Origin of the sequence: Glycomyces sp. NRRL B-16210 (genome assembly GCF_000719515.1) — a bacterium.
Classification (GTDB): Bacteria; Actinomycetota; Actinomycetes; order Mycobacteriales; family Micromonosporaceae; genus Glycomyces.
Map to the genome: position 1 here is coordinate 172,002 of NZ_JOGR01000001.1, position 56,562 is coordinate 228,563.

The 56,562-nt window shown below is 69.9% G+C and carries 49 protein-coding genes, 2 pseudogenes, 1 CRISPR repeat array and 1 riboswitch (2 of these 53 running past the window's edge); of the genes and pseudogenes, 31 read left to right on the top strand and 20 right to left on the bottom strand.

Annotated elements, in window-relative coordinates; translation table 11 throughout:
* From cas6e to IF12_RS0100795, 7 genes are all read left to right on the top strand, one after another.
* A protein-coding gene (gene cas6e, locus IF12_RS0100765) for a type I-E CRISPR-associated protein Cas6/Cse3/CasE (RefSeq protein ID WP_030144361.1) crosses the window boundary here: on the top strand, nt 1–60 show its final stretch. The gene continues 597 nt to the left of window position 1, outside the view; 60 of the gene's 657 nt are visible here — the last part of the coding sequence; its start codon lies off the left edge, out of view; it ends in the stop codon at nt 58–60.
* A gap of 14 nt (nt 61–74) precedes the next feature.
* Complete coding sequence (cas1e, locus tag IF12_RS0100770; protein WP_030144362.1) at nt 75–1,019, top strand: type I-E CRISPR-associated endonuclease Cas1e; 945 nt, start codon at nt 75–77, stop codon at nt 1,017–1,019.
* Nucleotides 1,020–1,022: 3 nt separating this feature from the next.
* Entirely contained in the window at nt 1,023–1,331 is a 309-nt protein-coding gene (cas2e, locus tag IF12_RS0100775; RefSeq protein ID WP_030144363.1) for a type I-E CRISPR-associated endoribonuclease Cas2e, read from the top strand.
* Nucleotides 1,332–1,349: 18 nt separating this feature from the next.
* Nucleotides 1,350–1,927: direct repeats of the CRISPR family, unit length 29 nt; unit sequence CTGGTCTCCACGCACGTGGAGGTGCTCCG.
* Nucleotides 1,928–2,438: 511 nt separating this feature from the next.
* Nucleotides 2,439–3,272, top strand: coding sequence for an ABC transporter ATP-binding protein (locus tag IF12_RS0100780; RefSeq protein WP_030144364.1), 834 nt, complete (start codon nt 2,439–2,441; stop codon nt 3,270–3,272).
* A gap of 2 nt (nt 3,273–3,274) precedes the next feature.
* Nucleotides 3,275–4,072 (top strand): ABC transporter permease, encoded by a 798-nt coding sequence (locus IF12_RS0100785; protein ID WP_030144365.1) that lies wholly within the window; start codon nt 3,275–3,277, stop codon nt 4,070–4,072.
* Nucleotides 4,069–5,211 (top strand): sensor histidine kinase, encoded by a 1,143-nt coding sequence (locus IF12_RS23595; RefSeq protein ID WP_166659555.1) that lies wholly within the window; start codon nt 4,069–4,071, stop codon nt 5,209–5,211. Before IF12_RS0100785 ends, IF12_RS23595 begins: the two co-directional genes overlap by 4 nt.
* Nucleotides 5,208–5,822, top strand: coding sequence for a response regulator transcription factor (locus tag IF12_RS0100795; RefSeq protein WP_030144367.1), 615 nt, complete (start codon nt 5,208–5,210; stop codon nt 5,820–5,822). Before IF12_RS23595 ends, IF12_RS0100795 begins: the two co-directional genes overlap by 4 nt.
* Before the next feature lie 48 nt (nt 5,823–5,870).
* On the opposite strand, the gene IF12_RS23600 is transcribed toward IF12_RS0100795, so the two are convergent.
* The gene (locus tag IF12_RS23600; RefSeq protein WP_081912844.1) at nt 5,871–8,072 is read right to left on the bottom strand and encodes a BTAD domain-containing putative transcriptional regulator; all 2,202 of its coding nucleotides are present in this window, start codon (nt 8,070–8,072) and stop codon (nt 5,871–5,873) included.
* 263 nt (nt 8,073–8,335) lie between these two features.
* Here IF12_RS23600 and IF12_RS0100805 point away from each other — a divergent pair, with 263 nt between their 5' ends.
* Nucleotides 8,336–8,866, top strand: coding sequence for a hypothetical protein (locus IF12_RS0100805; RefSeq protein WP_030144369.1), 531 nt, complete (start codon nt 8,336–8,338; stop codon nt 8,864–8,866).
* 175 nt (nt 8,867–9,041) lie between these two features.
* Here the strand turns inward: IF12_RS0100805 and IF12_RS27105 are convergent.
* The 3 genes and pseudogenes from IF12_RS27105 to IF12_RS0100825 form a co-directional block, all read right to left on the bottom strand.
* A pseudogene (locus tag IF12_RS27105) lies at nt 9,042–10,980 on the bottom strand (cellulose binding domain-containing protein).
* Nucleotides 10,981–11,265: 285 nt separating this feature from the next.
* Nucleotides 11,266–12,123 carry a cellulose binding domain-containing protein gene (locus tag IF12_RS23605; protein WP_081912847.1) on the bottom strand — a complete coding sequence of 286 codons (858 nt, stop codon included), beginning with the start codon at nt 12,121–12,123 and terminating at the stop codon, nt 11,266–11,268.
* 225 nt (nt 12,124–12,348) lie between these two features.
* Entirely contained in the window at nt 12,349–12,717 is a 369-nt protein-coding gene (locus tag IF12_RS0100825) for a hypothetical protein (protein ID WP_030144373.1), read from the bottom strand.
* A gap of 115 nt (nt 12,718–12,832) precedes the next feature.
* Between IF12_RS0100825 and IF12_RS23610 the strand changes: the two genes are divergently transcribed.
* Both IF12_RS23610 and IF12_RS0100840 read left to right on the top strand, forming a co-directional pair.
* Entirely contained in the window at nt 12,833–13,636 is an 804-nt protein-coding gene (locus IF12_RS23610; protein WP_051703805.1) for a class I SAM-dependent methyltransferase, read from the top strand.
* 4,117 nt (nt 13,637–17,753) lie between these two features.
* Nucleotides 17,754–18,134, top strand: coding sequence for a hypothetical protein (locus tag IF12_RS0100840; RefSeq protein ID WP_030144375.1), 381 nt, complete (start codon nt 17,754–17,756; stop codon nt 18,132–18,134).
* Between the two features lie 635 nt (nt 18,135–18,769).
* Here the strand turns inward: IF12_RS0100840 and IF12_RS25350 are convergent.
* Nucleotides 18,770–20,314, bottom strand: a complete 1,545-nt coding sequence (locus IF12_RS25350; RefSeq protein ID WP_156036788.1) for a hypothetical protein — start codon at nt 20,312–20,314, stop codon at nt 18,770–18,772.
* A 36-nt stretch (nt 20,315–20,350) separates the two neighbouring features.
* Here IF12_RS25350 and IF12_RS0100855 point away from each other — a divergent pair, with 36 nt between their 5' ends.
* Nucleotides 20,351–20,824: a hypothetical protein gene (locus IF12_RS0100855; protein WP_030144377.1), complete on the top strand. Its 474-nt coding sequence runs from the start codon at nt 20,351–20,353 to the stop codon at nt 20,822–20,824.
* A 109-nt stretch (nt 20,825–20,933) separates the two neighbouring features.
* On the opposite strand, the gene IF12_RS0100860 is transcribed toward IF12_RS0100855, so the two are convergent.
* Nucleotides 20,934–21,770, bottom strand: coding sequence for a hypothetical protein (locus IF12_RS0100860; RefSeq protein WP_030144378.1), 837 nt, complete (start codon nt 21,768–21,770; stop codon nt 20,934–20,936).
* Nucleotides 21,771–22,111: 341 nt separating this feature from the next.
* Here IF12_RS0100860 and IF12_RS0100865 point away from each other — a divergent pair, with 341 nt between their 5' ends.
* The 4 genes from IF12_RS0100865 to IF12_RS0100880 all read left to right on the top strand — a co-directional run bounded on the left by IF12_RS0100865 (nt 22,112) and on the right by IF12_RS0100880 (nt 25,443).
* Complete coding sequence (locus IF12_RS0100865) at nt 22,112–22,546, top strand: hypothetical protein (RefSeq protein ID WP_030144379.1); 435 nt, start codon at nt 22,112–22,114, stop codon at nt 22,544–22,546.
* Nucleotides 22,547–22,606: 60 nt separating this feature from the next.
* A complete protein-coding gene (locus IF12_RS0100870; protein WP_051703806.1) occupies nt 22,607–24,283 on the top strand; it encodes an AAA family ATPase in 1,677 nt (558 codons plus the stop codon).
* A 42-nt stretch (nt 24,284–24,325) separates the two neighbouring features.
* Nucleotides 24,326–24,892: an Imm21 family immunity protein gene (locus IF12_RS23615; protein WP_051703807.1), complete on the top strand. Its 567-nt coding sequence runs from the start codon at nt 24,326–24,328 to the stop codon at nt 24,890–24,892.
* A gap of 95 nt (nt 24,893–24,987) precedes the next feature.
* On the top strand, nt 24,988–25,443 hold the full coding sequence (locus IF12_RS0100880) for a GNAT family N-acetyltransferase (RefSeq protein WP_030144382.1): 456 nt from the start codon (nt 24,988–24,990) through the stop codon (nt 25,441–25,443).
* A gap of 463 nt (nt 25,444–25,906) precedes the next feature.
* Here the strand turns inward: IF12_RS0100880 and IF12_RS0100885 are convergent, their stop codons facing one another.
* Together IF12_RS0100885 and IF12_RS0100890 are read right to left on the bottom strand one after the other, a co-directional pair.
* Entirely contained in the window at nt 25,907–26,485 is a 579-nt protein-coding gene (locus IF12_RS0100885; protein WP_030144383.1) for a dihydrofolate reductase family protein, read from the bottom strand.
* A gap of 148 nt (nt 26,486–26,633) precedes the next feature.
* Nucleotides 26,634–27,587, bottom strand: coding sequence for an erythromycin esterase family protein (locus tag IF12_RS0100890; protein WP_051703808.1), 954 nt, complete (start codon nt 27,585–27,587; stop codon nt 26,634–26,636).
* A gap of 80 nt (nt 27,588–27,667) precedes the next feature.
* Here IF12_RS0100890 and IF12_RS0100895 point away from each other — a divergent pair, with 80 nt between their 5' ends.
* Complete coding sequence (locus IF12_RS0100895; RefSeq protein WP_030144385.1) at nt 27,668–28,378, top strand: TioE family transcriptional regulator; 711 nt, start codon at nt 27,668–27,670, stop codon at nt 28,376–28,378.
* 2 nt (nt 28,379–28,380) lie between these two features.
* On the opposite strand, the gene IF12_RS0100900 is transcribed toward IF12_RS0100895, so the two are convergent.
* Nucleotides 28,381–28,965 carry a TetR/AcrR family transcriptional regulator gene (locus IF12_RS0100900; protein WP_030144386.1) on the bottom strand — a complete coding sequence of 195 codons (585 nt, stop codon included), beginning with the start codon at nt 28,963–28,965 and terminating at the stop codon, nt 28,381–28,383.
* Between the two features lie 104 nt (nt 28,966–29,069).
* On the opposite strand from IF12_RS0100900, the gene IF12_RS0100905 reads away from it, so the two are divergent.
* Entirely contained in the window at nt 29,070–30,248 is a 1,179-nt protein-coding gene (locus IF12_RS0100905; protein ID WP_030144387.1) for an FAD-dependent oxidoreductase, read from the top strand.
* Between the two features lie 49 nt (nt 30,249–30,297).
* On the opposite strand, the gene IF12_RS0100910 is transcribed toward IF12_RS0100905, so the two are convergent.
* Both IF12_RS0100910 and IF12_RS0100915 read right to left on the bottom strand, forming a co-directional pair.
* Entirely contained in the window at nt 30,298–31,125 is an 828-nt protein-coding gene (locus tag IF12_RS0100910; protein WP_030144388.1) for an SDR family NAD(P)-dependent oxidoreductase, read from the bottom strand.
* 100 nt (nt 31,126–31,225) lie between these two features.
* Complete coding sequence (locus IF12_RS0100915; RefSeq protein ID WP_197034560.1) at nt 31,226–31,870, bottom strand: TetR/AcrR family transcriptional regulator C-terminal domain-containing protein; 645 nt, start codon at nt 31,868–31,870, stop codon at nt 31,226–31,228.
* 69 nt (nt 31,871–31,939) lie between these two features.
* Here IF12_RS0100915 and IF12_RS0100920 point away from each other — a divergent pair, with 69 nt between their 5' ends.
* A complete protein-coding gene (locus tag IF12_RS0100920; RefSeq protein ID WP_051703809.1) occupies nt 31,940–32,629 on the top strand; it encodes a DUF998 domain-containing protein in 690 nt (229 codons plus the stop codon).
* Here IF12_RS0100920 and IF12_RS0100925 read toward each other — a convergent pair.
* Nucleotides 32,617–33,405, bottom strand: coding sequence for an AraC family transcriptional regulator (locus tag IF12_RS0100925; RefSeq protein ID WP_030144391.1), 789 nt, complete (start codon nt 33,403–33,405; stop codon nt 32,617–32,619). The two genes, IF12_RS0100920 and IF12_RS0100925, sit on opposite strands and share 13 nt — an antisense overlap.
* Nucleotides 33,406–33,455: 50 nt before the next feature.
* Between IF12_RS0100925 and IF12_RS0100930 the strand changes: the two genes are divergently transcribed.
* Together IF12_RS0100930 and IF12_RS0100935 are read left to right on the top strand one after the other, a co-directional pair.
* Nucleotides 33,456–33,887, top strand: coding sequence for a DUF2000 domain-containing protein (locus IF12_RS0100930; RefSeq protein ID WP_030144392.1), 432 nt, complete (start codon nt 33,456–33,458; stop codon nt 33,885–33,887).
* A gap of 55 nt (nt 33,888–33,942) precedes the next feature.
* Complete coding sequence (locus IF12_RS0100935; RefSeq protein WP_035748003.1) at nt 33,943–34,701, top strand: YqjF family protein; 759 nt, start codon at nt 33,943–33,945, stop codon at nt 34,699–34,701.
* On the opposite strand, the gene IF12_RS0100940 is transcribed toward IF12_RS0100935, so the two are convergent.
* Complete coding sequence (locus tag IF12_RS0100940; protein ID WP_051703810.1) at nt 34,656–35,189, bottom strand: N-acetyltransferase; 534 nt, start codon at nt 35,187–35,189, stop codon at nt 34,656–34,658. The genes IF12_RS0100935 and IF12_RS0100940 overlap by 46 nt on opposite strands.
* A gap of 193 nt (nt 35,190–35,382) precedes the next feature.
* Between IF12_RS0100940 and IF12_RS0100945 the strand changes: the two genes are divergently transcribed.
* From IF12_RS0100945 to IF12_RS27110, 5 genes and pseudogenes are all read left to right on the top strand, one after another.
* Nucleotides 35,383–35,793 carry a YciI family protein gene (locus IF12_RS0100945; RefSeq protein WP_030144395.1) on the top strand — a complete coding sequence of 137 codons (411 nt, stop codon included), beginning with the start codon at nt 35,383–35,385 and terminating at the stop codon, nt 35,791–35,793.
* Nucleotides 35,794–35,818: 25 nt separating this feature from the next.
* Nucleotides 35,819–36,994, top strand: a complete 1,176-nt coding sequence (locus IF12_RS0100950; RefSeq protein WP_030144396.1) for a DUF6596 domain-containing protein — start codon at nt 35,819–35,821, stop codon at nt 36,992–36,994.
* Between the two features lie 125 nt (nt 36,995–37,119).
* Nucleotides 37,120–37,659, top strand: coding sequence for an AAA family ATPase (locus IF12_RS0100955; RefSeq protein ID WP_051703811.1), 540 nt, complete (start codon nt 37,120–37,122; stop codon nt 37,657–37,659).
* A complete protein-coding gene (locus tag IF12_RS0100960) occupies nt 37,656–38,675 on the top strand; it encodes a hypothetical protein (protein WP_030144398.1) in 1,020 nt (339 codons plus the stop codon). Before IF12_RS0100955 ends, IF12_RS0100960 begins: the two co-directional genes overlap by 4 nt.
* 43 nt (nt 38,676–38,718) lie before the next feature.
* Nucleotides 38,719–39,114: pseudogene (locus tag IF12_RS27110) on the top strand (VOC family protein).
* Between the two features lie 7 nt (nt 39,115–39,121).
* On the opposite strand, the gene IF12_RS0100970 reads toward IF12_RS27110, so the two are convergent.
* Together IF12_RS0100970 and IF12_RS0100975 are read right to left on the bottom strand one after the other, a co-directional pair.
* On the bottom strand, nt 39,122–39,721 hold the full coding sequence (locus tag IF12_RS0100970) for a HEAT repeat domain-containing protein (RefSeq protein WP_030144399.1): 600 nt from the start codon (nt 39,719–39,721) through the stop codon (nt 39,122–39,124).
* Nucleotides 39,722–39,757: 36 nt separating this feature from the next.
* A complete protein-coding gene (locus tag IF12_RS0100975) occupies nt 39,758–40,249 on the bottom strand; it encodes a GNAT family N-acetyltransferase (RefSeq protein ID WP_030144400.1) in 492 nt (163 codons plus the stop codon).
* Nucleotides 40,250–40,353: 104 nt separating this feature from the next.
* Here IF12_RS0100975 and IF12_RS0100980 point away from each other — a divergent pair, with 104 nt between their 5' ends.
* Nucleotides 40,354–42,048, top strand: a complete 1,695-nt coding sequence (locus IF12_RS0100980; protein ID WP_051703812.1) for a metallophosphoesterase — start codon at nt 40,354–40,356, stop codon at nt 42,046–42,048.
* On the opposite strand, the gene IF12_RS0100985 is transcribed toward IF12_RS0100980, so the two are convergent.
* Nucleotides 42,049–43,596 carry a peptide MFS transporter gene (locus IF12_RS0100985; RefSeq protein ID WP_051703813.1) on the bottom strand — a complete coding sequence of 516 codons (1,548 nt, stop codon included), beginning with the start codon at nt 43,594–43,596 and terminating at the stop codon, nt 42,049–42,051.
* A 168-nt stretch (nt 43,597–43,764) separates the two neighbouring features.
* On the opposite strand from IF12_RS0100985, the gene IF12_RS0100990 reads away from it, so the two are divergent.
* The 5 genes from IF12_RS0100990 to IF12_RS0101010 all read left to right on the top strand — a co-directional run bounded on the left by IF12_RS0100990 (nt 43,765) and on the right by IF12_RS0101010 (nt 51,576).
* Complete coding sequence (locus tag IF12_RS0100990) at nt 43,765–44,808, top strand: hypothetical protein (protein ID WP_030144403.1); 1,044 nt, start codon at nt 43,765–43,767, stop codon at nt 44,806–44,808.
* A gap of 283 nt (nt 44,809–45,091) precedes the next feature.
* Entirely contained in the window at nt 45,092–46,723 is a 1,632-nt protein-coding gene (gene groL / locus IF12_RS0100995; protein ID WP_030144404.1) for a chaperonin GroEL, read from the top strand.
* A 384-nt stretch (nt 46,724–47,107) separates the two neighbouring features.
* Entirely contained in the window at nt 47,108–48,991 is a 1,884-nt protein-coding gene (locus tag IF12_RS0101000; RefSeq protein ID WP_030144405.1) for a NosD domain-containing protein, read from the top strand.
* Between the two features lie 24 nt (nt 48,992–49,015).
* Nucleotides 49,016–49,216 (top strand): hypothetical protein, encoded by a 201-nt coding sequence (locus IF12_RS0101005; protein WP_030144406.1) that lies wholly within the window; start codon nt 49,016–49,018, stop codon nt 49,214–49,216.
* Nucleotides 49,217–49,284: 68 nt separating this feature from the next.
* The gene (locus IF12_RS0101010) at nt 49,285–51,576 is read left to right on the top strand and encodes an AAA family ATPase (RefSeq protein ID WP_030144407.1); all 2,292 of its coding nucleotides are present in this window, start codon (nt 49,285–49,287) and stop codon (nt 51,574–51,576) included.
* A gap of 425 nt (nt 51,577–52,001) precedes the next feature.
* Here IF12_RS0101010 and thrC read toward each other — a convergent pair whose 3' ends face one another.
* The 4 genes from thrC to IF12_RS0101030 form a co-directional block, all read right to left on the bottom strand.
* Nucleotides 52,002–53,315: a threonine synthase gene (gene thrC, locus IF12_RS0101015; RefSeq protein WP_081912858.1), complete on the bottom strand. Its 1,314-nt coding sequence runs from the start codon at nt 53,313–53,315 to the stop codon at nt 52,002–52,004.
* A 14-nt stretch (nt 53,316–53,329) separates the two neighbouring features.
* A riboswitch (SAM riboswitch) is annotated at nt 53,330–53,443 on the bottom strand.
* 186 nt (nt 53,444–53,629) lie between these two features.
* Nucleotides 53,630–54,427, bottom strand: coding sequence for a dihydropteroate synthase (folP, locus tag IF12_RS0101020; protein WP_035748006.1), 798 nt, complete (start codon nt 54,425–54,427; stop codon nt 53,630–53,632).
* Nucleotides 54,428–54,534: 107 nt separating this feature from the next.
* A complete protein-coding gene (locus IF12_RS23620; protein WP_051703814.1) occupies nt 54,535–55,605 on the bottom strand; it encodes a hypothetical protein in 1,071 nt (356 codons plus the stop codon).
* A 118-nt stretch (nt 55,606–55,723) separates the two neighbouring features.
* A protein-coding gene (locus IF12_RS0101030; RefSeq protein ID WP_197034564.1) for an HAD family phosphatase crosses the window boundary here: on the bottom strand, nt 55,724–56,562 show its 3' portion. Its footprint extends 55 nt past the window's final position; the window shows 839 of its 894 coding nt (coding positions 56–894); the start codon falls outside the window, past its right edge — the gene reads right to left on this strand; it ends in the stop codon at nt 55,724–55,726.

A 56,562-nucleotide genomic window follows, 5' to 3' on the forward strand; every position in this document is an offset into this window, starting at 1 on the left:
GGTTGCGGATTGCTCAGTGTCGCCCTTGTCGGCGACGCGGGTCGAGGGGGCCGGGAGTGACCGATCCGAGGAAGATGCTCGGCGCCCCCGCCTTGGCGATGCTTCCGCGCGTCGCAGACAGCCTCTCGTTCCTCTACCTGGAGACGGTCCGCATCGTCCAAGACGACACCGGTGTCTGCGCACAGGTCGAGCGCTCCGGCCGGATCGACCGGGTCTACCTGCCCGTTGCAGCTATTGCTTGTGTCCTTATGGGACCGGGAACCTCGATCACCCAGCCGGCCATGGCGACGCTTGCACGCCACAACACCACGGTGCTGTTCACCGGCGCCGGCGGCATTCGGATGTACGCGGCGAGCCAGTCGAGTGCGTTGTCCACGGGATGGCTGGAGAAGCAGGCCCGCGCTTGGGCGGATGACGTGACTCGCCTGGAGGTCGCCCAGCGCATGTTCAGCCTCCGCTTCGGTGTGGCCGTGGAGGCGGAGACCGGTCTGGCGCAACTGCGTGGCCTCGAAGGCGCACGCATGAAGTCCTTGTACCGCAGCCTGGCCGACCGCCATGGCATCCGAGGGTTCAGGCGCAACTACGACCCGCATGATTGGGATGCGCAAAGCCCGGTGAACCAGGCGCTGTCCTCCGCGAACACCGCGCTGTACGGCGTGTGCCATGCGGCGATTTTCGGCCTTGGATGCTCGCCCGCACTCGAATTCGTGCACAGCGGTAAGCAGCACGCGTTCGTCTACGATGTCGCCGATCTTTACAAGGCGAAGCACACGGTTCCACTTGCCTTCTCGCTCCAGCGGTCTCCGAATCCGCAACGGGAGGCCCGCAGGCGGCTGCGCGAGGAGTTCCGTGCTTTCAAGTTGCTTCCGCAGATTGTGAAGGACTTGCAGTGGCTGCTGGACCCTGAGAACGCTGACGGGCCTGAGCTGGTGAATCCGCAGTTGGTGCACTTGTGGGATCCGGAGGTCGGAGAGGTCGCTGCGGGGGTCAACCATGCCGATGATGAACCGGACTGGTGATTCATGGCCAATCTTGTCGTCATCTCGACTACGGCGGTGCCGGAGCATGTTCGGGGCGCTCTTACCCGATGGATGGTTGAGCCGACGCCGGGTTTTTATGTTGGGACGTTGTCCGCGAGGGTCAGGGACGAACTGTGGGAGGCGGTGAGCGGCTCGGTGGGGGAGGGGGCGGCGAGTTGCGTCTACCCGCATGTGGAGCGGGAGCAACGGTTCGTGATCCGGACGGCGGGCACGCGCCGCCGCAGAGTTGTGGACTTCGATGGTCTTCAGCTCATCCAGTTCGAAGCAGAAAACGAACAAGAGCCGAAGTAAACTCCCAGTTCAGGGAGTCTGCTCTCCACGCACGTGGAGGTGCTCCGTAATGCAACGTCCGCATCGCCCCCGTCTCCACCTGCTCTCCACGCACGTGGAGGTGCTCCGCCGGAACTTGCAGCGGACGCGACTACGATTTCCTGCTCTCCACGCACGTGGAGGTGCTCCGTAGGTCAGGCACCACCCGATCTGTGGATCGACCTGGTCTCCACGCACGTGGAGGTGCTCCGTGATGGTCGGCCGACTCGGGGCCCTCGACGAGCTGGTCTCCACGCACGTGGAGGTGCTCCGCGACCGGGCGCGACTACCGGCTCCCCGGCGGGCTGGTCTCCACGCACGTGGAGGTGCTCCGTTAGTGGGCGGTGGCCAGTCGCAGGCGGCGCTCTGGTCTCCACGCACGTGGAGGTGCTCCGCGGTCCATGACCGCAACTGCCTGCCGCGCCAGCTGGTCTCCACGCACGTGGAGGTGCTCCGCCCTGCGCCCCGGGATCCCGTACTCCCGTAATCTGCTCTCCACGCACGTGGAGGTGCTCCGAGCCTCCAGCTGGCCCGCCCAGCGGGCCTGGTCTGCTCTCCACGCATGTGGAGGCGCTTCTGGCAGGAACTCTGGGCCCAGCAGGGGCCGGTGGCTGCGCTCAACCTACGTGGTTGACCCAACGTGGCTGGGTTGGACATGGTTGCGGGCTTGGGGGAATATCGGGGTGCGTGGATGACCGGGGTGGTCTTCGCAGGTTGGGCGCCGAAGAATAGGGAGAGTGCTGATGTCCTTTGGGAACTCCTTGGTTGATCTGATCTTGCTTCTTCTTCAGGGGCGCCGGTGGTGGGCCGGATCGGGTTGATCCGATCTATTGCGTTGCGGGGCATGTTGTTGGTGCGCAGCGAGGTTTATCGGCCCTGAGTTTTCGTGTATTCGTTGGAGTTGGGTTGTTTTTGCGGTGTTTTGAGCGCTGGCATTGTTGTTTTTAAGGGCGGGCTCAGGGCTGGGTTTCTGCCCGCTTTATTCGGTGCCGCCTGGGTTCTTTCGGTGTTCTGTCAACCGGTTGGGGGACAACCTGGTTCCCTCCTTTGGTCGTCGCGGTCGGGGCTCTTGCGGTTCAGGCTTGGGGTATGGATGAATCAGTTATCCGCGTGCGTGGTTTGCGCAAAATGTATGGGTCCACTGCCGCAGTCGCCGGGCTTGATCTTGAGGTTTTTCGGGGTGAGACCCTTGCGGTCTTGGGGCCCAATGGGGCCGGCAAGTCCACTACCGTGCAGATTCTCTCGGCTCAGCTTCCTCGCGATGGCGGCTCCGTATCCGTGCTCGGGACCGATCCCGCTCGGGCCGACCGGCGGTTTCGGGCCCGGTTGGGGATCGTCTCGCAGGCCGCGAATGATCTGCTCGAACTTACGGTTGGGGAGGTTGTCCGGCATTTCGCCGGGTACTACCCGCGTCCTCGTGATCCTGAGCAGGTGATCGCCGAGGTCGGCCTGGTCGGGCAGGCTCGGCGGAAGCTTCGGCAGCTTTCCGGGGGACAGCGCCGCCGTGTCGATGTCGCCCTTGGGGTCGTCGGCAATCCCGAGGTGCTGTTCCTCGACGAACCGACGACCGGGTTCGATCCCGAAGCGCGGCATCAGTTCTGGGGCCTCATTCGGAAGCTGGCGTCCGATGGGACCTCGGTCCTGCTCACCACCCATTACCTCGACGAGGCCGAAGCACTCGCCGATCGCATTGCGGTCATTGCGGATGGGAGGATTCGGGCCTCTGGGACCGTCTCCGAGCTTGTCGATGACCGGGAGGTCGTCGTCTCCTGGGACGGTGGTTCCGCAACCACCGCTTCGCCTGTCGGTTTCATCAATGAGTTGAGTGCCGGCTTCGGTGGAGAGGTGCCCGGTCTCACGGTCGGGCGTCCGTCGCTTGAGGATATTTATCTCCGGCTCATCGGGCAGGAGATCTCGTCGTGACCATGCCCCATGCGTTGGTCCTCGGTGTTTCCAGGGGTTCCATCGAACTCAAGCAGTTCTTCCGCGAGCGCAGCTCGGTGGTTTTCACGTTCGCCTTCCCTGCGGTGCTTCTGTTCTTGCTGGGTTCGGTCTTCGATCAGAGTGCCGGTCTAGGGAGCGTCGGCGGCGGGCAGGTGCTCACCGCCAGCTTCGCCGCCGCCGGGATCGTGTCCACCTCGTTCGTCAACCTCGGCACCGCCATCGCCGTCGAGCGTGATGACGGCACCCTCAAGCGGCTCCGCTCGCTCCCCATGCCTCCGGTCTCTTTCTTCTTGGGCAAGATCGTCCTCGTGGTGGTCGCCAGCATCGCCGAACTTGTTCTGCTGCTGGCCATCGGCGTGCTGATGTTCGATGTGACGCTGCCGAGCGGCCTGGGCTCCTGGATCACCATGGCGTGGCTCTTCGTCCTCGGGGTCACCTCCTGTTCGCTCCTCGGCATCGCCGCCTCCAGCCTGGCGCGCAGCGCCCGCAGCGCCGGGGCGATGACCACGCTTCCCTACACCGTCCTGCTCTTCATCTCCGGTGTCTATGTCCCCCTTGGTAACGTGCCCGACTGGATGGCCTCCATCGGCGCCGTCTTCCCCGTCAAATGGCTCGCCCAGGGCTTCCGCGCCGCCCTCCTGCCCGACCACATGGCCGCCCAAGAGCCCGTCGGCCAATGGGAGCTGGGCAGGACCGCCCTCATCCTGGCACTGTGGTGTCTTGGAGGATTGCTGCTGTGCCTGACCACTTTTCGCTGGCGGAGCAGCCTCACCCGATGAGGCAGCACGCTTGGAGCCGGAACTTCCGCTACTGGGAGTGCTTTTTTGCGGTGTCTATTGTGGTCGTCAGCGTGTTGGTCTGGCGCGCCGCCGACTTGGCCGGTGCCCTTTCGGCATCGGGCTGGATCGCCGCCCTGGTGCTCTGGTACCTGGTCCTCGGCCGCCGCATCATCACCGCCGGCTTCACCGGCCGCCAGACCGATTCCCGGATCGTCCACCTCTACCGGCTCGGCGTGCTCGCCCTGTTCATCCCGTTGGGGCTCAGCGAGAGCGAAAGTCTCGCCCTGCTCATCCCGATCATTGCGCACCTGTACTGGCTCGTGCCCTGGCGGCCGACCGTCCCCGTGATGGTGGCGCTCAACTTCGTTCCGGTCCTCGTGCGCGCCATCGAAGGCGAGCCGGTGTTGCAGGCCGTCCCCGCCTGCACCGTCGCTGCGATCCTGTCGGTCGCCTTCGGCACGTTCATCCACCGCATCATCGACCAGAGCGTCGACCGCTACGAACTCATCGAAGAGCTCAAGGCGAGCCGCGCCGAGGTCGAACGCCTCTCCCATGAGGCCGGGGTCGCCTCCGAGCGCCGTCGCCTGTCCGCCGAGCTCCACGACACCGTCACCCAGGGTCTGAGCAGCATTGTCATGCTCTCCCAGGCCGTGCGGGCCTCCAAGGACGCAGGTCAACGCGGGGAGCACCTCGACCTCATCGAGCAGACCGCCCGCGCGAACCTGGCCGAGACCAGGGCGATGGTCGAGACGTTGGCCACCGACGACGCCCCAGAGGTCCGCGCCGATACCGCCCTCGCCGAGCTGGCCGAGGCGGCCGGCGCGGGATTCGAGGTGGACGGCGAGCCTCGGCATCTCGCGCCCGCCACGGCGGTCGCCCTGGTACGCGCCGTGCAGGAGCTGTTGCGCAATGTGGACAAACACGCCTCGGGGGCTCTGGTGCGGATGCGGGTGCAGTACCGGGAATCTGAGGTGGTCGTTCTGGTTTCGGATGACGGGCCCGGCTTCGATCCCTCGGTGCCGTCCTCGGGGTTCGGCCTCGTCGGGACCCGGAACCGGATCGTCGGTCTCGGCGGCGGGTTCGCGGTGGAGTCGGCCCCCGGCCAAGGCGCCATGGTGCGGCTGGAGGTGCCCGCATGATCCGCGTGATGCTCGTGGACGACCACCCCGTGGTGCGATCCGGCCTGCGCGGGATGCTCGCCGGTGAACCCGATATCGAGGTCGTCGGCGAGGCCGGCTCCGGCGACGAGGCCCAGGTGACCGCCCCGGATCTCGCTCCCGACGTGATCCTCATGGACCTGCGCATGCCCGGCGGCGACGGCGTCACCGCCACGAAGCACTTGGCGCGCACGGCGAACGTAGTCGTGCTGACCACCTACGAGACCGACGCCGACATCATCCGCGCCGTCGCCGCCGGCGCAGTCGGCTACCTGCTCAAGGACGCGCCCATCGCCGAACTCGTGAAGGCCATCCGCTCGGCCTCGCGCGGAGAGACGGTCCTCGCCCCGACGGTCGCCGCCAGGCTGGTCGGCGCCGTGCGATCGCCTCGCGGACAAGGCCTCTCCGAGCGCGAACTCGAAGTGCTGCGCCTCGTCGCGGACGGCGCCTCGAACGCCGACATCGGCAAACGACTCCACATCAGCGAGGCCACGGTGAAGACGCACCTTCTGCGCACCTATCAGAAGCTCGGCGTCAACGACCGCACGGCCGCAGTGACCTCCGCCATCCGACGCGGGCTTCTCGAGCTTTAGGTCGCAATCCCAGGGGGATTGATCGCCTTTCGCGCCAATGCCGGACGCCTAGCCGGCTTGCGCCCACGGATCCGCCCTCCATGCCTTCCACACTCCGTCGTCCGCGGTCACCACCACGTCATCGGTGATGAACACCAGCGAACCCGGCAGGCACACGCAGTCTCCCGTCTTCAGCGAATAGCCCACGACGCCACCGCAATCCGAGTCCACCGCCGTCCGGTCCAGCACCCACAGCGTCGCCCCGCGCGCCCACATCAGCTCGCCCGCCTTCGCCGTCCAGCGCTTCTCGTGCGACCACACGCCCCACACCGCGAGGTCTGCCGAATCCGGGTCGCTCGTCACGATGGAATCGTCCACAAGCAGTTGCGCCGCAGACGGTTCCGGCACCGTCCATTGCAGCTCCCCGCTCCGCGCCCAGACCACCGACGCCGCCTGGCCCAACGTCGCCGGGAAGAGGTCGTCCGCGCCTTCCAACGTCGGCAGCGGCAGGCACCTGTCGGCGCTGTCCGCCGGGGTGTCGATGAACCGTTCCCAGCGCAATTCGGCGGACGAGATGTCGTAGGTCGCGACCCGAGCCTCGCAACGGCCCTCCGTCACGAAGGTGCTCCGCTTGTGCAGGATCAAGAGTCCGCCGTTGACCTGCGCGCTCTCCACCCCGCTGTAGTCGAACTCGCTCACCGACTCCCCGGTGTCGGCCGCGTAGACCCGCAGGCGATCGGTCGAGCCCGTCTCGGTGTCCTCATAGGAATGGATCAGCACGTAATCCGATGGGAGCGGCCCTCCCCAGGGGCTGCCGTACGGGATCTCCGACCGCACAGGGACGGAACGGTCCTCCAGCCAGGTCATCCATCGCGAGCGCCCGGTTCGCGGGTGCACCGCCTCCATCAGGCAAGAGCCGGTCGCCCCGTTCGCCGTTCGCTCGCAGCCGACGCTGATGATCATCCCGTCGATCGTGCCCACCGGCCACCGATCCCAGCTCCGCCAGATCTCCCGCCCCGTAGCGATGTCGATCCCGGTCAGCAAACCGGTGTTCCACGGCTGGTCACTGGGATAGCTGGAGGAGAGCACGATCGTGTCGCCGATGACGGACGCCTTCGGGATCGTCTGCGAGTCGAGGTAGTTCGACCAGCGCACCTCGCCGTCGACCTCCAAGCGGAGGTTGAACCGGTCGAGCACGAGCAGGCCCGCGTCGACCATCATCACCCCGCTCCCCGACTCCAGCGCCGGGTAAGTCCACAGAGGATCGTCCAAGGGCCCGAATCCCACGGTCGCCTGGCCGAGGTGCTCCCGCGCCGGGTGCAGGCCGAGTTCGTCCCGCGAGGCCCCCAACCCGATCACGCACACCACCAAGGCGATCGCGATCGTTCGTGCCATCGCCCTCGACGGCGGCCAGACCGAGTTCGCGACGACGGGCTCGGCGACGGATACCGGGACGGCCGGCACTTCCGGGGTCGTCGCGGGAATCTCGGCTCGCGCCTCAGCGACCTTCGCCGGCTCCGCTTCCGGCCGGGCCGCTTCCGGCGGCAGGTCGAGTCCCGGGTCCTCGCGCAGGATGTCGACGTACAGCTCCCGGAGCGATCGGTCCGGTTCGATGCCGAGTTCGTCCGCGAGCCTCTCGCCCAGCTCGGTGTACACCCGCAGCGCCGCGGCGCAGTCGCCCGAACGGTACAGCGCGAGCATCAGATGGCCGCTGAGACGCTGGCGGTACGGGTGCTCGGCCGCGAGCGACCGCACCTCGCCCACCATCTCCCTGTGCAGCCCCAGCGCGAGCTCCGCCTCGTAGAGGTCCTCGAACGCGGCGAGCCGCTCCTCCTCCATGCCGAGCGCCGCCGTGCTGATCAGCTCGCTGTCGAGCCCGGCCAGCACCGGCCCCCGCCAGCGTTCGAGCGCCCGCCGCAGCAGGCGACGGGTCGCGACGTGATCGGCGGCCGCCTTCGCCTCGGCGACCTCACCGCGGAAGCCGTTCCAGTCGGTCGCGTCCGTCCGGAGCCGGTACCCGTCCCCCGACCGCTCGATCGGATCGGCCTCGGCCAGGTTCCTCCGCACGGCCGCAACGATGTTCCGCACCTGGCGCCGCGCGGTCGCGGGCGGCTCGCCGCCCCAGAGCGCCTCGATGAGCCGCTGCATCGACACCGTGCGGCCCTCCTCCAACAGCAGCACCGCCAGTGCCTTCCGCTGCTGCACACCGCTGATGGGCACCACGCGGTCCTCGTGCCGTACTTCGAGTGCGCCCAGGATTCGAAACTCCACTGCGGCGATGCCTCCCGATGGCTTTTGACCCAGGAAATCCTGCGCTCAGGGTATCGAAAACCACGCTCATGCAGGTCCCGTGCACGCTCCGTGCACGAGTTCCGGCGGCCCTCGGATCCCCTGGTCGCACACGCTGCGTGCGCGAACCGTGCCGAACGCGTGCCGGTCGGGGACATGCTTCCGAGAGTTCACCCCTGCATCGGCGTCGCAGCGACTCCGGATCGGAATCCCCAGGGGCCGAACCGAATCAGAGGAGAAACCACATGCGCAAACGCATCCTGTACATGTTCGCCGCTATGGTCGCGGCGCTCTCGCTGGCCGGGGCCGCGGCGGCCCCGGCGGTCGCCGTCGGCAGCGACGACGCGGCCGATTTCACCGCGGAGGCGATCGCCTCCGGTCTCACCGCGGACCAGGCCGCCGACCTGCAAGATCGCGTCGACGAAGTGCTGGAGGGCATCCCCGGCGGCACGCAGATCTCCGCCACCGAGATCAGCTACGACGGCCTCGACGTCACCGTCGACCCGCTGTACACCGGGTCGGACTTCTCGACCGCGGCCATCAGCTGCACCTACGAGTACTTCTGCATCGAAGTGCGGGGCACGAGGTTCAACTTCTGGGAGTGCAAGACCTGGGCTCTGACGGACTGGTGGGGCCTTTCGCCCTTCAACAACAACCAGACGAAGGACACGGTCGCCAGGGCCTGGGACCAGTACGGGAACGAGGTGTTCCGGAGCGTGGCACCGGACAGTGGTGTTGTCAACACCGTCACATGGTGGAGCTTCCGCCCCTGCTGAGCGAGGTCGCCGACACGCACTGCGGTGCTTGGGGAAGGGCCTCCGTCTGAGGCCTGCGCGGATGCGGCCGTGAACCGAACGTTCGCTCGCACGCTGCGGGGGCACTGCCCGATCGGGCAGTGCCCCCGCAGTCCTCATGTCTCCGGGCGCGTGTTCACCCGGATTCCGCTGCCGGTCAGGGAGTGTGGATGTCCGGCCGCGGGTAGGTGGTCACGTCGCTGCCGATGTAGAAGCTCGGGTGCGGCGGCTGGTTGTAGGCGGTGTTCTGCCAGGCGATGGCGACCCGGTATTGCACGTCGTGCATGAGGGTGGCGATGCGCAGGTTCGTCTGGTGCGGGGTGGCGTAGATCCGCAGTGCGGAGTCGTTGCTGGTGCGCCAGATGACCTCTTCGCGCCAGTCGCCGAACAGGTCGGCCGACAGGCCCGGTGTGGCCTTGGTGCCATTGTTGGAGGCCACGCCCGAGCCCGACAGGAGTGTCCCCGAGGGGTACTTGGTGATCTGGGTGCCGTCGAGCAGCTCCCGCTCACCGTCACCGTCCCACCAGGACAGGAAGTTCGCCGAAGCGGGCTTCGAGCCGATGTTTTGCCCCGAGGAGTTCAGCAGGCCCGAGACGGCCGAGGACCAGTATTCGGCGCCCGGGTTGGACGCGGACACGTTCGCGGCCACGCCGCGCCCGTTGTCACCGCTGGGGCTGGTCTGGAACAGGATCGAGCCGTTCCCACTGTTGAGGTGTGAAGAGGGCTTGCTGCCGTCCTCGTGCACCATGAAGACCTCTTGGCCGGGACGGCTCGGGTCGAAGTCGCTGACGTGGAGGGCGTCGCCGTGGCCGAAGCCGGTGTTCCACAGGGCCTGTCCGTTGGAGCCGACGGCCATGGCGCCGTAGACGATGTCCTGGCGGCCGTCGTGCCGTAGTTGTCGCCCCAACTGGAGACGTTGCCGCGCGGCGGGTTGTAGTCCACAGTGTCCATAGCTGCGCCGGTCTGCCCGTTGAAGATGGTCAGGTATTCGGGCCCGGCGAGGACGTAGCCGCTGCTGTTGCGGTGGTCGACGCCGGAGTTGCCGATGACCTGTCCGGTGCCGGAGACGGTGGCGTCGGCGGTCTTCATCGCGATCTCGGCGCGGCCGTCGCCGTCGTAGTCGAACACCTGGAACTGGGTGTAGTGCGCCCCGGCCCTGATGTTGCGGCCCAAGTCGATCCGCCACAACTGGGTGCCGTCGAGTTCGTAGGCGTCGATGTAGACGTTGCCGGTGTGGCCGGACTGCGAATTGTCCTTCGCGTTGGACGGGTCCCACTTGACGAGGTACTCGTACTGCCCGTCGCCGTCGAGGTCCCCGACGCTCATGTCGTTGGCCGAGTACGTGTACGACACACCATCCGGAGTCCGCCGGTGTCGAGGTAGTTCGTCGCGCCGGTCAGCGGCGAGCTGTTGAGCAGGGTCCCGTTGCGGTACACGTTGAACGCGGTGTCAGAGGAATCAGTGCCGAGCAGCCGCCACGAGACGAGGTTCCCCCCACCGGACGGCACCACCGTGACACCGCGCGTCAGCGCTTCGACCTGGTAGCGGCCGTCGCCGCCCTGGCCGGGCTCTCCTGTCGGCTCCTCGGTGGGGTCCTCGGTCGGATCATCAGTCGGCTCGTCGGTCGGTTCGTCCGTGGGCTCGTCCGAGGTCGGGTCCTCGGTCGGCCCGGCCGAGCCGTCGCAGGCTTCTCCGTTGAGGGTGAACGAGGTCGGGGCCGGGTTCGAGGAGTTCCACGTCCCGTTGAATCCGAACTCGACGCTCGCGCCGGTGTTCAGGCTCGCGTTGTAGCCCACGTCCGTGGCGGTCACGGTCGAGCCGGACTGCGTGAGGTCGGCGTTCCAGTAGTTCGTCACCTGCTGCCCCGCGCTGAAGCTCCAGCCGACCGTCCAGGCGGAGACCGGGTTGCCGAGGTTGGTCGCCTTGACGCTGGCCGTATAGCCGCCGGGCCATTCGTTCTGCACGGTGTAGGTGACTTCGCAGCCGGTGGCGGCTTGGGCGGCGACGTTCGCGACCGCCGGTACGGCGACGGCCACCAGACTGGCCGCCGCGAGCACCGACAGGCTTCGCAGCCGCCGATTTCGGGATTTACGCATGATCGCTCCGCGTGTTCGTGAGGGTGGATTCCGTCGAGGCCGACGGAGGAGCGCCGCCGTGGGCATGCCGGGGCTTCACGGTGCGCTTGCATCGAGACATCAAGCTGAATCGATTCAATTGTAGTTCAAAGTATAGACACAGTTCGATTTAAGCGCAATAGGATGGGAGCGTTCGGCAATTGCTGGGCGGCTTGCCGTATCCGGGTGCGAGACGACTGCATACGTCGCTGGGACACTGCCCGACAGGCAGTGCCCCAGCGGTCGTCAACATGCGTTCGCGGGCGACTACGTGACCACTCCGACTTCCCAGCACTGCTCGCCGTCGACGAAGACGCTTGCGGTGCTAGGAAGCTCGCCGTTGCCGGTGAAGCCGATCCGTACGGAGTCGCCGGTGTGGACGCTGCCGTTCCAGGCCGCGTTGGTGACCGTGACCGTCGAGCCGGTCTGCGTCCACTCGCCGTTCCACAGAGCGGTGATGACGGTGCCCTCGGGCAGGGTGAACTCGATCCGCCATTCGCTCGCGTCGGCGGCGAGCGGGAGAATCTCGATCTCGGCGAGGAACCCGCCGCCCCACCACTGGTCGGCGGTGAGGGCGTAGCGGCAGTGCGGCTCCGGGCCGGGCCCGTTGTCCTCGGCCGGGGTGACGGTCTCGACCGGACCGCAGCGATCGGGCCAGGTCGAGCCGTCTGCGCGCCGTTCGAGGCAGACCGCGACGGTGACCGACTCGATCTCGGACTCGGCCGAGAGATCGAACTCGTACAGCGGGAACTCGGGGCCGTCGGACACGGCGAACGGCTCGATGTGCTCGGCGAGCGGCCCGCCGTCGCCGTACGCAATGAACTCGACCTGCCGGTCGGAGTTGATGATCGGCGCGCAGGGATCGCCGGGATTGCTGTTGTTGAAGATCGACTTCCAGACGGTGACGCTCACGGTCGTCGGCTCGGGGACGTCCAGCGGCCAGCGAACCGTGCCGCCTGAGTAGAAGATCGTGCAGTTGTCCTCGCCGTCGTCACTGGCGACGAAACCCCCTGTGCCGGGTGCGGGGAGTTCGTCGGCGGCGGCAGGGGTGGCGGGAAGCGTGAGCAGCAGGCCCGCGCCCACGGCGAGCGCGGTACGCAAGATCGATGAAGGGCGAAGTGGCATAGAGGCTCCGATTCGGTTGGGGTGCTCGACCGGTCGCTTCAGGGGCGGGATCGCCAATGCGCGTTCGATTTGGGATGTCTGCGCGGTTTCGCCCTCAAGCGGAAAGGCCGGATGCCGTTCAGTCCCTCCACTATAGCCAATATATAGATAGATGTCAGTGTCTACGGGCTCGGTTCAGGAGGCCTCGGACCGGCTTCGACCGCAAGGTGCGGAACGTGAACGCGGTCAGGCGCCGTAGTGGGCCTGCTGCATTATCTCGGGGGTTTTGCCGTGCAGGGCTTTGTAAGCCGACACGATCTCCTCCTTGACCTCTTCTCCCGCATGGAGGCGCACGAGGAGGGGCACCAGCCAGTGCAGCTCCGCCGCGTCGAATTCCTGCGCGAAGACCGGGCTCAGCCCGGTCTCCGATTCGTCGAGCACTCGGGCGAGCGCGACCTGGCCGCCCGCGTTCACGGCATGGGGGCCGACCGAGAACGAGACACGGGAGTCCGCGCCGGCCGGATGCACCGCCACTTCGACCGGGTGCGGATAGGGACCGGGCCCCGTGCGCGCGACGACGAGAAAGGGCAGGGTGGCGGGCTTCTTCTTGGCCATTCGCCGATTCAATCACGCACTCCGCAGGCATTGCGGTCGAGTTTCACGCCGTGGCCGGTGATGCTCGTCCCGAATTGCCCTTCCGCCTTGCGCGCATCGTCGATACGCTGCTGCCGTGAACGATGACGTCTATCGGTACAACGAGGCCCGCTGGGAGGCCCTGGTGGCGAGGGACGCCTTGTTCACCCGCCCGATGCTCGACCTGGACGTGGCGAAGGCGCGGGCGTATCTGGGCCTGAACCGGCTGGGCATCCCCGGTGATCTGTTGGGGCGCAAGGTGCTCTGCCTCGCGGGCGGCGGCGGGCAGCAGTCGGCCGCCTTCGCGCTGCTCGGGGCCGAGGTGACAGTCCTCGACATCTCCTCGAGCCAGCTCTCGCGAGACCGCGTAGCGGCGGAGCACTACGGGGTCGAGATCCGCACGGTCCAGGGGGACATGCGGGACCTGTCGGTCCTGCACGGCTCCGCGTTCGACCTCGTCTGGCATCCGTATTCGCTGACGTTCGTCCCGGATTCCCGCGTGGTCTTCCGCGAGGTCGCGAAGGTCATCGGTGCCGGTGGCCACTACTACCTGATGTGCGCCAACCCCAGTTTCTCCGGGCTCACGCACCATGCGTGGAACGGGGAGGGTTACGTGCTGCGACAGCCCTATGTGGACGAGGCCGTGGTCAGCTACCCGGATCAGGACTGGGTTTACGAGCAGTCGGCGCACGGCCAGCCCATCCGCGAGCCCGTGGAGTACCGGCAGACCCTGGGCCGGATCGTCAACAGCCTCATCGGGGAAGGCTTCACCCTGACCTTCCTGTCGGAGAAGCAGAGCAAAGTGGACGCCAGTCCCGGTGCCGAGGCCCCCGCGCCGGGCGGCTGGGAGCACTTCACTTCGGTGGCGCCGCCTTGGCTGGAGTTCGTCTGGCGATACTGACTCGGTGCCCCGCAGGGGAGCCTTGCGGGGCGCGCGAGATGCCGGATCACTTGATGTCGGATCGTTCGCGCCGGGGTGACTTGAAGGGCCATTGAGTAAGGGGTCTGCGGCCATGCCGCAGACCCCTTACCCTTATCGAATGCATTTCGATCGGTATTCAGATTGCTTGGGGTGCAACGGTGTTCGAGAAAGTTCTGGACACAACTGCCTCATTGGTTGACAGTGCGGGGATTCTTGAGTCATCATCGGACATACGCCAGATTTTCACTACTGGTGGTCCACATGCTTACGTCTCGAACGGAGAAACTTACGAGGCATCCAGCTCGTATCGACCTTTATATATAGGTCAGAATGTAAAACGCCGCCCGGTGGTGCTCCATCGCCAAACAGATCCCACCGGGCGGCCCAACACAAGAAGGAGACCTTCCGTGTCGTCTACGACGATACGCTATTCGGGCGTACCTGAAAACAACCATTCCCGCGACTCCGCCGGGAACCTCAACACCGACTCGACCGCCTACACCGGTCCCGTCCCGACCAGGGGGACCGGTCGCGATCCTGCCTTCCAGGCCCGGCGCGAGCAGCGTCCCGAGCCCGCTTCCCGCGACGGCGACCTGACCGCGCGCTTCCGCCGAGCGGCCGAGACGCGGTTCGTGCCCGGGTTCAGCCCGGGCAAGGCCGGTCCGACCTCGGACGATCCGCGCCACAACCGGGTCTACCCGCACCCGAGGAATCCGGGGCTTTCCGATGAGCCGGACGGGTTCTACGACTGGGCCGGCCGCCGCCTGTTCCTCAACGACGGGTCACCGGACCCGCTGACCCCGGGCGCGTACCGGTACCAGACGCGGCCCGACCTGTGCGACCTCGACGCGCCCGAGACCGACCCGGCCTCGCCGCGCTACGAGCCCGATCACCTGCGGCACAAGGAGGGCGACGACTGGGTGATCGACTGGCGTCGGCCGTACGATCCGCTCGACCCGGGCCCGTTCGGCTCGCCGGGATGGTTCCCGGACCTGCGGACCGGCCGCCACCGCCGCGACGAGCTTCCCGACCCGATCCCTTGGTGGGAGGTGGAGGAGGAGCCCACGAAGGCGGGGTGGGCCGAGCACGTCGAAGCGCTGGTGGAGCGCCGCGAACGGCTGTCGGCCGAACGCGCCGAACGGGACCGGGGCCGGGGCCGCGATGGCGACGGTTACGGGGAACGGGAACGCGGTCGTGACGGCGAAGGAGGTCGCGAGCGTGGCCGTGGCGGCCATGGGGGTCACGAGAGTGGTCATGGCGGGAGTCGCGAACACGGTCGTGGCGACGACGGGAGTCGGGAAAGCGTTAGCGACGGCGACGGCAGTCGCGAGCGCAGTCGTGACGGCGATGAGAACGGCGGCCGTGGCGGGGGCCGTGGTGGGAGCCGTGGCGAGGGCGCCGGCTCCTCTGATGGCGAACGCGTCTGGCAGGGCGGCCCCGGTCGGAGCGGCCCGAGGCCGAGCGCCGGTGAGGGCCGGGATGGCCGCCGTTCCTACGGCGGGCCTTCGGGTCTGCCGATCACGCCCGACCGCCCGTCGCCGGACACGCCCCGCCGTTCTCGGACCGGGCCCGAGAGCTGGGAAGCGGAGTGCGAGGCGGCGTCCGGAACCGCAAGAGAGGAGACCACAGTGGAGTTGTACGAAGAGCCGCACCGGTTCTCGAAGCTGCGCGAGGACGCCTGGGATCAGTTCCTGATCAAGTCGGCCGACCTCGCCGCCGCGCACCAGATGAGAAGGACGGCGTTCGACCGCGAGTGCGGACCGATCGTGGCGCTGTGGATTCGGGTGGTGCGCTGGGTGATAGCACTGGTCCGAGGAACAGTCACGGCCCAGGCATCGGGAGGAGTGGGCCCGAGAAGCGTCGGGCAAGCGGGGCTCGGGGCAGGAGCAAGTGCCGAGACCATGGCGCTCGGAGACGAGGCGGGAGCCGGGGCTGGGGCTCGGGCCGGAGTTAGGGCCGGAGCCGGAGCCGAGTCGGGAGTCAGGGCTGGGGCCATGGCGATCGGGGCCAAGGCGGGAGCTGAGACCGGTGCCGGAGTTGGGTCCGGGGCTGTGGCTCGCGTCGGAGCCGACACGGGAGCCGGGACCGCAGCTGAGGCCGGGACTGGTTCGGAGGCAGCAGCAAAGGCCGGAGCCAAGCTCTGGGCCGTGGCCAAGGTTGGTGCCGGGGCTAGGGCTTTCGAGGCTGAGGCGGAAGCCAAGACCGGAGTCGGAGACCGGTCTGGGACAGCGAAAACGGCCGGAGCCGGAGCTGCGGCAGGAGCTAGGGCCGGGGTTATGGCGAGTGCCGGGGCCGGGGCCGGGTTGAAACCAGAGACAAAGGCCGGAGCCAAGCCCGGGACCAGGGCCGAGGGCAGCGCCGGGACCGAGGCGGGAGCTAGGACCGGAGCCGGGACAGAGAAAGAGGCCGGAGTCAAGGTCGGAGCTGGAGCTGGAGCTGGAGCTGGGCGCGTGGCTGCGGTCGGGGCCGACATGGGAGTCAAGAGCAGGACCGAAGTTGGGACCGGAGCCAGCGCCGGCGCAGAGGCAAGAGCAAGGGCCGAAGCCAATGTCGCAGCCGGAGTCAGGTCCGGAGCCGTGGCTCGCGCCGGTACCGAAAGGGGAGCCGGGACCGAGGTCGGAGCTAGGGCTGGGGCCGGGATCGTGGCAGGCGTCGGAGGCGAAGCGGGAGCCAGGACTGGGGCCATGGCCATCACGGCCGAGGTGGGTGCCAGGCTCGGGGCCGGAGATAGTGCCGGCACGGAACCAGAAGCAAAGGCAGGAGCCACGCTCGGAGCTGCGGCCATGGCTCGCGGGGCCGAAGCGGAAGCCAGGGCCGGAGTCCGAGCCCGGGCCAGGGCCAGGACCGGGGCAGCGGACGAGGCCGGAGACAAGGCCGGTGCCGGAGCCGGAGCTGAAGCCAGTGCCGGGGTGGGGCCAAAGGCCGGAGTCAGGGCTGGGGCCATGGCTCGCGGTGAGGTCGAAGCGGGAGCCAGAACGGGAGTCGAAGCTAGAGCTGGAGCGAGTGCCGGGGCCTTGGCTACGAGTGGGACCGAAGTGGGCACCAGGACCGGAGCCGGGATCAGTGCCGGGATCAGGGTCGGGTCGGCAGTAACGGCAAAGGTCGGAACAGGGGCTGAGGTCGGAGTTGTGGCCGGGACTGCGGCCAACATCGGGGGCGAAGCCGGGGCCGGAGTCGCGGCTCGCGGTGGGGCCGAAGTCAGCGCCGGACCCGGGGTTGAGGCCATGGCTGTCGGGGCCGGGGCCGGAGCTAAGTCCGGAGCCGGAGACCGGGTCGGGGTAGAGCCAATCGCCGGAGTCAGGGTCGGAGCCAAGGCGGAGGAAGGAGCTAAGGCCGGGGTCGCGGCTTTGGCGGTCGGGCCGGAACCAGAGGCAGAGGCCGGAACAGGGGCCGGGGCCGAAGTGCGCGCCGGGACCGTGGTTGTCGGGGCCGAAGTGCGCGCCGGAATCATGGCTTTCGGGGCCGAAGCGGAAGTTAGGACCGCAGACAGGGCCGGGGCAGCGACAACGGTCGGGGCCAAGCTCGGGGCCGGGGCGAAGGTCAGCGCCGAGGCTCGAGCTATCGGGGCTATCGGTGCTGAAGCGAGCACGAGGACTGGAGCCGGGGTAAAAGCGGAGGCGAAGGCCGGAGCCAAGATCGCAGCCGGAGTTAGGGCTGGAGCCGAGGCCGGAACTTGGGCCGGAGCGGAGGCTGGAACTTGGCCCGAAGTGGAAGCCAGAGATGCGGTCTGGGCCAGAACGGGCGCTGAGGTCGGGGCTGCCTCCGGTGCCGGTGTGGATGCGGGTGCGGGTGAGGGCGCGGCGATTCTTATTGCCCGGGGAACCTACCTTGCGGCCAAGCCCGGCACCTCACCCGCCCCTCTCACCTCACTCGCCTCCCGCGCCGCCAAATTCGCTCGGGCGCTTCGCGGCGCGCAGCGGGCGCGGGCCGAGATTGCCGGGCACTTGGGGTTCGCGGACGGCGCACCTACCAGGTCAGTAACCGCGAACTTCGTCTCCGGCGTCCCCGAAACCACCACCCGAGGCGACCGCCGAGGCTTCGCCGACCGCCTCACCGGAGGTGCGGCATGGGCATAGGACGTCTTGCACCACAACGTATGCGCGCTCGATATGCCCGAGCGCTCGCGGAGATCCCGCTGCCGGTCCGATCGTTCGCGGGGATCGACCCGTGCGCGCTGACCGTCCTCGGCGAGACCGAAATCGCCGATCGGCGGCTGCGGTTCGGCGTGCTCGTCGGCACGCCGCGCCTGTGGATCGCCCTCGCGGAGAGCGATTCGGGCGTGAGCCCCGAAGGTTCGGTCGCGCTGTCGGTCCCTTCCGTGCTCGGCTATCTGACCGGGCTCGACTCCGGCGCGCCCGAACTGCACATCACCGAACTGGACGAGCTCGACTGGTCGCGAAAACCCGGTCGAGCAGCGCAGATCAAACGCGAGGCGATGACCGTCTGGCGGTCCGCCCAACGAGAATGCGAGGGGTGAGCGGCGATGCCGGACAACAAGACCGCAGCAGCGCGAGCCGAAACCGACTCCGGTACCGAGGCCGGTGCGGATGGCCGCACCGGAGTCGGTGCCGGAGCCGAGACCGATATCGGCCGGGACCTCGACACGGGTCCCGAGCCGGATCGCACTCTGGATCACGGCTCTGACCGCGGCCTGAGCCCAGATGGCAGTCCGGATCACGGCCCAGATCCCGGTCCGGACCGCGACCTGGATCGCGGCCCGAATCGTGGCTTGGACCCCGGTCTGGGCCGCGACCCTGCCTTCGTGCCCGGCGCTCAACGCGGGCGGGAGGCGACCACGGCGCTCTACCGCGCCCATGCGTCCGCCCGTCTGCGCGGCGACTCGGAGGCGGCGCGCCGCCTGGCCGAGCGGATCGGGGACGGGCAGCGCATGACGCACTACCTGTTCATCATGTGCCTGTTCGCGCAGGCCGTGATCGACCACTACGGCGCGAAGCCCGATCCCGACGACCTCGCGCTGCTGACGAAGCGATTGCACGACAGGCACTTCCGAAACGATCCGGCGTTCAACGCGCTGCACGCGGAGGCGCTGATCCGGTCCATCGACGGGGAATCGGTCTTCCTGACCGAGATCCCGTACGGGGAGCAGACCGGCTACATGTGGGCCGTCATGGGCGAACTGGTCGATCCGAGCAGCAGCGACGCCGAGCTGGAGGAGCGCTTCGCGGAGGCGGAGGTGCTGCGGTCCGACTGGGTGACCGAGGCGTTCACGAACCCGTATTTTCGATCGTCGGAGTCGGAGTCGGAGTCGGAGTCGGAGTCGGAGTCGGAGTCGAAGCTGGGGCCGGAGCCGGAGCCGGAGCCGGAGCCGGGGCCGGTGTTGGGGTCTGGGGCGAAATCGGGGCCGGGATCGGGGTCGAACTCGGAGCCGAAGTCGGGGCCGGGGCCGGAGTCGGGGCCGGAGCTGGTGTCGGGGTCTGGAGCGAAGTCGAGGCCGGGATCGGACTCGGAGTCGGGATCGGAGCCGGAGCCGGAGCCGGAGTCGGGGCCGGAGTTGAAGCCGGTGCCGGGACCGGAGTTGGGGTCGGGATCTGAGCCGGGGTCGGGGCAGGAGCCGGGGTCGGAGTCGGGGCCGGGATCGGGATCGGGATCAGGGTCAGGCTCGGGGTCGAAGCTGGACTCGGACTCGGACTCGGACTCGGACTCGGACTCGGACTCGAGGTCGGGGCCGTGGCCGTGGCCGGAGCCGGAGCCGGAGTCGGGACCGGGATCGAATTCGGAGCCGGAGTCGGAGCGGGGATCGAAGCCGGTGCCGGAGTTGAAGCCGGGACCGGAGTCGGGGCAGGACCCGGGGTCGGGGTCGGACTCGAAGCCAGGGTCGAAGCCAGGGTCGAAGCCGGGTCCGGTATCGGTGCCGGAGTCGGGACCGGGATCGAAGCCGGTGTCGGTGTCGAAGTCGAAGTCGAAGCCGAAGCCGGGGTCGGGGTCGAAGCCGGGGCCAGAGTTGGGGTCGGGGCCGGAGCCGGTGTCGGTGAGGGGGTCGGGATCGAAGCCGGGTCCGAGATCGGGGTCGGGGTCGAAGCCGGAGCCGGAGCTGGAGCTGGAGTCGGGGTCTGGGTCTGGGTCGAGGCTGGAACCGGGGTCGGGGTCGGGGTCGGGGCCGGGATCGGGATCAGGGTCGGGCTCGGGGTCCAAGCCGGGGCCGGACTCGGACTCGGAGTCGAGGCCGGGGTCGGGGTCGGGGTCTGGGGCGAGGTCGGGGCCGGACTCGGAGTTGAAGCCGGGGCCGGGACCGGAGTTGGGGTCGGGATCTGAGCCGGGATCGGGCTCGGGGTCGGACTCGGGGCCGGGGCCGGAGTCGAAGTCGGGGCAGCGGAAGAGACCGGAGACAAGGTCGGAGCCGGAGCCGGAGCCGGAGCCGGAGCCGGAGCCGGAGCCGGAGCCGGAATCGGGATCAGGGTCGGGCTCGGGGTCGAAGCTGGGGCCGGACTCGGACTCGGACTCGGACTCGGAGTCGAGGTTGGGGCCGTGGCCGTGGCCGTGGCCGTGGCCGGGGTCGGGGTCGGAGTCGAGGTCGGGGCCGGGGCCGGACTCGGGATCGGAGCCAGAGTTGGGGCCGGAGTCGGGGCCGGGATCGTGGTCAGGGCTTGAACCCGAACCCGAACCCGAACCGGAGGCCGGGGTCAAAGTTGGGGTCAAGGGCCGGGGCTGCACTGCGAATCGAGGAAATGCCTCTTGAATCCTGAACAGCCGCAACGCGACCACATCAAAGCGCTCATCGCCGGGGACCTCGCCCTCGCAGCCAAGGCCCGAACGCGGTTCGGGTCCCACGAGCACGAGTCCGCCTTGCAGCACCTTCGCGCGACCGTCGCCGTCTGCCTCGAATACCGCTTCGGCCCTGGCGCGGGGCTCGGCGCGGGCCGGGTCGACCGCGACGCGTTGGGCGCGTTCATGGTCGAGGTCCGGAAGTCGAGCCGCACCGTCGAACCGCCGGTCGACTTCCTCGCCGTCGAGGGCATCATCCGGTCCCTCTACGGCGAACCGCACCTACTCGATCCGCTGTCTAGCGCGAAGCGCAGCGCGGCCCTGTACGCGCTGCTGCGACACCAGGTCCGCGCCCACCCGTGGATCGCGGGCAACGCCGACACCATGATCGACCGAGCCCAACAGGTCATGAAGGCCTGGACTCATGAAGGCCTTGGCTCATGAAGACCTGAATTCATAGGGGCCTGAATTCCTAGAGACCTCAACTCATGAGGTCCCCGCACCTCGGCTTCGCGCCGGAGTCCGGCCCCTGAAAGCGACCGACCCGGGCTCGTCATGAGCCCGGGTCGGTTCGCCAGCGTTCGAACGGGAAGTGCTTTCCGTGCTTCGGAAGCGGCCGCTCCAACCTCGGCGCGTCGTCGTGCATGTGCCAGCGCAGCAGCGAGGTGTACGCGATGCGGTTGCGCAGGACCGTCCCTATCCCATCGTTCGCGGCCTCCTCATACTCCTTCGCCACCTTGAACCCGTGCGTCTCCAACGCGGTCAGCCCCGATTCGAGGAGCCACCGGCCCTCGGGCTCGGTGAGCGGTTCGACCGAATGCAGGTTCCCGTCATACGCTCCATTAAGGACCTTGTGCTCGATCTCCGCGCTGAGTTCGGTGGGGACCGGCTGGAAGTTGACGGGAATCCCGCAATCCTCGTGGTCGAACCCGATGAACCAACCGAACTCCTCGCCGTCGCGCTCGAACAGGCAGAACAGGCCCGGCGCCTGGGCCTCGGCCTCGCGGGTGAGGACGAATCGCGAGCGCTCGGGCCGGACCGTCGCCCTGAGCGCCCAAGCGGGGAGGGCGATCTTCCTGCCGACCGTGAGCAGCGTGAACCGCGCGTCGCGCAGCACCTCGCCGAGCTTGCCGGGCATGAACGACGCGCCGATCACCGCCAACGCCCTGCCGCCGGGGTCGGCGTGGGTGATGAGTTTGGTGACGAAACCGTTGAGCGCCTTCGGATGGCTCTGCCAGATCGGGAGCGTCAGCTCGCCGAGCGCCTGGCAGGTCTGGAGCTCGCGTTCGAACGCGTCGTCGAGGTCGATGAGGGCGTTGCCGATGCCCGCGAGCGCTCCCGCCATCCTGTCCATCTCCGCGTCGGCCTCGAGCCATTCCTCCTCGCTCACACCGCGTCCCGCGCTGCCCCTGGGGCGCGGGCGGGGCGCCAATGCTGGCGGACGGTGACGTCTTCGTCGCTTATTGCTGTACATCCGTGCAGTATCGGGGCAAGCGGCCCTCCGATCAACCCCAGTTCCGTGCGAATTCCGGGAGGCGACGAGAATTCGCCGGGCCCGGCCCGGGGCTGGCATACTCGTGAGGTCGGAACGGTCCCACCGGCCCCACCAGCACGTTCAGCGGCGTCGGCGGGTCGGCGCTCCGCCTCCGTCCCGCCGGTGTCCCGCCTCGCGAACCGCGCCTCGCGCCTACACACTTGTCAGGGCGGCCCCGCCCGGGCACGACCGGCCCCGTGCAGAAAGGCAACTCGATGAAGGTCCGCCACTCCTGGGTGATGGCGCTGATTCCGGGGCTGTTCATGCTCCTGGGCTTCGCCTTCATCGCGCCGCTCAAGTCCCCGGGCTTCGACCTCTCGCCGGAGTCGCTGGCGCCCGTGCTGCTCGTGCCGGCGGGCATCGGCGTGCTCTTCGGGCTGCCGATCCTGCTCTTCCACTGGGCCGAGTTCTACGGGGACCGGGTGCGGACCAAGGGCAAGCGGTGGGGCCCGTGGCAGGTGCTTCAGCCCGGCGAGCGGTTCGTCATCTGCCGCAACCAGGTCCAGATCCAGCGGCCCGACGGGACGCTCAAGAAGACCGGGCTTTCGAAGTGGGCGAGCGCCAAGCGGGACTGGCGGAGGATCGAGCAGTGGCTGCCGACGATCGACGCCATCCGAAGCGGGCGGTATTGAGTACGCTGAAACGCGCCGAAGGGGAACTTCGGCTGCATCCCTTCTCTACGCGGAGCGGACATGCCCTTCCACACAGCATCTGAATCGGCGTCGAAAGTCTGGAAGCGGGGGATCGAGCTGCTCGACGGCGGCGACCTCGTGCGCGCGTCGGACTGCTTCGAGCACGTGCTCGAGTACGATCCCGGCGCGGCGGACGCGTGGCTGGGCATCCACGCCTGCGGGAACGAGCAGGACACGGCGGTGCGCGAGATGCTCAAGTACCGCGAGAACGTGGGCCGGATGCGAAGCGCCACAGGGCTCGCGCTCGAGTCCTCTTTCGACATCGGCATGTTCGTCAGCCACCCGCTCTCCAGTGCCTACGACGCCTGGCTGGCGTACGTGGCCGGGCTGATCGACGCCGAGAGGTACGACCGCGCCAAGGAGGCGCTGGACTCGGCCTCCGGCCACAAGCCGAACGACAGGACGAGCTTCCTGCGGACCCGCTTGTGCTACAGCCTGAACGAGTGGCAGAAGGTGCTCGTGGCCGCGCAGGGCATCGCGAGCCCGACGCTCCACGACGAGGCGCAGTTCTACGTCGCCGCCTCATTGGTGCACCTGGAGACGCACTACGAGGCGCTGAACGTGGTCAAGGGCCTGCCGACCGCGCTGGACGACGACTACTTCGACGCGCACGTCGCCTACATCCACGGGGCCGCGCTGGAGCCGTTGGGGGAGAAGGAGAAGGCGATGAAGGCGTTCCAGCGCGCCTACCGGCTCGCGCCCAGGAACGCGGCGTTCGCCGCCCGTGCGCAGGCCCCGCGCCCGGTCGGTGCGGAGGGGCCCGGGGACCGGCGGGTGCTGAAGTCGATGCCGGGGATGGAAGAGGCCATTGAGGACCGCGCGGCGCTGCTCGCGGACGCCGGGCGGAAGCTGGACGCCATGATCGGCATCGAGCCGGTCAAGCGCCAGGTCAACACGTTGAAGGCCCAGTTCCGCATGGCGGCGTTGAAGATGGAGCGCGGACTCCAGGCGACGAACACGCCGCACCACTTCGTGTTCACGGGGCCGCCCGGCACCGGTAAGACCACCGTCGCGCGCATCATGGGCGAGATCCTGGCCGGGCTCGGGCTGCTCGACCACGGGCGCGTGGTCGAGACCCAGCGCGGGGACCTGGTGGGACAATACTTGGGGCACACCGCGATCAAGACCCGCGAGAAGATCGACGAGGCGACCGGCGGGGTCCTGTTCATCGACGAGGCGTACTCGCTGTCGAACCAGGGCTACTCGGGTGACAGCGACGCGTTCGGCGACGAGGCGATGCAGGAGATCCTGACCGCGGCCGAGAACCGGCGGGACCGGCTCGTGATCATCCTGGCCGGCTACACCGACGAGATCCGCGCGCTGCTGGCCACCAACCCGGGCTTGAAGTCGCGCTTCTCGACGGTGATCGACTTCCCCTCGTACTCGGTGGAGGAGCTCTCCGCGATCGCCGTCGTGGTCCTCAAGGCCGCGGGCGAGACGCTGTCGGCCGAGGCGGAGCGTTCGCTGCGGGAGGGCTTCGCGCAGGCCGTCGAATCCGGGCGGATCGACGACCTCGGCAACGGCCGGTTCGCCCGCGAGCTGAGCCGCCACGCGTGCGCGCAGCGCGATCTGCGCCTGCTGGAGCGCTACGGCGACACCGGGAGCCCGACGACGGAGGAGATGACCACGATCGAGGCCGCCGACATCGCGAGCGCCTACGGGAAGCTCCTGACCTGACGGTCCCGCCCGCGGGGTCAGAGAGTGGTCGGAGCGAATTCGATGGGGCCGGAACCGAAGTGGCTCGAATCGACCGGCGGGCCGACGGTCATCTTGCAGACTGCGGTCGCGGAGGCATGGGGCGGAACCGGCGAGGACCTGGACGGCGAGGTGGAGTGTTGGGGCGACTACGGCAGCGCCTGCAAGGTCGACGGCTGGCTCGGCGCAGTCGACTACGGCACCGGTTCCACGGCCGCGCCCGACGAGGCGCACCGGGCGCTCGTGCTGGGCGGCGAACCGCTCCGGTCGACCTATGCGCCCGAGCACCGGCTCGTGGTCCGGTGGCACTGGGCGAACTCGTTCGAGCACCTGTTCACGATGGTCGAGGAGCGCCTGCCGCGGGCCCGCTGGGGACCGCCGCTGGAGTGGGAGGTGCCGCCGGGCGGGCTCGTCATGATCGACGCGACCTGCACCCTTCACGATTACCGCCAGGAGTACTGGAAGGACCAGGACCCGGCCGTGCCGATCGACCTGCCGCCCGGTGATTACCGCGTCGAGACGGCGACGCTCGCGAGCGAGGACCGGAGGGCCGAAGCGATCGTTCACCGGTTCACGCAGGTCACGCGATGAACGAGCCCGGTCGAACCACAGCTCAGACACCGAATTCGACCAGTCGGCAACGCGATCCGAGCGGAAATGTCGGACCCCGTCGCTAGGGTTGGACCATGAACGACGCGCTCAGACTCGAAGTCATCACGCCTGACAATGTCGGCGCGGCCTGCAAGATCAAGGTCGCCCCGGACCAGGAGGCGTTCGTGGCACCGGTGGTGGAGTCCCTCGCCGAGGCCTATGCGTCCTACGCGACGGCATGGCCGCGACTGGTGTACGCGGGCGACGAGCCGGTGGCGTTCGTGATGGGCGGCTTCGACCCGAACGCCGAGATCGAGTTCTTCCGGTGCGGCATCTGGCGGCTCAACGTCGCGGCCGAACACCAGGGCAAAGGCTACGGCCGCTTCGCGACCGAAGCCGTGTTCGAAGAGGCGAGGCGACGCGGAGGGAACCGCGCCACGGTCTTGTGGAAGCCGGGCGAGAAGGGCCCGGAGGGCTTCTACAGAAAGATCGGATTCAAGCCGACCGGAGAAGAATTCTACGGCCAGCTCGTAGGAGCGATCGACCTCTAGGCCGGGCGTTGTCCGGGCTCGGTGATTCTCGTGACCGTGAGCCGGAGGTCGAGGCTGGCCTTCGGCCGGGCGTTGTTCGGGCTTGGTGGTCGTGGTGCCCGTGAGCGGGTTGTCGGGGCCGTCCTTAGGCCGAGCGTCATTCGGGCTCGGTGGTTCTCGTGGCCCTGAGCCGGGCGCTTTAGCCGCGGTTCCGTCACGTGCTGCGCCAATCGCGCCGGCGGCGGGAGCGCCGCCGAGGTCGGCCTGAGCCTCGCCATGGCGTTCCCTCTGGTGGGGGAGGCTTTCGGCGCTTCAGGGTGGATTGACGGCGGGCCTGCTCGTCGCCGCCGCTATCGTCGATCGGCGGGCGGCGGAACATTAGCCGGTGGGCTTGCGGTCGAGCTTTTTCGCTTTTCGAGTTGAATGGAATCTCCGCCCCTCCTCGTCCGGCCTGCGCGGCAGGGCGGACGAGGCGGGCGGGGCGTTATTTCTTCACTCGGTAGGTGAGGCAGGCGAATTGGCCGGTCGCTTTGGCCTCGACCAGTTCGAGGCGGTCGGCGAGGAGGCGTCGGGGGAGCAGCGGCGCCCCCACGCCGAGGAAGACCGGCGCCAGCGAGAGCACGACCTCGTCCAGGAGCCCGGCGTCGGCGAACTTGCCGACCAGTTCACCGCCGCCGACGACCCACCGGTCGCCCTCGCCCGCGGCGGCGGCCATCTCGGCGTGGACCGATGCGACATCGCCCGACGCGAAGCGGATGTCGGCCCCGGGCACCGCCGGCAGGTCCCGGCTCGTGAAGACCCAGGTCGGCATCGTGTACTCCCACTTCTCGGGGTGCTCGAGCAGCTTCTCGTGTTCGAGGATCCACTCGTAGGTCGTGGATCCCATGCACACGGCCCCCACTTTGGCGAAGAACTCGCCCATCTCGTCCAGAGGCGTCTCCTCGCCCTCACCGACCTCGTCGGGATGCCCTCCGGGAACGGCGAACAGCCATTCCAGTGAGTTGTCGGGGTCCGCGATGAACCCGTCGATACTGGTCGCGGTGTTGTATATGGTTTTCGCCATTCGGACAGCCAATCACGGACCACCGACATTCCGCGCCGCTTCGCCCCGCCTGGTCGAATCGGCCCGGAACATCGGTCGCGAAGTCGGCGACGAGCAGGAGGTCTCCGGCGAGGTCCGGGACGGGTTCGACCGCCGGCGCTCGTGGCGGTCAGCTCTCGCGGACGCGCAGGGCCGCTTCGGCTCCGTCGAGCCTTCCTTCGATGAAGAGGTAGCGGTTCCCGAGCAGGGCCTTGAGGATCGCGCCGGTGCCGTTCCAGCTGAGGTCCATGTCCGCCATGGTCATGCGGCTTCGCTCGTACTGGAGGTGGATGTTGTGGGCGGACACCACGGTCGGGCCCCGGTCGGCTTCGATGTCCCGGATGTCGAGCAGGTTCTCGGCCATGAGCGCGTCCCTGGTGGCCGACAGGCTGCTCCACCTCGCGCTGTTCTCGATCCGCTGCGCCGCCTGCTTGTGGTACCGCAGCAGCCCGAGACCCGAGGTGAGGTGCGTCTTGGCCCTGCGCCACGCGTCGAGCGAAGTCGCCGCGATCAGCTCGGGGGATTGGGCGTAGAGGGCGGTCCGCATGTCGTCGGCGAGGGTCCGCAGCTTCTCGGCCTCGGCCGTGTCGCCCGGTGACGCCGCCGGGTCGGTCACCGCCTCCATGTTGCCCCACTGGTCGTCGTCGCCGACCAGGCTTGAGAGGTCGAGACTGAATCCGAGGTAATCGCGGACGTATTCGAGGTCGCGCCGCGGGCTCGCGGCGGTGAACTCCAGCGGCGCGTCGATGCCGTGGAAGGTCAGCTTCTCCTCCGGGGATCGGGTCGCGTTGTACTCGCGCAACCAGGCGATCAACTGCCGGTTGCTCTCGAACTCGCCGAAACCATGGGTGAAGCCCTCCTTCATCGCCGCGTCGAGGGTGCCGGTTCCGTGCCGGACGTAGTCGTCCACGGCGAGCGCGGCCACTCGGTCGGTCTCGACCGCGATCGACCGGAAGCCGCGGTCGGCGAGTTCGGCGATCGTCTCGTTGCGGGCCCGGCCGAAATCCGGGTCTCCGTGCTTCGGCTCGCCTAGACCCAGCAGGTCGCACGAGGTACCGACGAGTGCTTGCGTGTGTTCTGCCATGGACTCAAACGTATCGTTGAAAGCTCGGTTGAGACTTGTATCGGGTCTGGAATTGAAATCGCGCGGTAAAGTCTCAATCGATGGACAACCTGCGGCCTTCGGATCTCGCTCGGGAGCACGGTCTCTCGACTCAAGCGGTGCGCAACTACGAGCGCGACGGCTTCCTCCCGCCCGCCGAGCGCACCCCCAGCGGTTACCGGGTCTACACCGAGGTGCACGCGGCGGCGCTTCGGGCGTTCCTCGGTCTCGTCCGGGCCTACGGCCACGCGGTCGCCGGGGAGATCATGCGCGCGCTCGCCGCAGGCGACCTCGACGGCGTCCTGATGATCATCGACCGCGGGCACGAGCAACTGCTCCGCGACCGGAGCACGCTCGAATCGGTGCGGGTCTCGATCGGACAGCTGACCGCTGAACCTGGGGACGCTTCAGGGCGGTCGAGGGACGGTGCGCCCTACAGCATCGGGGAACTTGCGCACCGCCTCCGCGTCACCCCTGCGACCCTTCGCAACTGGGAGGACGCGGGCATCCTCGTCCCTGAGCGGGACCTCGCCACCGGATATCGGGTGTTCCGCGCCGACGACGTTCGCGACGCCGAGTTGGCCCACCTTCTTCGCCGCGGCGGATATCCCTTGGGGCACATCGCCACCGTGATCGACCAGATCCGGACCGCGGGCGGCACCGAGGCGTTGGCGCTCGCCCTGGGGGACTGGCGGCGCAAGCTCACCCAGCGGGGCCTCGCGATGCTCGACGCCTCCGCGCAGCTCAGCCGGTACCTGAGCCTGCGCTCGTAACGCTACTTCGCCGCTGCGGTTGCGCTGCGCACCAAGGACTTGACGGTCCCTCCGAGGCGGTCTTCGCCGTCTTCGGTGAGCACCAGGTGGTGCAGGACGCCCACCAGCGCCAGCGCCAACGCCGCCGGGTCGACCGTCTCCGGGACCCGGCGCAGTTCTCGCTCTGCCTTCAGGTATTCGACTACCGCTCGTTCGATCGCTTCCAGCCCAGCGGTCCTGTCGCCCAGTACCTTGTGGACGCCCTGGATGAGCTCCGGGCGCAGGACCAGCAGCTTGGCCAGTGCCGCGAGGGTCTGGCGGGGGATCGCCAGCAGTGCCTCCGCCAGGTTCTCGGCCACGTCGCCTTTGCCCGCGCGTTCGGTCAGCGCCGCAGCGGCGGCGCTGACGGTGAAGGTGCGGTCGACCGCGTAGGCGGTGAGGAAATCGTCCAGGTCGGTGAAATGGGCGTACAGCAGCCCGGCCGCGACGCCGGCCTCCCCGGTGACGGCGCGTCCGCTCAGCCGGGCCGGTCCGTCGCGCAGCACCACCTGTTCGGCGGCGGCGAACAGTTGCTGCCTGAGCTGGGGAATCGCTATACCTCGGGGCACGTGGGCAAGTCTATAGGCCGATCGCGGCGGGCGCGCGCATTGAGTTTGAGCTATTGTTCATACTTGAAATGAACATGTGTTCATACTGAGGGAGGCTTACGGCGATGACGGATATCGGGAACGGGCCGCGGGCGGTCGTGGTCGGGGCGGGGATCGCCGGGTTGGCCGCCGCGCTGCGGCTCCACCGGGCCGGGTGGCGGGCGCTCGTGATCGAGCGCGCCCCCGCGCGGCGAAGCAGCGGCTACATGCTGAACCTCGTCGGCGGCGGCTACGACGCGGCCGAGCATCTCGGGCTGCTCCCCGAACTGTCTAAACGGGACCTCGGCGTATTCACCTCCATCCTCGTCCGGGCCGACGGTTCGTCCAAGCTCACGGTTCCGGCCGCGGTGGTCGAGGCCGCGGTCGGCGCGCGGGCGCTCTCGGTCTTCCGCGGCGACCTCGAAACGGTGCTCTACGAGGCGGTCGAAGGCACCGCGGAGTTCCGGTTCGGGACCACTGTGCAAGCGGTGGAGCAGGATCGGGACGGGGTCGCGGTCACCCTCGACGACGGCGCAACCGAGCGCGCCGACCTGCTGATCGGTGCGGACGGCCTGCACTCCAGCGTGCGGCGTCTCGTCTTCGGGCCCGATACCGATCACCGGGTCGACATGGGGCACATGGTCGGCGCGTTCCCGCTGGAGCGAGTGACGGATGGACTCGCCGAAGGCAGCGGCACCACCTTCATCGGCGTAGGCCGGACCGCCGCGGTCGTCAATCTGGGGCCGGGCCGGTCCTCGGCGTTCTTCACCTACCGCAGCGCCGACCCCGAGTCCGATCTGGAGCAAGGGCCGGTCCGGGCGCTGACCGAGGCGTTCGGCGACCTCGGCGGCGGGGTTCCCGCTGCGCTGGAACAGCTTCGGAGCGATCCTGGCAGCGCCTACTTCGACTCGGTGAGCCAGATCGTCATGGACTCCTGGAGCCGGGGCCGCGTGGTGCTGCTCGGCGACGCCGCCTGGTGCGTCACGCTCTTCGCGGGTTTCGGTGCGGCCCTTGCCCTAGCGGGCGCCGATCGGCTCGGGGAGGCCCTGGAGCGGCACGGCGCGGACGTTCCGGCCGCGCTCGCCGAATGGGAGCCGCTGCTGCGGCCCGAGGTCGGCAAGCGCCAGGCGTTGGCGCGCAGGGGCATGGCGCAGTTCGCGCCGACCTCGAAGGCCCAGATCTGGATGAGCGACCTGACGATGCGCGCCATCCAGATCCCCGGCATCCGGCAACTCGTGCAGCGCGCGATCCGGGCCTCGCGGTGACGTAGGGGGCGGGCCTGGGTGCCGCCCCCTACGTCGGCCGAAGGCGCGGTCAGGCCGCCTCGGGCGTGCCGTGCGCGGCGGTCGAGAGGCCCTGCCAGTCGCGCCAGGTCTTGAGCCGCTCGGTGTAGACCGGCTCGACCATCGGCAGGCCCTGCACGCCGAAGAAGACCCGCAGCGGCGGCTCCTCGGCGTCGGCCAGCGCGAGGAGGGCCGCGCCCGCGGCGGCCGGGTCGCCCAGGTCGAGTTCGGCCGCGTGGGCGGCGAACCCCGCGCGCAGCTTCGCGTACGCGGGATGGACTTCGGCGTGGACGGCTCCGGCGGCGCCTTCGGTGCGGTAGCCGCCGGGCTCGACCACGGTGACCTTGACGCCGAAGCCGGCGACCTCCTGCGCGAGGGTCTCGCTCAGGCCTTCGAGGGCCCACTTCGAGGCCGCGTAGCCGCCGCCGAGCGCCATACCGACAACGCCTGCGGCAGAGGAGAACTGGATCAGGTGGCCCCCGTCCTGCCCGCGCAGGTGCGGGAGGGCGGCCTGGGCGACCCAGACGGCGCCGAAGAAGTTCGTCTCCATCTGGTCGCGAAGGTCCCGCTCGGTGAGTTCCTCGACGGCGCCGAGCAGGCCGTAACCGGCGTTGTTCACCACTACGTCGATGTGTCCGAAGTGGAACTTCGCGCGGTCGACGGCGGCGGTGACGGCCGCCCTGTCGGTCACGTCGAGCGCGAGCGGAAGGACCGACTCGCCGTAGTCCCGCACGAGGGCCTTGAGCGCGTCGGGGTTCCGGGCCGTCGCGGCCACGCTGTCGCCGCGCCCCAGCGCGGCCTCGGCGAAGGCGCGGCCGAGCCCGCGCGATGAGCCGGTGATGAACCAGGTCTTGGTCATGAGGTGCTCCGGTTTCCGTCTCGATGGGTGCACCCTTATGACGGGACCGGAGGCCGCGATGTGACGGCCGGGAGTGTGAACCGCGCCATCGACCCAGCGGCTAGCTCGGTTCGAGCCGGGCTTTCATGCCGTCGAGGAGCAGCCGCAGCCCGTGGAGGAAGGCCGCCTCGCTCTGGGGGTCCCCGCCTTCGGCGATCGCGGCGGCGAAGGTCGGATTGGTTTGCAGCAGTTCGGCGGCGCCGGGAGGCGGCGAGTCCCCGTGGTCGTCGGCTTGCTCTGCCAGGACGAACCCGGTCACGTAATGGCCGAGGGCCATCACCGATCGCAGGGCCGCCGCCGGGCTGAAGCCGACCTCGACCAAAGCCGCGAGTTCGCCTTCGACCTTGGCGATCACCTCCGGCCCGGGACCGGTGGCCGTCACCAGGCGCGCGCCGTCGCGGTGGGCGAGCAGTACCCGGCGGTGCTCGATCGTCCTGCGCGCCAGCCAATCCCGCCACGCCTCGCCCTCGCGGGGGCCGCTGAAGTCCTGGGCGAGCTGGATCGTCGCCGACATCTCTTCGAGGAGTTCGCGTTTGCTGCGGAAGTGCCAGTACAGGGCCGGTGATTTCACGCCGAGCTCGGCGGCGAGGCGGCGCGTGCTCAGCGCGTCGAGTCCGACCTCTTCGAGCAGGACCAGCGCGGCCCGCACCACCGTCTGGCGGGTCAGGGCCGGGCGGGGGTCCGCTCCGGCGGTTCGATCGGTCACGAGACAGCACCTTAGCACTGCTCAGCTATCCTTAGCGGTGATAAACGCTTATCACTGATAAGGAGTACGATGACCACCTCTTCGCCCCGGCCCCACCTCGACCGGGTCCTGCTCTCGTGCGGGTTCGCGCCCGCCCTGTTCGCGGCGGTACTGCTCATCGAGAGCTTCACGCGAGCCGGGTACGACCCCTGGGCGCACTTCGGCAGCGAACTGGCCAACGGCGAGCGCGGCTGGACCGTGATCGCCGCGTTCATCTGCGCCGGAGCGCTGACGATCGCCTTCGCGGTCGGCCTGCGGCGATCCCTCGCGCGCGGTCGGGGCGCCGTCGCCGCGCCGATCCTGTTCGGGCTCTTCGGGATCGGGCTCGTCGTCGCCGGGGCCTTCGTGGTCGATCCGAAGCCCGGCTACCCGGCCGGGAGCACCGGCGCGGTCTCGACGCTCGCGGGGACGATCCACGACGCCAACCTCCTCCCCACCTGGCTGGTCATGACCGCGGCGATGGCGGCCACGGCGCGGCGACTCGCCGCCGAGCCCGGCGGACGGCCCTGGGCGGTCTACACGATCGCGGCCGCTGTCATTTCCATTGGGGCGCTGATGACCGCGCTCGCGGTCTTCGACTCCGCGACCCAGACCGGCGCTTGGCACGGCCTGTGGCAGCGGATCGCCATCACGATCGGCTTCACCTGGTTCGGCGCGATCGCGTTGCAGCGGTTGCGATCTAAGCGGAGCAAAGTGGACGATCGAGCTCAGGCCGCGTAGCGGGCCGGCGTCGTGCCCACCACGCGCTTGAAATGCCGCGTCAGGTGCGACTGGTCGTAGAAGCCCGTGGCCGCCGCGACCGCGTGCGGGGCCATCCCCGCCAGCAGCAGGCGCCGAGCCCGGTCGATCCGGCGCGTCACCAGGTACTGGTGCGGGGCGATCCCGAACTCATTGCTGAAGGCCCGCACCAGATGCGCCGGATGGGCGTACAGCATCCCCGCGGCCTCGCGCAGGCTCACCCCGGCGGCGATCCGCTCGTCCAGCAGGTCCCGCATCTGATGCGCGAGCCTCCGATGCGGTTGGGGCGCAGGGAGGTCGACCCGGTTCAGCAGATGCCTTCGCAGCGACTCGGTGATCAGCTCCACCCGGCTCTCGGCCTCCAGTTCCTCGCCCGGCAGACGCAGGGCCTCGTGAAGCCGATGGACCCGTTGCCGCAGTGCCGGATCGGGCATCTCCGGGCCGTCCACCGCCCGGCCGATGAGCGACTCGTCCAGCAACGTCGCGTCCAGGTACAGCACGCGCTTGCGGAAACCGTGCGGCGTCGCCGACTGGCCGTCATGCGGGACCCGCGGCGGCAGCAGCGTCACCGAGCCCGCGGGCGCGCCGTGCTCGTGCCGGTCCAGGTCGTAGCGGACCACGCCCTCGTCGATGATCAGCAGCGTCCACGTGTCGTGGACATGCATCGGGTAGGCGTGGTCGGTGAAACGGGCGTGGAAGGCCTCCGCGACCCCGCCCACGGCCGGGCGCCACGCCCTGACCTCCGGACCCGCGACCACGTTAAGAACGTACAAGACGCGCGGGCGCGGCGCTTCGTACCGTTGCCCGCATGGAACAAGCGAGCGCACCCGTCCGATTCGACACCAAGATCGCGGTGCTGCTCCGCGACGACCTCGCCGTCTGGCAGCGCCTCAACGTGACGGCCTTCCTGGTCAGCGGGATCGGCGCCGCCGAGCCGGAGGTGATCGGCGAGCCGTACGCCGACGCCGACGGGACCGAGTACCTTCCGATGTTCCGCCAGCCGGTCGTCGTGCTCGAAGGCGCGGAAGAGCAGGTCACCGCCGCGCACGCCAAGGCCGTCAAACGCGGCCTGCGGCTCTCGGTCTTCACCGCCGAGCTGTTCACCACCGGCAACGACCAGGACAACCGCGCCGCCGTGCGCGCCGTGCCCGCCGACAAGCTCGACCTGGCCGGGATCGGCGTCTACGGCCCGCGCAACGCGGTCGACCGCGTCGTCAAGGGCGCGCGGATGCACCCCTGACCGCGATTCTCCGGGTTGCGGCGGGCCCGGATCGCGCGGCTGCGATGCTGGCGGGGTGCCCGCCGATGCCGCGCCCTACGACGCCGAGTCCCCAGAGCCCGTGACGCCCGAAGCGCCGGAGCCGATCGCCCGCCCGCTGCTCACCCAGTCCTGGCTCGACGTGGCCTTCCTCCACTGGGCCGTGCCCGTCGAGCAGGTGGCCGCGCTGCTGCCGGCCGGGACCGCGCCCGACACCTTCGACGGCGTCGCGTACGTCGGCCTCGTTCCCTTCAGGATGCACCGCGTCGGATGGCTCGGGCTCCCCGGAATCCCTTACCTCGGCAGCTTTCCCGAGACCAACATCCGCCTCTACTCGGTCGACGGGCAGGGCCGCCGCGGCGTGGTCTTCCGCTCCCTCGACGCCTCGCGCCTGCTGCCGGTGCTCGCTGCGAGGATCGGCTTCCGCCTGCCGTACCTGTGGTCGCGCATGTCCCTTCGGGCCCAAGGCGACCTGCGCACCTACACGAGTTCTCGGCGCTGGCCCGGGCCTCGCGGGGCGCGCAGCCGCTTCACCGTGCGCATCGGCGAACCGGTCGCCGAACCGACGGCGCTGGAGCACTTCCTCACCGCGCGTTGGGGTCTGCACAACGCGATCGGCGACCGGCTGCTGTACCTGCGCAACGCGCACCCGCGCTGGCCCCTGCGCCGCGCCGAACTCCTCGAATGCGACGAGGATCTGATGAGCGCGGCCGGATTCCCTGGGGCCCTAGGCGAACCGGTGAGCGTGCTCTACTCCCCGGGCGTCCCGGTGCGCTTCAGCGCCCCGGCCGGCTGATCGAGACTCCGTCGCATTTGGGCGCACATGGTCTCGTAGCGCTCGATCTCGCCGTTCGGCAGCTGCTGGTCCCAGCCGTCCAGGATCCTGCCGTACGCCTCGTACCCGAGGCGCTCGTAGAACGCGCCGTTGCCGGGGTTGCCCTCCTCGTAGCCCAGCTCCGCGAAAGCGCGACCGCGGCGGCGGATGCGCTCCTCCAAGGCCGCGACCAGGAACGTCCCGATGCCGCACCGCTGGAGGGCCGGGTGCACCGCGAGCTGCCAGAGGTAGCCCGCGTCCGGAGCCGGCATGAAGTCCACGCCGCCGATCGCGACCGGCACCCCCGAAGGCGGGCAGACCGCGAGATAGTCGACCTCGCCCGCGTCGGCGCGATCGAGTTGGGTCGCAACGGAGACGAGGTGCAGGCCGCCGCCGGACCAGCCGCACGTCTCCAGATCGTCCCGCGTCAGGTCCCGGGATTCGAGGGGCAGTGCCACTTCGCCGCGCATCGCGTCTCCTTCGCTCCTGGACCCGAGCCTTTCAGGCGGGGACCCGCCTCGCAACGGAGTAAACGCGCGCCTCGTCGCCGGTTCGATGAAAAAATTCCGGCGGGAGCGCCGCAGGATGTCGAGAACCGGGGACCGGCTCCGTCTCCCAGGTGTCGGCGGCCGAACGCGCCGCCACGGAACAGAGGAGAGAACCATGGCCAAGTACCTGCTGCTCAAGCACTACCGCGGCGGTCCGACGCCGCACCCGAACGCCGCGGCGGGGATGGACGAGTGGACGCCCGAGGAGATCACCGCGCACATCGACTTCATGCGCAAGGTCGCCGACGACCTGCGCGAACGCGGGGAGTTCGTGAGCGAGCAGGCGCTCGCCCCCGAAGGCGAGTTCGTGCGCTACGGCGGCGAGGGACGGCCGCCGGTCACCGACGGGCCGTTCGCCGAGACCAAGGACCTCATCGCCGGGTGGATGATCATCGACGTGGACTCGAAGGAGCGCGCCTACGAGGCCGCCGCCTACCTGTCCTCCGCGCCCGGGAAGGACGGCAAGCCCCTGCACGAGTGGCTCGAGGTCCGGCCGTTCTACGGCGTGCCGCCGGTGGTCGAGTAGCGCGGCCGAGCAGACCGACCCGATGATCGACGACAACCTGCTGCGGGACCTGACCCCGCAGGTGCTGGGCGTCCTCGTCCGCCGCGGAGCCGACTTCTCGGCGGCCGAGGACGCCGTCCAGGACGCCCTCGTGGAAGCCCTGCGCCGCTGGGAGGACGGGGCTCCCGACGACCCGAGGGCCTGGCTCGTCACCGTCGCCTGGCGCAGGTTCCTCGACGCGCGGCGCTCCGCCTCCGCCCGGGCCCTGCGCGAGATCGCGGTCGAGCGCGAACCGGGCGCGGGCCCGGCCGAGCAGGCCGACGACACCCTCCTGCTGCTCAGCCGCTGCTGCCACCCCGCGCTCACACCCGCCTCGGCCATCGCGCTGACGCTCCGCGCCGTCGGCGGCCTGACGACCGCGCAGATCGCCCGCGCGTTCCTCGTGCCGGAATCGACCATGGCGCAACGCATCTCGCGTGCCAAGCGGACGCTGGCGGGGGAGCGGTTCGAGCGGCCGGGGGACGTGCGAGCGGTGCTGCGGGTGCTGTACCTGATGTTCGACCAGGGATTCGTCGGGGCGAGCCCGAATGCAGGCGAGGCCGACCTCGCGGAGGAGGCGATCCGGCTGACACGGCAGTTGGCCGCCTCGGTGCCGGACGACCCCGAGGCCGCGGGCCTGCTCGCGCTGATGCTGCTGCACCACGCGCGCCGCGCGGCCCGGTTCGACGCGTCCGGCGACCTGGTGGCGCTGGCCGACCAGGACCGGTCCCGTTGGGACACAGCGATGATCGCCGAGGGCGTCGAGCTGCTGCAAGACGCGCTCGCGCGAGACCGCTTGGGCGAGTACCAGGTGCAGGCCGCGATCGCCGCGCTGCACGACGACGCGGCCTCGGCCGAGGAGACCGACTGGACGCAGATCCTGGAGTGGTACGACGAACTCGCGCGGATCGTCCCGGTCAATCCCGTTGTGGCGCTGAACCGCGCGGTCGCAGTGGGCCATGTGGACGGACCGCTCGCCGGGCTGCGGGCCGTCGAGGAACTGGACGCGGCCCTCCCGAGGCGCGAGGCCGTGATGGCGTATCTGCAAGAGCGGGCGGGGAACACGGCCCAGGCGGCGCGCTTGTACGCGGCGGCGGCCGAGCGCGCGCCGAGCACCGCCGAACGGACCCACCTGCTGAAGCAGGCCGCCCGCCTGAACCAGAACCGAAGCACCCCAAGCTGAAGCGTTCGGTTGCTTGCGTATCGGCCGACACCGCGAATGACCGGGATTCCCGGTGGCCCCCGATGCCGGTTCAGCTTGCGCGGGAGGGCATGGCAGATTGCGGAGAACACCACTGGAGGTTCCCGATGGCCCGCCCTCAGATAATCGCGTTCGCCGGCCTGCCCGGGACGGGCAAGTCGACCTTGGCCGAAGCGCTCGCTCGCGCGTCGCGAACGCCGGTGTTCGCCGGCGACTGGCTGATGGGGGCGCTCAAGCCGTACCGGGTGTTCGACGGCATGGACCGGGAGACCTACGTCGCGCTGTACGGCGGCCTGGTCGAATCGCTGGTCGTGCGGCAACTGCTGCTGGACCAGTCGGCGATCACCGACAGCGTGATCGACGACGGGACGGCCGAGCGCTGGAGCTGGCTCGCGGTCGAGCATGACGCCGAGCTGCGCGTCATCGAGTGCGTGTGCAGCGACGTCGAACTGCACCGCAGCCGAGTCGAAGGTCGCAAGCGGAACATCCCCAACTGGCACGAGATCGACTGGGCGCACGTGGAACGGATGCGCGAGGAGTTCCCGCCCCTGACCGTCGACCGGCTGACCGTCGACGCGGTCGAGCCGATCGAGGCCAACCTCGACAAGATCCACGCACACCTCACGACGCCGGCGGTGCGACCTTGATCCCTCCCGAGTTCGAGCCGCCCCGGACCGACGACCACCACCCGGGCGCGCTCATGCTGCCGACGCAGTGGTCGGCACTGCCCGAACCGGTGCGCGGCCGCATCACCGCGGCTCTCGGGGGAGCACCGGCCAAGATCGAGTCGCAGCATTGGGCCGTCCGCTACGAGATCACGGGCAGGATCGTATACGACGACTTCGTAGCCCGGCTCACCTCGAAATCGGGGGCGGCACTGCTGGTCAAGGCGGCGGGGCCCGAACATCGACATGCCCGCGCCGCGTATCGGCGCGAAGCCGCCTTCCACGCCGCCCCGCCTCCCGGCGTGCCCGTCCCGGAGCCGGTCTTCGCCGAGGACATCAGCGAGTGGACCGTCCTCGGCGTCGACACGGCCGAACCCGCACCGAAAGCCGGTCCCACATCGGACGCCGACGTGCGGCGCTGCCTGGACGCTTGGGCCGTCGCGTCCGAGGCGCTGAACCGGATACCGGTATCCCAATTGGAGCATGAGCCGATCCGCAGGGACACCGAGCGATTCGACGTCTTCCGCGGCATCGCCTCCGGCGGGCGAACGTGGCTCCATGACGCGATGCCGCGCCGCCTCAAGGGAAGAGCGGAGGACCTGGCGGCGATCGAATCGGGGATCGACGGACTGTTCGACACCGACGCGGCGACCCACGGCGATCTGGGCCGACTGCGAGTGCATCTGGAAGACGACCGGGCACGGATATCCGGCTGGGGCCAACTCCAACACTGCCCACCATGGACGGACACGGTCCGCGTACTCGCCAACATGGGCATCGCCGGCAACAGGACCGACCGAGCCGAATCGCTCTTCTGGGACCACCCCACTTCAGAAGGCGTCACCGGAGCGCAGCTCGACGCGTTCCTGGCGGCGACCGCCGGAGTCATGCTAGAGATCGCCCACGCGCACGCCTTCGATCGCATCGTAGGCGGCCACTCCCAAGGGCTGCTCAACCACACCGCAGGCTGGCTGGCCGACCGCCGCGGCTGGTCCTGACCGAGACCGCCCCCTCGGACCGGATCGGCGTTAGCCTGGGGCCATGGGCACTCCGCGGCTTTCGCTGACCTCCATCACCATCGGCGCTCCGGACCCGCGAGCGCTCGCCGAGTTCTACGCCCGGCTCCTGGGCCGGCCGGTGACCGTGGTCGAAGGGCCCGGGCCCGACGAGCCGCCCGAGGCCGGTTGGGCGCAGGTCCGCACCGGCGACGGGCCGACCCTCAACTTCGAGTACGAGCGGCGCTGGCAGACCCCGGTCTGGCCCGCCGAGGCGGATCGGCCCATCGCCACGTAGCACCTCGACATCTGGGTGGACGACCTTGAAGCCGCAGCGGCACATGCGGTCGAGCAAGGCGCCACTCTGTCGGAGGTGCAGCCGCAACCGGACGTGCGGGTCCTGTTCGACCCGGCCGGGCACCCGTTCTGTCTCTTTCTGTGACCGCATTTTACCAGGGGCGCTTGGGGATACGGCTGTGTTTGCGCAGGTACGACAACGCCCACTGCGACTCCTGCCTCAGCAGCGGCGTCAGGTCGGGCTCTCGCAGGAACGCCTCGTACAGCGTGACGCCCCGGTCGGGGTCCGTGTCGGCGACGGCGCGGATCGCCGCGCTGCGGACCACGAGGTCGCGGTCGCCGAGGGCGCTCTCGATCGCCTCCCGGGCCTTTGGGTTTGAGTGCCCGGCCAGCGCCTTCACCGCGTTGTAGCGGTGCACGTAATCCTCGTGCGCGGCCTGCTCGCAGAGCACCGCCGTCGCACGCGGATCGTCGATGCCGCCGAGGATCACGACCTCCGTGATACCGACATCGCCCTTCAGGCGTGCCAGGAACGCTTCCGGCGCAACCGTAGCGGCGATGTGGAGGGCGGCCGACCAGCCGTCCACCAGATCCCGGCCGCGAGCCTTCGTGTCGAGCGAGGCCTTTGCCCGGCCGTAGTAGAGGTCGAAGACGCGCTCGGCTCCCGCCGGTCCGGCCGCGATTAGCGCCTGCTCACCGTCCGGCTCCCAGTCGAGCACCTTCACGATCGCAGCATCGACACCCTCGTTCATCCGCCAATGGTGCCACCGCCGGTTTCGAAGTTCGGTTCAGCGGTTGAGGCGCATTGCCGGTTCTTCCGGGATCGTGAAGCCCAACTGCTCGTACAGGTTCCGGCCCTCTACGGAGGCGCGCAGTTCGATCGACGGCACGCTCTGCTGGTCGAACCATTCGAGGAGTGCGGTCATGCACGCCCGGCTGTATCCGCGCCTGCGCCAGTCCAGGTCGGTACTGACGTTGAAGATCCACCCCGATCGCCCGGTCCGATTGCCCGGCGACGGCAGCCGCTCGCTGATGACCCCCGTCGCGCAAGCGGCCAGCCCGCCCGAGCCGTCCGGGGCGTCGACCACCGTGACCGCCATCGTCGGCTTGTCCTCGCCCAGGCGCAGCCGCAGCGCCTCGGCGGCGTCGGCCTTCCAGGCGGGGTCGCCCGAGCCCGTCCAAGCGGCGCCGCTCGCGTCCCTCCAGGACTCGTACATCACCTCGCGGAGCCGGACGATGTCGTCGATGTCGTCGAACTCGGCGTGCCTCGCGTTGACCATGCCGGGAGCCTACGGCGTTCGCCCGCTCGCCGCCGCCGCGTATCCGACAGGAAGCGCGCGCGGCGGGTTCCCGTGGCGCGCAAAATCATGCCATGATGGGCCCTATGTCCCGCCCTCCCAAGGACCGCCCCCAGGACCTCAGCCCCGAAGCGCTCCGCTTCGTCCCGCAGCAGCCCGTGCGCTGGCTCTCGCCGCGCACCCTCCTCGACACGAGCCTGCGGTTCGGCCTCGCTCGCGTCTTCGGCGGCTATGTGGACAAACGCGAGATCATCGGCGGCAGACCGCAAGGGGTGTTCGACCACTCCGACGCCGAGGAGCTGTGGATCGACTACGTCGCCGACGTCGGCGACGGCTTCAACGCGACCTACTCGATCGCCTACCTCATGGCCCAGGACCACCTCGACGTCGGCGGCGAGCGTCTGCCGCGCGGGTCGGTGCTCGTCATGGGCGGCGACGAGGTCTACCCGGCCGGGGACTGGCTCGAGTACGAGCAGCGCATGAAGGGCCCCTACGAGGCCGCCAACCCCGGGAACCCGGTGTCGCTCTATGCGATCCCCGGCAACCACGACTGGTTCGACGGCCTCACCGCGTTCGCGCGCCAGTTCACCGAGGGCCGCACGGTCGGCGGCTACCGGACCTTCCAGAAGCGCTCGTACTTCGCCCTGGAACTGCCGCACCGCTGGTGGCTGTTCGCGGTGGACGCCCAGTTCGACACGCACCTGGACCAGACGCAGATCGAGTACTTCCAGCGCGCGGCCGAGCAGATGCGCCCCGGCGACCAGGTGATCCTGTGCGTGCCGCAGCCCTCGTGGCTGTGGACCGACCACGACCCGCGCTCGTTCGACCGGATCGACCACTTCATCCGGGACGTGATCGCCGCGCGCGGGGCGCGCGTGCCGCTCATCCTCACCGGCGACCGGCACCACTACGCGCACTACGCCGAGGTCGACGGCAGCAGGCACCTGATCGGCGCGGGCGGCGGCGGGGCCTACCTCTCGCCGACGCACACCCTGCCCGACCAGTTGACCGCGCCGAAGCGCTCGGTGGCCGAACCCGATGCGCGCGAACGGGAGTACCGCCTCACGCAGACCTATCCGTCGAAGTCCCGTTCGATGGGCTACGCGTTCGGGATCTTCGGGCGGCTGCCGTGGCTGAACAAGGGCTTCGTGGTGCTCATGAGCGTGATCGCCCTCATCGCAACGGTGTCCATTCTGGAGGGCACCGGCACGTTCGTGGCCGCCGCGGCGGTGCTGCTGTGCGCCGGCGTCGTGTTCGCGCATCCGGGCGAGGGACGGCGCTCGATCAAGCACTACGTGCTCGGCGCCCTGCACGGCGCGGCCCAAGTGGGCCTGGCCTGGGCCGGGGCGAAGGCGATCAGCGCGCTCGACTCGGTGAACTTCCTGACCTACCTGGCGTACCTGCCGGTGGCCGGGCTCGTCGGCACCTGGCTCGTGGGCCTGTACCTGGTGGTCGCGAACCGCGTGGGCGTCAACGCGAACGAGCTGTTCGCGGGCATGTCGGTGATCGACCAGAAGTGTTTCCTGCGGCTCAAGGTCGGCAAGGACGGGGTCACGGTCTACCCCATCGGCCTCGACCGGGCCGGCCGCTCGTGGGAGGCCGATCCGCAAGGGGCCGCGACCGACTCGTGGATCCGGCCGACCGAGCCGCTCAACCCGCGCCTGATCGAGCCGGGCTTCGCCGCGGCGCATCCGGGCCCGCGCAGCGAGACGCTGCCGAAGCAGGGCCCGGTGCAGCGCCTGGTCGCCCAGGCCGGCGAGTGGTTCAACGGCCGCACCTGATCACCCGCCGCGTTTGAACTCGGGCTCCGGCGGCGTCCCCAGCGTCGCCCGCGGCCCGTGCCCGCCCTGGCCCATGAGCCGGTGCAGGGCCGGGCTGAAGACGGCCAGGACGATCGCGGTGAGGATCGCCAGCCCCGCGAGGATGTAGAAGAACGCCTGCTCGCCGAACCTCGGCACCAGGAACGAGTACCCCTGCCCGCCAAGGGGTGTGCCCACCGCCGGGGCGATGAACCACACGCCCATCATCTGTCCTTTGAGGCTCTTGGGCGCGAGCTGCGTCGTGACGCTGAGGCCCACGGGGGAGATGCACAGCTCGCCGAAGGTCAGCACCAGGTACACCCAGGCCATCCACCCGAGCGCGACCAGGACGCCGTCGTCGGCGCGGCCCTGGAGCCAGCCGAGGAACACGTACGCGAAGCCGGTGAGGAACACGCCGATCGCGAACTTGTACGCCGCGCCGAACCGGTCGCCGACGCGCAGCCACAGCGCCCCGAAGATCGGCGCGAAGATCAGGATGAAGATCGCGTTGAAGTTCTGGACCCCGCCGGCGGGCAGGTGGAAGCCCCACGAGTCGAGGTCGACCGAGTTCGCCGCGAACTCGGTGAGCACCGAGCCCATCTGGAGGTACAGCATCCAGAACACGACCGCGGCGGTGAACAGCCCCACGTAGGCGCGCAGCCCGGCCTTCTCGGCGGGCGTGACGTCCTTGGCCTCGCCGAAGATGTACACGAAGTACCAGATCGCGGCCACGATCGAGCCGATCGTGACCACCGTCGGCACGGTCGAGAGCGTCAGCGTCCCCGTCCACGCCCAGACCGCGATCGCGACCGCGCTGATCAGCAGCGCGATGAGGACGATCCTGACGGTCTTCCGCTTCTCGGCGGCGTTGAGCGGTCGCGAGGGCCCGATGCCGGCGTTCGTCAGGCGCGGCCAGCCGCGCACGTACCACAACAGGCCGAGCGCCATCCCGACCGCGGCGGCCCCGAAGCCCAGGTGCCACCGGTCCTCCCCGGCCAGGTACGGGGTGACGAGGATGCCGAGGAACGCGCCGAGGTTGATGCCCATGTAGAACACCGAGAACCCCGAGTCGCGGCGCGCGTCGGAGTCGCCGTCGTAGAGCTTGCCGACCATGACCGAGATGTTCGGCTTCAGCAGGCCCGAACCGGCCACGACCAGGAACAGGCCGAAGAACACCCACGCCGCGCCCCTGACGGGGATCGCCATGGACAGGTGGCCGCACATGATGACGATGCCGCCGATGAGGACCGCGCGGCGGGGCCCGAGCACCCGGTCGGCGAGCCAGCCGCCCGGCAGCGCCGTCAGGTACACCGCGCCGGAGTACAGCGAGGCGATCGGGACGGCCACCGTCGCGGGGAGCCCGAGGCCGTTCTGCGCGATCGAGGCGGTGAGGAACACCAGGAGGATGCCCTGGAGCCCGTAGAAGCTGAACCGCTCCCACATCTCGGTGCCGAAGAGGACGGCGAGGCCGCGGGGATGTCCGAAGAACGTCTTCGCGCGGCCGGCGGCGGGATACTCGCGGTGGGACATTCGGTGCTCCCGTGGTCCGAGCGGGTCGGCGCGGCGCGCGCCGATACCTGCCGACGGTAACGGCTCCTCTCGCCCGGGGGAGTGGAATTCGGCAACGGGTCATCCCGGATTCGATGCGCTGCGGCCGTTTGTCTGATATGCGGAGCCTTGTGGTCTACGATCCGGTTCATGAGCGACGATCCGTACTGGAACCCCGGGGGTGCGGGCGAGCCCTCGGGCCGCTTCTCCGGCGGCGACCCCCTCGTGACCGACACCTTCGAAGGCTGGTGGCACGCCTCCCTCGACGTCGTGCAGCGCTCCTGGCGCACCGTGGGACTCGTGCTGCTCATCGGCGTGGTCCTGCCACGCTGGATCCTCGGCGCGTACAACAGCACCGTGCGCTCCCCCGAGACGAGCGCGACCGTCGACAACTGGGGCGAATGGGTCCGCGAGTACTCCCCGGGCGTCGCGGCCGGGATCATCGGCGGCCTCCTGACCCTCGCGGTGCTCTACGTCGCCGGGTCGGCCGCGCTCGGCGCGGTGCGCACCGCCGCCGCCGAGGCCGCCGGCGGGTTCCTCAGCCTCGGCGAGGCCTTCAAGTTCGGGTTCGGGCGCGGCCGGCGGTTCTTCCTGTGGCTGCTGCTCGCCTGGGTCACCATCACCGTCGGCCTCGTCCTGTGCGTGCTGCCGGGCCTGTGGGCGGCCTTCGCGCTCAGCCTCATGGCCCCCGCGATGGTCTTCGAGGCCCGCCGCAGCCCCTACGCCCGCTCGATCCAGCTGACGCACTCCGCGTTCTGGCCCGCCCTGGGCCGGATCGTCATCATCGTGCTCGTGGCGATCGCCGCGAACCTCATCATCGCCCTCGTCGGCCTGCTCCTGGCCGGCCTCTGGCACGGGATCTTCGCGCCCTGGCTCGCGGCGGTCCTCACCATCCTCACCGAGGCGATCATGTCGCTGCTGCTGCTGGTCCCGATGATCTGGATCCTCGCCGCCTCCCTGTGCACGTACGCGTGGCTGCGCGGACGCTCCGAGTCGGTCTCGGCCACCTCGCTGTCGGCCGAGGCCGCCGGCGTCACCGCGCCCGCCGCGCCCGACCCGTACAGCCAGCAGGGCCAGTATCCGCCCGGCGGGCAGCCGCCCTACCCGCCGAACGACTCGGTCACCGACGCGGCCGAGCCCATCGACCCGGCCGACCCCGGAGAACCCGGCCACCCCGGCCATCCGGGCGCCTGATCCGACCGCCGACGCCGGGGCCTCGCGCCCCGGCGTCGCCGTTCCTCCCGCCGCGGCCGGTACCCGCCGCGCTTTCCACCACTTGTTTCACGCCCCGCATTGGCACTCTCAAGGTGAGAGTGCTATACCTGATCTGGCACTCGCCGCTGGGGAGTGCTAACAACGTTGAGGTGGTCGGGACCGGCCGCGGCGAGGCGCAGAGCCGAAACCGCACGGGCCCACCGTCGCGGGGATGCCGCCTCACCGTCGACACCGAACGTTCTCCGAAAGGAAGCCATAAACCATGGCGAAGATGATCGCATTCGACGAGGAGGCTCGCCGCGGGCTCGAACGAGGCATGAACACCCTCGCCGAAGCCGTCAAGGTGACCCTCGGCCCGAAGGGCCGCAACGTGGTGCTGGACAAGAAGTGGGGTGCGCCCACGATCACCAACGACGGTGTCTCCGTCGCCAAGGAGATCGAGCTCGAGGACCCCTACGAGCGCATCGGCGCCGAACTGGTCAAGGAAGTCGCCAAGAAGACCGACGACGTCGCCGGCGACGGCACCACCACCGCCACCGTGCTCGCGCAGGCCCTCGTGAAGGAAGGCCTCCGCGCCGTCGCCGCCGGCGCCAACCCGATCGCCATCAAGAAGGGCATCGAGAAGGCCGTCGCCGCCGTCGTGGAGCACCTCCAGTCCACCTCGACCGAGGTGGAGACCGAGGAGCAGATCGCCAGCACCGCTTCGATCTCCGCCGGCGACGTCACCGTCGGCGCCATCATCGCCGAGGCGATGGAGAAGGTCGGCAAGGAAGGCGTCATCACCGTCGAGGAGTCGAACACCTTCGGCCTCGACCTCGAGCTCACCGAGGGCATGCGCTTCGACAAGGGCTACCTGTCCGGTTACTTCGTGACCGACCAGGACCGCATGGAGGCCGTGCTCGAGGAGCCCTACATCCTCGTCGCCAACCAGAAGATCTCCGCGGTCAAGGACCTGCTCCCGACCCTGGAGAAGGTCACCCAGACCGGCAAGCCGCTCCTGATCATCGCCGAGGACGTGGACGGCGAAGCCCTCCCGACCCTGGTCGTGAACAAGATCCGCGGCATCTTCAAGTCGGCCGCCGTCAAGGCCCCCGGCTTCGGCGACCGCCGCAAGGCCATGCTCGGCGACATCGCCATCCTCACCGGCGGCCAGGTCATCTCCGAGGAGATCGGCCTCAAGCTCGAGAACACCGACCTGTCGCTGCTGGGCCAGGCCCGCAAGGTCGTCATCACCAAGGACGACACCATCATCGTCGACGGCGGCGGCGAGGAAGAGGCGATCCAGGGCCGGATCAACCAGATCCGCGCCGAGATCGACAACTCCGACTCCGACTACGACCGCGAGAAGCTCCAGGAGCGCCTGGCGCGCCTGGCCGGCGGCGTGGCCGTCATCAAGGTCGGCGCGGCCACCGAGGTCGAGCTCAAGGAGCGCAAGCACCGCGTCGAAGACGCCGTGCGCAACGCCAAGGCCGCGGTCGAAGAGGGCATCCTCGCCGGCGGCGGGACCGCGCTGGCCCAGGCCGGCGCGATCGCGTTCGACAAGATCGAGGCCGAGGGCGACGAGTCCACCGGCGTCGAGATCGTCCGCCGCTCGCTGGGCGCCCCGCTCCGCGCCATCGCCGAGAACGCCGGCCTCGAAGGCGGCGTCGTGGTGGAGAAGGTCCGCAACCTCCCCACCGGTCAGGGCCTCAACGCCGCGACCGGCGAGTACGTGGACATGCTGGCCGCCGGCATCCCCGACCCGACCAAGGTCACCCGCTCGGCGCTCCAGAACGCCGCGTCGATCGCCGCGCTCTTCCTGACCACCGAGGCCGTCGTCGCCGACGCCCCGGAGAAGGAGAACGCCGGTGGCGGCGGCGCGCCCGACATGGGCGGCATGGGCGGCATGATGTAAGCAGTCCGCCAGGACTGATTGCGCAAGCCGCGCACCGCGTCCGACCGGACCGCCGCGACCGCGCCGCAACGGCACGGTTGGGCCGGCACGGTCGCACCGACTGCGTCAAGCGAGGGAGGGCCGCTCACGGTAGAGTGAGTGGCTCTCCCTTTCTCTGTACTGGCCTCCAGTGCAGACGGCGCAAGCCAACGCACAAGCGGCATACCGTCCCTTCCAAGGACGGTATGCCGCACCGCTTCGCACCGGAAGCGGGCCGCACGCTGCGACCCGGCTCACGCCGCGGCACCGGGCCCGCCAGATCCACTGTGCCCCTTCGCTTCTCGCGCCCGCCAGCCGTGCCTCGCGCCCCTTCCCAGCAGGGACCGCCCGGGCTACCCTGGTGCCGTGCCCCACACGCCCCGACCCGAACGCCGGCTCCCGGCCGCCGCGCTCATCCTGTGCACCCTCATCGTGCTCGGCTTCTCGTGCTTCGTCGGCGGCATCACCGCCGAGTCGCGCATCGACGAACTCGCCGCCCCGCCGGCCGACACCGGCGCCGAGCCCCCGGCCTTCCGCGACTCCGCGGACTTCCTGCTGGTCTGCACCGACGACGCCGAGGACTTCGCCGACCGCAACGAGGACGTGAACTACAACCGGCGCATCGTGAACGAGCGCCTCTACGAGGACTGCCTCGCCGACGGCCCCCTCGACCTCGCCGCCGCGATCGAGGCCGCCGAACCGGGCACGCGCATCCGCATCCTCCCCGGCCGCCACGTCCTCGAAGCTCCGGCGGTGGTCGAGGCCGCCGACCTCCAGATCGAGGGCCTCGGCGACGGCCCCGAGGACGTGATCGTCTCCGCGGGCTTCGCCGCCGACGCCGTCCTGGAGGTGCGGGGCGCCACCGGGCTCCACCTCTCGAACCTCACCTTGGGCCAGGCCCGCGCGGACGCGCTGCGCCTCACCGGCGTCGACGGGGTCGCGGTCGAGAGGATCGCCACCGTCCAAAGCGGACGCTATGGAATCCACGTCGCCGACTCCCGCGGCGTCACCGTCGCCGACTGCCGCACCGAGGCCGCCGACGCCGCGGGCATCGCCGTCGAGGACTCCAGCGCCACCGTCACCGGCTGCGAGTCCGCGCACAACCTCGCCGGGCTCCTCGCCACCGGCCCCGGCGCCCTCGACCTCACCGGGAACCGCCTGCACGACAACGCCACCGGCATCGTCGTCAGCGACACCGCCCACGCCCGGATCGAAGGCAACCGCGTCCACGACAACAACACCGAGCCCTACGACCGCCTCGACACCGACGCCTGCGCGGCCGACCTCGCCGACCGCGACTGGTCCGCCGGGTTCCTCTGCCCCGCCCGCACCTACCCCAGCGGCGTCGGCATCCTCCTCACCGACTCGATCGGCGCGCAGGTCACCGGCAACCGCCTCTGGAACCAGCAGACCGCCGCGCTCGCCACCTGGGGCACCTCCGGCCCCGACAGCGGCCGCGGCGACCAGAACCGCTTCGAGGCCAACACCTTCGGCATCCGCGACGACGGCCAGAAGGAACGCAACCGCCTCGACCTGTGGTGGGACGGCCTCGGCGCCGGCAACTGCTTCACCGAACCCGACGCGGCCCGCTCCAACCCCGCCGCCCTCCCCGACTGCGACGTCCAGCCCCAGCCCTCCCGGCTCCTCGCCGACCCGCTGCACGCCCTCAAGACCTGGCACTGCGGCATCGGCGACACCGCCGCGGGCGTCCCGAGCGGCTGCGACTGGTTCGGCGCCCGCTTCACCGACCGCCTCGAATTCCAGGTCGCCGTCGTCTTCGCCGCCCTGCTCCTGTTCCTCACCGGCGCGGGCTGGCTCGCCGCCGCCCGGTCGCCCAACCCGCCGCGCGCGGGCCAGATGACCTTCTCCGCCATAGCGACCGGCGCCGGAGGACTCCTCCTCGTCGTCGCCATCTGGTCCGGCCGCGCCGACTACGAGGCGCTCGCCATCGGACTGTGGGGCATCGGCTGGATCCTCGCCGGCCGCTCCTGGTTCCGGTGCGGAATCCGGTTCCTCGGCACCTTCACCGGGATCATCGGCATCCTCGCCGTCCTCGACGCCATCGACCGGGGACTGTGGACGCTCGCGCCCACGCCCGTCTCCTTCGCCTGGATCTGGCTCCTCCTGCTGCCCTTGTGGACGCTCACCGCCGTGGGCACCGCCTTCGGACCCCGTCGCGGCGAGGAGGACCCGCCCGTCGTCGAGCGCACGCCCGTCACCGCCCCCCACCACGACCGCTGGGACTGGTAGCGCCCGATCGCGTACTGTAGCCCCATGACTTGGACCTGGAAGCTCGAAGACGCCGACGGCAACGCCCTGGAGACCCCCGAAAGCGACCTGGGCAGCCGAGGCGACGCCGAGTCCTGGCTGGGCGAGCGCTGGCGGGACTTCGCCGCCGAGGGCGCGACGGTCGCCGAGCTGCTGGAGGACGGGCGCTCGGTCTACCGCATGGAGCTGGCCCCCCGCGAGGAGTAGCCCGCGGGGAAGCGGACCTCGATCACTGCGGTCGCCGCCGGTCGACTTCCCGTAATAGGCTGGGGCGCGTGACCGAATCTGGTTCCCTCACCCTGACCGCGACCCGCGCCCGCGCCGGGCTCGACGCGCGCCGCGGCATCGTGCGCCTCCACCCCGAAGCGCTGACCGCCCTGGACCTGCGTCCGGGCGACGCGGTCGAGCTGACCGGGCGGCGCACCACGACCGCGATCGCGCTCGAAGCCGACCGGTACGCCTCCCGCCGCGCCCTCTACGCCGACGACCTCACCCTCGGCAACATCGGCGCGCGCGACGGCGACGCGGTGCTCATCGCCTCCGCCGAGCTGGTCGCCGCCGACCGGGTGGTCGTGTCCGGGCCGGCCTCGGCCGTCGCCGTGGTCGACCCCGACACGCTGCGCCTGGCGCTCCTGTCGAAGGTCGTGGGCGAGGGCGACGACGTCTCGCTGCTGCCGATCGAGCTGGGGGACTCCCAGCGGGAGATCGTCTCGGCGACCCGCCGGACCTTGAACAACACCGTCGGCATGGGCTGGACCACCATGGTGCTCAACGTGGTCGAGGCCAGCCCCGCCCGCGGGGCCATGATCACCTCGGACACGCGCGTGGAGTGGGAGCACGAGGTCCCCGCCTCCATCGACGTGCCGCTCGCCTCGGGCCGGATCGCGAACCTGCGCCGCGCCGCGGCCCCGGCGGTCCCCGCGACCGGCGGCGGCGCCGCGGCCGCCTCGCGCCCGCAGTCGCGCACCGTCCGCTCCGAGCCCCGCCAGGCCGAGGCCGCGCCCGCGGTGCCCGCGATCCCCTACGACGAGCTCGCCGGCGCGCGCATCCCCGCCGAGGAGTTGCACGAACTGCTCGACCTCGGCTTCAACCACCGCGAAGTGCTCAAGGTGGTCGGCACCGACATGGCCCTCGGCGTGCTCCTCTCCGGCCCTTCGGGGGCCGGCAAGGCCACGATCGCGCGCTCGGTCGCGGCCGCCGTGGGCGCCGAGGTCAGCGAGGTCTCCGGGCCCGATCTGGCCGCGATCGAGGCGAACGCCGCCGCCGACGCCCTCCGTGCGGCCGTCGCCGCCCTGGCCGTCCCCGGCGTGCTCCTCGTCCGCGGGATCGAGCACCTGGCCCCGGCCGGGAAGCCGACCCCCTTGGGCACCGTGTTCTCCCGGCTCGTCGACGAGGTCCTCTCCGAGGCCGGGGAGCACGCCGTGGTGTGCACGACCGCCCGCATCGAGGACGTCGACCCCGGGCTGCGCTCGCGCCTCGAACACGAGGTCGTCGTCCCGATGCCCGACGGCGAGGCCCGCCGCGACCTCCTCGTCTACCTCACGCGCGGCATGAAGCTCGCCGAAGAGGTCAAGCTCGAGACGGTGGCGCACAAGGCCCCCGGGTACGTCGCCTCCGACCTCGCCGTGATGATCCGCGAGGCCGGGGTGCGGGCCGCCATGCGCGCCAAGGACGGCGGGGCCACCGCCCTCCAGCAGTCCGATTTCGACGGCGCGCTCGACTCGGTCCGGCCCACGAGCCTCTCGGGCGACTCGGTCGAGCTCGGCGGCCTCACGCTCGACGACGTGGGCGGCATGGCCGACCTCAAGCAGACCCTCACCGAGACCGTCCTGTGGCCGCTGACGTACCCGGACGCGTTCACGCGCCTGGGCATCGAGGCCCCGCGCGGCATCCTCCTGTACGGCCCTCCCGGGTGCGGCAAGACCTACATCGTGAGGGCAGTCGCGGGCGAGGGCCACGCGAACGTGCTCAGCGTCAAGGGCTCCGAGCTGCTGAACAAGTGGGTCGGTGAGTCGGAGAAGAACGTCCGCGAGCTGTTCCGCCGCGCCCGCCAGGCGAGCCCGACCCTGATGTTCTTCGACGAGCTCGACGCGCTCGCCCCCGTGCGCGGGGGCGGCACCGACGGCGGCACCGCCGACCGCGTGGTGGCAGCGCTCCTGACCGAACTCGACGGCGCCGAGTCCCTTCGCGACGTGGTGGTCATCGGGGCGACGAACCGGCCCGACATGATCGACCCGGCCCTGCTGCGGCCCGGGCGCCTCGAACGCCTCGTCTACGTGCCGCCGCCGGACGCGCACGGGCGCGCGGACATCCTGCGCGCCAACGCGAAGAACGTGCCGTTCGACGAGGACGTGGACCTCGACGAGATCGCCGACGAGCTGTGGCTGTACTCGGCGGCCGACTGCGCCGCGCTCGTGCGCGAGGCCGCGCTGACGGCCATGCGCGAGTCCCTTGAGGCCAGCGTGGTCACCGCCGCCCACATGGAGCAGGCGATGGAGCGGGTCCGCCCGAGCCTCGACCCCGACCAGCTGGAGTACCTGGAGAACTACGCCCACAACCGGGAGTGAGCGCGAGTCCGCAAGCGCCGCAGCGGCGGCGGTGCGACCCGTTCGCGTGAAACGGCTCGTGGACGGGCGGCGCGGGGGCTACGCTGGTTTGAACGGCGACCGCCTGGGAACGCAGAAAAGGACCGCATGCGCATGGCATGGGTCCGCAAGACAGGTTGGTCGGGAGACCGCAGTCTCTGACACCGGCTGGCGCTGCTCGACACGTTCTAGCCCCAGGACTTGCAGTCAACCGGGTGAGTGGCGACAGGACAACTGCGGCCTCCCGCAAGAAGAATTCTTGCGCATTCACTGAATAGGGTCAAGACCTGAGGTCGGCTTCTTTTGTCGGCTACCCGACACAAGCCTTCCCAGAAGTAACGCACAGTGATAATTTCGGGAGTTCGGCAAGCGTTTTACAAGGTGTTCCAACCGAACTCCCGCTCCACTCAGGATTCCAGGAGTCCGGCTTCCTTCGCCGCCTTCAAGGAAGGCTTGACGGTGTGCGTCGGCCCGACCAGTGACGACACCGCGTCCAAAGTCTTCAGTCCCTCACCGGTGTTGAAAATGACGGTCTCCGCCTCCGGGTCCAACTGCCCCGACTCCAGGAGCTTACGCAGCGTAGCCACGACCACGCCGCCGGCCGTTTCAGCGAACACGCCCGTGGTAGAGGCGAGCAACCGCACGCCCTCGCGGATCTCGTCGTCGGTCACCTTCGCCATCCCGCCGCCGGTCGAGCGGCACGCCTCGATCGCGTAGGGCCCGGCCGCCGGGTCGCCGATGTTGAGGCTCTTGGCGATCCCCGTCGGCTTCACCGGCGTGATCACGTCCGTCCCGGCGTCGTAGGCGTCGGCGATCGGGCTGCACCCGGCCGACTGCGCGCCGAAGACGCGGACCTTGCCCGGCTCGGTCAGCCCGATCTCGGCGGCCTCCTCGAAGGCCTTGTGGATCTTCGTGAGCAGCTCGCCCGAGGCCATCGGGACCACGACCTGCTCGGGCAGGCGCCAGCCGAGCTGCTCGGCGACCTCGTAGCCGAGCGTCTTGGAGCCCTCGGCGTAGTAGGGCCGGATGTTGACGTTCACGAACGCGGTCGACTCGAAGTCGTCGGTCTCGGTCAGCTCCGAGCACAGCCGGTTGACGTCGTCGTAGGAGCCCTCGACGGACACGAGCGTGCCGCCGTAGATCGCCGACTGCACGATCTTGCCCGGCTCCAGGTCGTGGGGGATGAACACCACCGAGGGGACCCCGGCGCGGGCGGCGTGCGCGGCCACCGAGTTCGCCAGGTTGCCCGTCGAGGCGCACGCGAACCGGTCGAAGCCGAGCTTGACCGCCGCCGAGACCGCCGTGGAGACCACGCGGTCCTTGAACGAGTGGGTCGGGTTGGCGCTGTCGTCCTTGACCCAGAGCTTGCGCATCCCCAGGGCCTTCGCCAGGTGCTTCGCGTCGATGAGCGGGGTCAGGCCCGGGTCGAGGCTCACGCGGTCCTCGGGGTGGGCGCCGACCGGCAGGAGCGGGGCGTAGCGCCAGATGTTCTGCGGGCCGGCCTCGATCTGCTCGCGCGTGACCTTCGCCAGCGCCTCCTGGTCGTAGTCCACTTCCAGGGGCCCGAAACACTGCCAACACGCGTGCTGGGCGATGAGGTCGTAGGTGGCGTCGCAGTTGCGGCAGATCAGGCCCTTGGCGGGGCTGTCGTAGCCGAGTTCCCCGCTCTGCGAAGCGGAGGGCGCGTCGGCAGAACCGGAGGCGGTGTTTTGGACGGACATACGAGAAGGCTCCTCCCTCATCTTTCCCGCGAAGCGGGCCGGATTTGGCACCTGCCTCCGCGCGGATCGCGCGTCGGTGGTTGCCGCAGCGTCGCAGGGCCGGACCCCTCAGCTGCTCTGGATGAAGTACGAGGCGAATGCTACGGGTGCGTTGCCGAGAGCCGCAACCGGAGTTCCAGGTTTCGAGACGAGCTCACAATCCCACAGTTCCCATCGGATCAGTGCGGGATACCAGGTCAACGCCTTGGAATCGGTGCACGGCAGGCGTGAGGGGCGTGAGGCCGATCGCCGTCTGTCGGTGATCCGTCACGCGCTCACCGCGCCCGCCGGGTCGCCTCCCACACCGCCCGGGCGTCGGCGGTGCCGGCCACGTCGTGCACGCGCACGCCCCACGCGCCGGCCTCGAAGGCCAGGACCGAGGTCGCCAGGGTCGCCGCCTCCCGCTGCCCGACCGGGCGCGGCTTGCCGCTCTCGTCGCCCAGGAGCGAACCCAGGTACGACTTGCGGGAGGACCCGAACAGCACCGGGTAGCCCAGCGCCACGAACTCGTCGAGGTGCGCCGACAGCCGCCAGTTGTGCTCGGCGGTCTTGGCGAACCCGAGCCCGGGGTCGAGGATGAGCCGCTCGCGGTCCACTCCGGAGTCCAGCGCGGCCTCGACGCGGTCCTCCAGCTCGGCCTTCACGTCGGCGACGACGCTGTCGTAGCTGGTGAGCCGTTGCATGTCCGCCGAGTGCCCCCGCCAGTGCATGAGGACCCAGTGGACGCCGGCGTCGGCCACGACCCCGGCCATGTCGGGGTCGGCCAGGCCGCCCGAGACGTCGTTGACGACGCGCGCGCCCGCCTCCACGGCCGCGGCGGCCACCGCCGCGCGCGTCGTGTCGATCGAGACGGTCAGGCCCCGTTCGGTCAGGGCGGCCACCACGTCGACCACGCGGGCGGTCTCGGTGGCGGCGTCGACCCGCTCGGCGCCGGGCCGGGTCGACTCGCCGCCGACGTCGATGAGGTCGGCGCCCTCGGCGCCCATCTGCTCGCCGTGGGCGACCGCGTCGGCGAAGTCGAGGTAGCGACCGCCGTCCGAGAAGGAGTCGGGGGTGACATTGAGGACCCCCATGATCCGCGGCCGGGCCGGATCGGGGTCCGGCGCCCGTGTCGCGGCGCTAATCTGCGGCGTAGTCACGGCATCGACGTTACCCGCGGCGGGCGCGTGCCCGCCGCGCGTCAAGCGAGCGCCGTGAGGTCGAGCACGTGCCACACGAGCAGATCGTCCGTCCCGGTGGACCACCACAGGCGCCGCGCGTCCGCTCCGGTCCGGCCCGCGCTCGTCGCCACGAGGTAGGCCTCCTGCTCCTGGAGGTCGAAGAGGGTCACCGTGACCCCGTCGCCGGTCGCCGCGGTCCGCTCGGCGAGCGGCTCGAAGCGGTCGATGAGGCCCACGTCCGGCGAGACGGCCGAGGCGAAGCCCTCGGCGACGGTGATCCGCCCGCTCCCGTCTGGACGGACGAGGTCGACGCGGGCGCCGTCGGCGGCGTTCACCACCAGGCGGCACCAGGTGGCCGAGCACAGGGTCAGCTCGTCGGCCCCGGCGAAGACCTTGACGCCCGTCCCGGTGTCGGTGCGCACGAGCTGCGCCCCGCCGAGGGAGTCGGACCCGGCGCTGGCGAGCCACGGCCAGGCGGCGGCCTGCCAGGCGCCGCGGTGGCCCACGACGGCGACCTCGCCGCCGTCGACGGCGATGGACCGGTGCTCGGTGACGAGCGCTTCGCTGCGGGCGGAGGCGAGCCAGTGGAGGCCTTCGGCGGCGAACTGGAGATCGTAGACGCTGCCGTAGGTGATGACGTCGCCGGTGTCGGCGGTCAGGAGCGTCGGCTCGCCGATGCCGTCCGCCTCGCGCGGGGCCGTCCACAGTCGGGAGACGACCCGGCCCCTCTCGTCGGGTTCGGAGGCGATCCAGGCGATGCGCTCGCCGGTGGCGGCCGCGGCGACGACTCCGGGGACGCCGCCGGACTCGGCGACCACGGTGACGGTGGCCTTGCCGCCCTCCCCGGGCGAGCCGGGCCGGTTCGCCACGTGCAGGAGGTCCCCGGACTCGTTGGTGCCCAGGAACGTGTCCTCGTCCGGGCCGGGCTGGTCGAGGAGCAGCAGCGGGGTCCAGACCTCGCCGTCGACCCAGCCGGGCCAGTCGACCGGTTCGGCGTCCCAGCGTTCCCACACGCTCGGCTGCGCCGGGGGCACCGCGGTGGTCTCGGGCCGGTCGGGGGAGGGCCACACGAGCCAGGCGAGGGCCAGCACGGCCGCTCCGGCGAGGGTGAGCCGCTGCGCGGCGTTCGGGGAGCGGACACGGCCCTGCGCGGCCGCGGGCGCCCGAGCGCCCGCGGCTTCCAGGGAGGCCGGTTGCCGTCCCAGCGGTTCAGTCGCGGTCGCGGGACTTGTACAGGTACACCAGGCCCGCGCCGACGCCGGCGGCGGTGGCCGCCGGGAGCGCGAGCTTCGCGGCGCGGCGTCCGCGCCGGTAGTCCAGGACCGTCCAGCCGTAGTGGCGGGCCTGCCGGGCCAGGCGCGAGTCCGGGTTGACGGCGATGGCCCGCCCGACCTTGCGCAGCATCGGCAGGTCGTTCGCCGAGTCGGAGTAGGCGGTGCACTGCTCCAGGTCGAGTCCGCGCTCGGACGCGAGCTGGGCGATGCCCTCGGCCTTGGCGGGGCCGTGCATGAGGTCGCCGACGAGGCGGCCGGTGTAGCAGCCGTTCTCGATCTCGGCGATCGTGCCGAGCGCGCCGGTCAGCCCCAGCCGCGAGGCGAGGAGCCCGGCGAGCTCGACGGGGCTGGCGGTGACGAGCCAGACCTCCTGGCCCGTCTCGAGGTGGCGCTCGGCCAGCCTGCGGACGGGGTCGAGGATGCGCGGGGAGATGTCGCGGTCGACGACCTCCTCGCACAGCGCGCGCATCTCGTCGACCGGGAACCCGGCGACGAGTTCGAGCGCGGAGGTCTTCACCGAGGAGATGTGGCCGTGGTGCTCGGTGCCGCGGAACTTGAAGCTCGCCTGCTTCCATGCGAAGCCGATGATGTCGCGCATGGAGAGCACGCCGTGCTTGGCGAGGGCGCGGGCGAGCCAGTAGGAGGAGGCGCCGTGCATGAAGGTGTTGTCGACGTCGAAGAACGCCGCGGACGGAATATGGGCGAGTTCGTCGTCTCCCGGGGCAGCGGGCTCGACGACGACGGAGTGGGTGAGCGCGGTGCCGCCAGCCCGCA

Excerpts from the sequence above, each read along its gene's own strand:
- IF12_RS0100805 (WP_030144369.1), top strand. The coding sequence starts at position 8,336 with ATGCGCAAACGCATCCTGTACATGTTCGCCGCTATGGTCGCGGCGCTC.
- IF12_RS0100985 (WP_051703813.1), bottom strand. The coding sequence starts at position 43,596 with ATGTCCCACCGCGAGTATCCCGCCGCCGGCCGCGCGAAGACGTTCTTC.
- IF12_RS0100970 (WP_030144399.1), bottom strand. The coding sequence starts at position 39,721 with ATGAACGAGGGTGTCGATGCTGCGATCGTGAAGGTGCTCGACTGGGAG.
- IF12_RS0100975 (WP_030144400.1), bottom strand. The coding sequence starts at position 40,249 with ATGGTCAACGCGAGGCACGCCGAGTTCGACGACATCGACGACATCGTC.
- IF12_RS0100880 (WP_030144382.1), top strand. The coding sequence starts at position 24,988 with ATGAACGACGCGCTCAGACTCGAAGTCATCACGCCTGACAATGTCGGC.
- IF12_RS23615 (WP_051703807.1), top strand. The coding sequence starts at position 24,326 with ATGGGGCCGGAACCGAAGTGGCTCGAATCGACCGGCGGGCCGACGGTC.
- thrC (WP_081912858.1), bottom strand. The coding sequence starts at position 53,315 with ATGTCCGTCCAAAACACCGCCTCCGGTTCTGCCGACGCGCCCTCCGCT.
- IF12_RS0100890 (WP_051703808.1), bottom strand. The coding sequence starts at position 27,587 with ATGGCAGAACACACGCAAGCACTCGTCGGTACCTCGTGCGACCTGCTG.
- groL (WP_030144404.1), top strand. The coding sequence starts at position 45,092 with ATGGCGAAGATGATCGCATTCGACGAGGAGGCTCGCCGCGGGCTCGAA.
- IF12_RS0100940 (WP_051703810.1), bottom strand. The coding sequence starts at position 35,189 with ATGCGCGGCGAAGTGGCACTGCCCCTCGAATCCCGGGACCTGACGCGG.
- IF12_RS23605 (WP_081912847.1), bottom strand. The coding sequence starts at position 12,123 with ATGCCACTTCGCCCTTCATCGATCTTGCGTACCGCGCTCGCCGTGGGC.
- folP (WP_035748006.1), bottom strand. The coding sequence starts at position 54,427 with ATGGGGGTCCTCAATGTCACCCCCGACTCCTTCTCGGACGGCGGTCGC.
- IF12_RS0101005 (WP_030144406.1), top strand. The coding sequence starts at position 49,016 with ATGACTTGGACCTGGAAGCTCGAAGACGCCGACGGCAACGCCCTGGAG.
- IF12_RS0100785 (WP_030144365.1), top strand. The coding sequence starts at position 3,275 with ATGCCCCATGCGTTGGTCCTCGGTGTTTCCAGGGGTTCCATCGAACTC.
- cas1e (WP_030144362.1), top strand. The coding sequence starts at position 75 with ATGCTCGGCGCCCCCGCCTTGGCGATGCTTCCGCGCGTCGCAGACAGC.
- IF12_RS0100825 (WP_030144373.1), bottom strand. The coding sequence starts at position 12,717 with ATGGCCAAGAAGAAGCCCGCCACCCTGCCCTTTCTCGTCGTCGCGCGC.
- IF12_RS0100840 (WP_030144375.1), top strand. The coding sequence starts at position 17,754 with ATGCGCGCTCGATATGCCCGAGCGCTCGCGGAGATCCCGCTGCCGGTC.
- cas2e (WP_030144363.1), top strand. The coding sequence starts at position 1,023 with ATGGCCAATCTTGTCGTCATCTCGACTACGGCGGTGCCGGAGCATGTT.
- IF12_RS0100885 (WP_030144383.1), bottom strand. The coding sequence starts at position 26,485 with ATGGCGAAAACCATATACAACACCGCGACCAGTATCGACGGGTTCATC.
- IF12_RS0100980 (WP_051703812.1), top strand. The coding sequence starts at position 40,354 with ATGTCCCGCCCTCCCAAGGACCGCCCCCAGGACCTCAGCCCCGAAGCG.
- IF12_RS0100905 (WP_030144387.1), top strand. The coding sequence starts at position 29,070 with ATGACGGATATCGGGAACGGGCCGCGGGCGGTCGTGGTCGGGGCGGGG.
- IF12_RS0100930 (WP_030144392.1), top strand. The coding sequence starts at position 33,456 with ATGGAACAAGCGAGCGCACCCGTCCGATTCGACACCAAGATCGCGGTG.
- IF12_RS0100795 (WP_030144367.1), top strand. The coding sequence starts at position 5,208 with ATGATCCGCGTGATGCTCGTGGACGACCACCCCGTGGTGCGATCCGGC.
- IF12_RS0100945 (WP_030144395.1), top strand. The coding sequence starts at position 35,383 with ATGGCCAAGTACCTGCTGCTCAAGCACTACCGCGGCGGTCCGACGCCG.
- IF12_RS23595 (WP_166659555.1), top strand. The coding sequence starts at position 4,069 with ATGAGGCAGCACGCTTGGAGCCGGAACTTCCGCTACTGGGAGTGCTTT.
- IF12_RS0100910 (WP_030144388.1), bottom strand. The coding sequence starts at position 31,125 with ATGACCAAGACCTGGTTCATCACCGGCTCATCGCGCGGGCTCGGCCGC.
- IF12_RS0100895 (WP_030144385.1), top strand. The coding sequence starts at position 27,668 with ATGGACAACCTGCGGCCTTCGGATCTCGCTCGGGAGCACGGTCTCTCG.
- IF12_RS0100955 (WP_051703811.1), top strand. The coding sequence starts at position 37,120 with ATGGCCCGCCCTCAGATAATCGCGTTCGCCGGCCTGCCCGGGACGGGC.
- IF12_RS0100780 (WP_030144364.1), top strand. The coding sequence starts at position 2,439 with ATGGATGAATCAGTTATCCGCGTGCGTGGTTTGCGCAAAATGTATGGG.
- IF12_RS0100990 (WP_030144403.1), top strand. The coding sequence starts at position 43,765 with ATGAGCGACGATCCGTACTGGAACCCCGGGGGTGCGGGCGAGCCCTCG.
- IF12_RS0100870 (WP_051703806.1), top strand. The coding sequence starts at position 22,607 with ATGCCCTTCCACACAGCATCTGAATCGGCGTCGAAAGTCTGGAAGCGG.
- IF12_RS0100920 (WP_051703809.1), top strand. The coding sequence starts at position 31,940 with ATGACCACCTCTTCGCCCCGGCCCCACCTCGACCGGGTCCTGCTCTCG.